Source organism: Pokkaliibacter sp. CJK22405, assembly GCF_046614695.1.
Classification (GTDB): Bacteria; Pseudomonadota; Gammaproteobacteria; order Pseudomonadales; family Balneatricaceae; genus Pokkaliibacter.
In genome coordinates, this window is sequence record NZ_JBKKHQ010000002.1 from 1 (window position 1) to 45,193 (window position 45,193).

Annotated in this window: 42 protein-coding genes and 1 other RNA gene; 23 read left to right on the forward strand and 20 right to left on the reverse strand. The window is 52.4% G+C overall.

Features of this window, described 5'->3' with window-relative positions; genetic code table 11:
- Both dnaX and ffs read right to left on the reverse strand, forming a co-directional pair.
- Window positions 1-1,150, reverse strand: a 1,150-nt coding sequence (gene dnaX / locus ACKC9G_RS02195) for a DNA polymerase III subunit gamma/tau (protein ID WP_411403303.1), incomplete at its 3' end; no start/stop codon positions are given.
- 71 nt (window positions 1,151-1,221) lie between these two features.
- Window positions 1,222-1,318, reverse strand: an RNA gene (ffs, locus tag ACKC9G_RS02200) — signal recognition particle sRNA small type.
- Between the two features lie 262 nt (window positions 1,319-1,580).
- Between ffs and ACKC9G_RS02205 the strand changes: the two genes are divergently transcribed.
- The 4 genes from ACKC9G_RS02205 to ACKC9G_RS02220 all read left to right on the forward strand — a co-directional run bounded on the left by ACKC9G_RS02205 (window position 1,581) and on the right by ACKC9G_RS02220 (window position 6,666).
- Window positions 1,581-2,015, forward strand: a complete 435-nt coding sequence (locus tag ACKC9G_RS02205) for a hypothetical protein (RefSeq protein WP_411403304.1) — start codon at window positions 1,581-1,583, stop codon at window positions 2,013-2,015.
- A gap of 73 nt (window positions 2,016-2,088) precedes the next feature.
- Window positions 2,089-2,934: a 3-deoxy-8-phosphooctulonate synthase gene (gene kdsA, locus ACKC9G_RS02210; RefSeq protein WP_411403305.1), complete on the forward strand. Its 846-nt coding sequence runs from the start codon at window positions 2,089-2,091 to the stop codon at window positions 2,932-2,934.
- 133 nt (window positions 2,935-3,067) lie between these two features.
- The gene (locus tag ACKC9G_RS02215) at window positions 3,068-5,212 is read left to right on the forward strand and encodes an SUMF1/EgtB/PvdO family nonheme iron enzyme (RefSeq protein WP_411403306.1); all 2,145 of its coding nucleotides are present in this window, start codon (window positions 3,068-3,070) and stop codon (window positions 5,210-5,212) included.
- A 749-nt stretch (window positions 5,213-5,961) separates the two neighbouring features.
- Window positions 5,962-6,666 carry a hypothetical protein gene (locus ACKC9G_RS02220; protein ID WP_411403307.1) on the forward strand — a complete coding sequence of 235 codons (705 nt, stop codon included), beginning with the start codon at window positions 5,962-5,964 and terminating at the stop codon, window positions 6,664-6,666.
- A 49-nt stretch (window positions 6,667-6,715) separates the two neighbouring features.
- Here ACKC9G_RS02220 and glpK read toward each other — a convergent pair whose 3' ends face one another.
- On the reverse strand, window positions 6,716-8,200 hold the full coding sequence (glpK, locus tag ACKC9G_RS02225) for a glycerol kinase GlpK (protein WP_411403308.1): 1,485 nt from the start codon (window positions 8,198-8,200) through the stop codon (window positions 6,716-6,718).
- Between the two features lie 272 nt (window positions 8,201-8,472).
- Between glpK and glpD the strand changes: the two genes are divergently transcribed.
- The 7 genes from glpD (at window position 8,473) to ACKC9G_RS02260 (ending at window position 16,432) form a co-directional block, all read left to right on the forward strand.
- Complete coding sequence (gene glpD / locus ACKC9G_RS02230; RefSeq protein WP_411403309.1) at window positions 8,473-10,023, forward strand: glycerol-3-phosphate dehydrogenase; 1,551 nt, start codon at window positions 8,473-8,475, stop codon at window positions 10,021-10,023.
- A 61-nt stretch (window positions 10,024-10,084) separates the two neighbouring features.
- A complete protein-coding gene (locus ACKC9G_RS02235) occupies window positions 10,085-10,828 on the forward strand; it encodes an NUDIX hydrolase (RefSeq protein ID WP_411403310.1) in 744 nt (247 codons plus the stop codon).
- Window positions 10,829-10,855: 27 nt separating this feature from the next.
- Window positions 10,856-12,541 carry a VRR-NUC domain-containing protein gene (locus ACKC9G_RS02240; protein WP_411403311.1) on the forward strand — a complete coding sequence of 562 codons (1,686 nt, stop codon included), beginning with the start codon at window positions 10,856-10,858 and terminating at the stop codon, window positions 12,539-12,541.
- Window positions 12,538-14,877, forward strand: coding sequence for a helicase C-terminal domain-containing protein (locus ACKC9G_RS02245; protein WP_411403312.1), 2,340 nt, complete (start codon window positions 12,538-12,540; stop codon window positions 14,875-14,877). The genes ACKC9G_RS02240 and ACKC9G_RS02245 overlap by 4 nt, the downstream gene beginning before the upstream one ends.
- Window positions 14,874-15,434, forward strand: a complete 561-nt coding sequence (locus tag ACKC9G_RS02250) for a D-alanyl-D-alanine carboxypeptidase family protein (protein WP_411403313.1) — start codon at window positions 14,874-14,876, stop codon at window positions 15,432-15,434. The genes ACKC9G_RS02245 and ACKC9G_RS02250 overlap by 4 nt, the downstream gene beginning before the upstream one ends.
- Window positions 15,435-15,471: 37 nt before the next feature.
- On the forward strand, window positions 15,472-15,918 hold the full coding sequence (locus tag ACKC9G_RS02255) for a hypothetical protein (RefSeq protein ID WP_411403314.1): 447 nt from the start codon (window positions 15,472-15,474) through the stop codon (window positions 15,916-15,918).
- 31 nt (window positions 15,919-15,949) lie between these two features.
- Window positions 15,950-16,432, forward strand: coding sequence for an N-acetyltransferase family protein (locus tag ACKC9G_RS02260; RefSeq protein ID WP_411403315.1), 483 nt, complete (start codon window positions 15,950-15,952; stop codon window positions 16,430-16,432).
- 148 nt (window positions 16,433-16,580) lie between these two features.
- Here ACKC9G_RS02260 and tal read toward each other — a convergent pair whose 3' ends face one another.
- The gene (gene tal, locus ACKC9G_RS02265) at window positions 16,581-17,540 is read right to left on the reverse strand and encodes a transaldolase (protein WP_411403316.1); all 960 of its coding nucleotides are present in this window, start codon (window positions 17,538-17,540) and stop codon (window positions 16,581-16,583) included.
- An 891-nt stretch (window positions 17,541-18,431) separates the two neighbouring features.
- On the opposite strand from tal, the gene ACKC9G_RS02270 reads away from it, so the two are divergent.
- Window positions 18,432-19,205 (forward strand): DeoR/GlpR family DNA-binding transcription regulator, encoded by a 774-nt coding sequence (locus tag ACKC9G_RS02270; protein WP_411403317.1) that lies wholly within the window; start codon window positions 18,432-18,434, stop codon window positions 19,203-19,205.
- 32 nt (window positions 19,206-19,237) lie between these two features.
- Here the strand turns inward: ACKC9G_RS02270 and ACKC9G_RS02275 are convergent, their stop codons facing one another.
- Complete coding sequence (locus tag ACKC9G_RS02275) at window positions 19,238-19,705, reverse strand: Lrp/AsnC family transcriptional regulator (RefSeq protein ID WP_411403318.1); 468 nt, start codon at window positions 19,703-19,705, stop codon at window positions 19,238-19,240.
- Window positions 19,706-19,925: 220 nt separating this feature from the next.
- Between ACKC9G_RS02275 and ACKC9G_RS02280 the strand changes: the two genes are divergently transcribed.
- From ACKC9G_RS02280 to ACKC9G_RS02295, 4 genes are all read left to right on the forward strand, one after another.
- Window positions 19,926-21,116 (forward strand): aromatic amino acid transaminase, encoded by a 1,191-nt coding sequence (locus ACKC9G_RS02280; RefSeq protein WP_411403319.1) that lies wholly within the window; start codon window positions 19,926-19,928, stop codon window positions 21,114-21,116.
- A 178-nt stretch (window positions 21,117-21,294) separates the two neighbouring features.
- Window positions 21,295-21,816, forward strand: coding sequence for a type II secretion system protein (locus ACKC9G_RS02285; RefSeq protein WP_411403320.1), 522 nt, complete (start codon window positions 21,295-21,297; stop codon window positions 21,814-21,816).
- Window positions 21,817-21,818: 2 nt separating this feature from the next.
- Entirely contained in the window at window positions 21,819-24,578 is a 2,760-nt protein-coding gene (locus ACKC9G_RS02290) for an EAL domain-containing protein (RefSeq protein WP_411403321.1), read from the forward strand.
- 99 nt (window positions 24,579-24,677) lie between these two features.
- Window positions 24,678-25,472, forward strand: coding sequence for a copper resistance protein NlpE N-terminal domain-containing protein (locus tag ACKC9G_RS02295; protein WP_411403322.1), 795 nt, complete (start codon window positions 24,678-24,680; stop codon window positions 25,470-25,472).
- An 85-nt stretch (window positions 25,473-25,557) separates the two neighbouring features.
- Here ACKC9G_RS02295 and hutH read toward each other — a convergent pair whose 3' ends face one another.
- The 3 genes from hutH to hutI form a co-directional block, all read right to left on the reverse strand.
- Window positions 25,558-27,090, reverse strand: coding sequence for a histidine ammonia-lyase (gene hutH / locus ACKC9G_RS02300; RefSeq protein WP_411403323.1), 1,533 nt, complete (start codon window positions 27,088-27,090; stop codon window positions 25,558-25,560).
- Between the two features lie 65 nt (window positions 27,091-27,155).
- Complete coding sequence (hutU, locus tag ACKC9G_RS02305; protein ID WP_411403324.1) at window positions 27,156-28,832, reverse strand: urocanate hydratase; 1,677 nt, start codon at window positions 28,830-28,832, stop codon at window positions 27,156-27,158.
- Between the two features lie 89 nt (window positions 28,833-28,921).
- The gene (hutI, locus tag ACKC9G_RS02310; RefSeq protein ID WP_411403325.1) at window positions 28,922-30,157 is read right to left on the reverse strand and encodes an imidazolonepropionase; all 1,236 of its coding nucleotides are present in this window, start codon (window positions 30,155-30,157) and stop codon (window positions 28,922-28,924) included.
- A 137-nt stretch (window positions 30,158-30,294) separates the two neighbouring features.
- Between hutI and ACKC9G_RS02315 the strand changes: the two genes are divergently transcribed.
- Entirely contained in the window at window positions 30,295-31,077 is a 783-nt protein-coding gene (locus tag ACKC9G_RS02315) for a DUF2927 domain-containing protein (protein ID WP_411403326.1), read from the forward strand.
- Window positions 31,078-31,140: 63 nt separating this feature from the next.
- Here the strand turns inward: ACKC9G_RS02315 and ACKC9G_RS02320 are convergent, their stop codons facing one another.
- The 5 genes from ACKC9G_RS02320 to prmB all read right to left on the reverse strand — a co-directional run bounded on the left by ACKC9G_RS02320 (window position 31,141) and on the right by prmB (window position 35,133).
- Window positions 31,141-31,422, reverse strand: coding sequence for a hypothetical protein (locus tag ACKC9G_RS02320; protein WP_411403327.1), 282 nt, complete (start codon window positions 31,420-31,422; stop codon window positions 31,141-31,143).
- A 116-nt stretch (window positions 31,423-31,538) separates the two neighbouring features.
- Window positions 31,539-31,805: a DUF6489 family protein gene (locus ACKC9G_RS02325; protein ID WP_411403328.1), complete on the reverse strand. Its 267-nt coding sequence runs from the start codon at window positions 31,803-31,805 to the stop codon at window positions 31,539-31,541.
- Window positions 31,806-31,858: 53 nt separating this feature from the next.
- Complete coding sequence (locus tag ACKC9G_RS02330) at window positions 31,859-33,028, reverse strand: MFS transporter (RefSeq protein WP_411403329.1); 1,170 nt, start codon at window positions 33,026-33,028, stop codon at window positions 31,859-31,861.
- On the reverse strand, window positions 33,025-34,131 hold the full coding sequence (gene aroC / locus ACKC9G_RS02335) for a chorismate synthase (protein WP_411403330.1): 1,107 nt from the start codon (window positions 34,129-34,131) through the stop codon (window positions 33,025-33,027). The genes ACKC9G_RS02330 and aroC overlap by 4 nt, the downstream gene beginning before the upstream one ends.
- A gap of 84 nt (window positions 34,132-34,215) precedes the next feature.
- Window positions 34,216-35,133, reverse strand: coding sequence for a 50S ribosomal protein L3 N(5)-glutamine methyltransferase (prmB, locus tag ACKC9G_RS02340; RefSeq protein WP_411403331.1), 918 nt, complete (start codon window positions 35,131-35,133; stop codon window positions 34,216-34,218).
- Between the two features lie 125 nt (window positions 35,134-35,258).
- Here prmB and ACKC9G_RS02345 point away from each other — a divergent pair, with 125 nt between their 5' ends.
- Window positions 35,259-35,795 (forward strand): Smr/MutS family protein, encoded by a 537-nt coding sequence (locus ACKC9G_RS02345; RefSeq protein ID WP_411403332.1) that lies wholly within the window; start codon window positions 35,259-35,261, stop codon window positions 35,793-35,795.
- A 100-nt stretch (window positions 35,796-35,895) separates the two neighbouring features.
- Window positions 35,896-36,435, forward strand: a complete 540-nt coding sequence (gene folE, locus ACKC9G_RS02350) for a GTP cyclohydrolase I FolE (RefSeq protein WP_411403333.1) — start codon at window positions 35,896-35,898, stop codon at window positions 36,433-36,435.
- A 106-nt stretch (window positions 36,436-36,541) separates the two neighbouring features.
- Here the strand turns inward: folE and ACKC9G_RS02355 are convergent, their stop codons facing one another.
- Complete coding sequence (locus ACKC9G_RS02355) at window positions 36,542-37,420, reverse strand: DUF4892 domain-containing protein (protein WP_411403334.1); 879 nt, start codon at window positions 37,418-37,420, stop codon at window positions 36,542-36,544.
- Between the two features lie 183 nt (window positions 37,421-37,603).
- On the opposite strand from ACKC9G_RS02355, the gene ACKC9G_RS02360 reads away from it, so the two are divergent.
- Complete coding sequence (locus tag ACKC9G_RS02360; protein WP_411403335.1) at window positions 37,604-38,521, forward strand: chemotaxis protein CheV; 918 nt, start codon at window positions 37,604-37,606, stop codon at window positions 38,519-38,521.
- 58 nt (window positions 38,522-38,579) lie between these two features.
- Here the strand turns inward: ACKC9G_RS02360 and ACKC9G_RS02365 are convergent, their stop codons facing one another.
- From ACKC9G_RS02365 to ACKC9G_RS02380, 4 genes are read right to left on the reverse strand one after another with little or no spacing between them, the layout of a single operon-like run.
- Entirely contained in the window at window positions 38,580-39,458 is an 879-nt protein-coding gene (locus ACKC9G_RS02365) for an alpha/beta fold hydrolase (protein ID WP_411403336.1), read from the reverse strand.
- Window positions 39,458-39,919: a phosphohistidine phosphatase SixA gene (gene sixA, locus ACKC9G_RS02370; protein ID WP_411403337.1), complete on the reverse strand. Its 462-nt coding sequence runs from the start codon at window positions 39,917-39,919 to the stop codon at window positions 39,458-39,460. Before sixA ends, ACKC9G_RS02365 begins: the two co-directional genes overlap by 1 nt.
- A 6-nt stretch (window positions 39,920-39,925) precedes the next feature.
- Window positions 39,926-40,231 carry a DUF4389 domain-containing protein gene (locus ACKC9G_RS02375; protein WP_411403338.1) on the reverse strand — a complete coding sequence of 102 codons (306 nt, stop codon included), beginning with the start codon at window positions 40,229-40,231 and terminating at the stop codon, window positions 39,926-39,928.
- A gap of 2 nt (window positions 40,232-40,233) precedes the next feature.
- Window positions 40,234-41,259 (reverse strand): NAD(P)H-dependent glycerol-3-phosphate dehydrogenase, encoded by a 1,026-nt coding sequence (locus ACKC9G_RS02380; protein ID WP_411403339.1) that lies wholly within the window; start codon window positions 41,257-41,259, stop codon window positions 40,234-40,236.
- Window positions 41,260-41,621: 362 nt separating this feature from the next.
- On the opposite strand from ACKC9G_RS02380, the gene minC reads away from it, so the two are divergent.
- Genes minC through minE form a run of 3 tightly spaced genes read left to right on the forward strand, consistent with a single transcriptional unit; the run spans window position 41,622 to window position 43,473 of the window.
- Entirely contained in the window at window positions 41,622-42,347 is a 726-nt protein-coding gene (gene minC, locus ACKC9G_RS02385) for a septum site-determining protein MinC (protein WP_411403340.1), read from the forward strand.
- Between the two features lie 60 nt (window positions 42,348-42,407).
- Window positions 42,408-43,217 carry a septum site-determining protein MinD gene (minD, locus tag ACKC9G_RS02390; protein WP_411403341.1) on the forward strand — a complete coding sequence of 270 codons (810 nt, stop codon included), beginning with the start codon at window positions 42,408-42,410 and terminating at the stop codon, window positions 43,215-43,217.
- Window position 43,218: 1 nt separating this feature from the next.
- On the forward strand, window positions 43,219-43,473 hold the full coding sequence (minE, locus tag ACKC9G_RS02395) for a cell division topological specificity factor MinE (protein ID WP_411403342.1): 255 nt from the start codon (window positions 43,219-43,221) through the stop codon (window positions 43,471-43,473).
- A gap of 77 nt (window positions 43,474-43,550) precedes the next feature.
- Here minE and ACKC9G_RS02400 read toward each other — a convergent pair whose 3' ends face one another.
- Both ACKC9G_RS02400 and ACKC9G_RS02405 read right to left on the reverse strand, forming a co-directional pair.
- Window positions 43,551-44,978, reverse strand: coding sequence for a protein adenylyltransferase SelO (locus ACKC9G_RS02400; RefSeq protein ID WP_411403343.1), 1,428 nt, complete (start codon window positions 44,976-44,978; stop codon window positions 43,551-43,553).
- Window positions 44,971-45,193, reverse strand: a 223-nt coding sequence (locus ACKC9G_RS02405; protein WP_411403344.1) for a hypothetical protein, incomplete at its 5' end; no start/stop codon positions are given. The genes ACKC9G_RS02405 and ACKC9G_RS02400, both read right to left, overlap by 8 nt.

The following is a 45,193-nucleotide window of genomic DNA, read 5'->3' on the forward strand; positions in this document are numbered from 1 at the left end:
GACGATCAGTCTGGGCGCTTTCGACAGAATTGCCAGAGTTTATTCCACCGGGAGCAACGGGTACGCCTTTGGGACGAAATGCCAGCATGCGCATTAGCGTCATTTCCAGCCCCTGACGCGGATCAGGATTTAGAGGTAAATCACGACGTCCAAGCAAAGCCGTTTGGTAATAAAGCTGAACATCCTCAGCGCGTAACTGTTGAGCAAGTTCAAGTACGCGGTCACGATCCCCCTGACTATTATCGATCACATCCGGCAGCACCTGCGCCATGGCCACACGATGCAACAAGCCCAGAATGTCAGAAAGGACGCCTTGATAGTCAGGTGCGAGCTCAGATAAGGAAGCGACCTGCGCCAAGACCTGAGCAGCTTGCTGCTGAGCCAACGCCTCGACAAGACTAAAAGCCCAACACTGATCCAGCGTGCCCAGCATAGCGGCAACATCAGCGGCAGTAACTTGCCCCTGTCCGTGAGCTATTGCCTGGTCAGTGAGGCTCATCGCATCACGCATGCTGCCATCGGCTGAACGGCCCAGTTGCCAGAGAGCAGCATCTTCAAAGCTGACTTTTTCTTCGCCCAGAACAAAACGCAAATGATTGACGATGCGTTCAGGGCTCATGTTCTTCAATGAAAACTGCAGGCAGCGTGACAAAACGGTAATCGGCAGCTTTTGCGGATCCGTTGTCGCTAGCAGAAATTTTACATGGGGAGGAGGCTCTTCCAGTGTTTTCAGCAGCGCATTGAAGCTGTGCCCGGAGAGCATGTGAACCTCGTCAATGAGGTAGACCTTATAGCGGCCGCGAGAAGGCGCATATTGCACGTTCTCAAGCAACTCACGTGTGTCTTCAACCTTGGTGCGCGAAGCAGCATCCACTTCGATAAGGTCAACAAAACGGCCATCATTGATTTCCTGACAGGCAGAGCACACACCACAAGGAGTAGAAGTAACGCCCTGCTCACAATTGAGGCAGCGCGCGAGAATTCGGGCAATGGTGGTTTTACCGACACCACGTGTGCCAGTAAACAGATAAGCATGATGAAGGCGATTGTGATCCAGAGCATTAATCAGTGCTTTAAGCACATGCTCCTGGCCAACCATTTCATGAAAGTTTTTTGGACGCCATTTACGCGCCAGTACCTGATAACTCATTCATGCCCTCTTACTGGAGAGAGGTCAGGATTGCGTGCAGGATATACAAAGGAGGGGAAAACTGGAGGCAGCCCTACCAGCCTCACCCCGGCACCCAAGTCCACCGCTGCGGCTGCTCCCTTCCGGGCCTGACCGGGTTCACGGCTTATTGTTGCGGGGGGACCGGCAGGACCACCATAACGCCGCCATTTTACAAACCACCTGTACGTTTTACACGCCAGTGCGTTCTGTAAGTGACGAAGTGCGCGTACTCTAACAGCTCAAATGCCCGGATGCAACGGCTTGAGATTCTGGCCCCATTATTGCTTATTATTTGTACAGAAACCTGACGAATTAAACGGATAACTTCGTCAGGGTATTCAGGACAAAGTTCTTTCGGACTGAGCCTGACACCGCGATTAGCGCACAACGATATTAATGGAGAGAACCGATGACGGTACTTCCAGAATGTATCGTCCACCCGGTGAGGGTCGACACCCGTTTAGAACATGTTGAGGCCTGCCTTCTGCCCCAACATAAAGGTGCTTCAACACCTGATTCCTTGCTTCGCGTCAAAATTCGGTACCCTGAGCCCGTTCTGGTTGGGGAGCTGGTTCGACTCCATGTTGATAGCCTTGAGTGTAACGAGCAGCCTCTGGCCGCGGTTGTACTTTGCCACCCTCTCAGAAATGGAGAATTTGAAGTTCACCTCTGCTTCTTTGATCCCGACCAGGCCCAGCAAGCACGAATGCTTGAGCAGGCCTGTCACATCAGGGCTTATCAGTCGGCTCAGGAATGCCGGGGACAACCCTTACCTTTGGAAGACGCTGCACGGGAATGGATTGACCGTTTTGCCGAGGTCTTTCCTGCCCTGCGCAAGAGCTGATTGAAGCACTGCGTTCCTGCTCGGAATGGTCTAGAATAGCCGCTCATTACTCGTCCGAGCAGGAAGCAGCAGCATGTCCAAAATCGTCAAGATTGGCAGTATCGAAGTTGCCAACGACAAGCCCTTCGTCCTCTTTGGTGGTGTCAATGTGCTGGAGTCCGAGTCTCTGGCACTGACTGCCGCCGAACACTTCGTCAAAGTGACCGAGCGCCTGAATATTCCTTATGTTTTCAAAGGCTCCTTTGACAAGGCGAACCGTTCTTCCATTGGCTCCTTCCGTGGCCCGGGTCTCGAAGAAGGCCTGAAAATCCTGCAGAAAGTAAAAGACACCTTTGGCTGCCCTGTCATCACCGACGTTCACGAGCCTTTTCAGGCGGCCCCTGTCGCAGAAGTCGCTGACGTTCTTCAGCTGCCAGCGTTTTTGTCTCGTCAGACTGATCTGGTCGCGGCAATGGCCGAAACCGGTAATGTCATCAATATCAAGAAAGCGCAATTCCTGGCTCCTCACGAAATGGCGCACATCCTGAAGAAATTTGCCGATGCAGGTAATGACAATCTGATGCTATGTGAACGTGGCTCAATGTTTGGCTACAACAACCTTGTAGTGGACATGCTGGGCTTCAGCATCATGAAAGCCATGGACTACCCGGTCATGTTCGACGTCACCCATTCTCTGCAAATGCCGGGTGCACGTATGGACTCAGCCGATGGCCGCCGCCAGTGGGTGACTCAGCTGGCACGTGCGGGCATGTCTCAGGGTCTGTCCAGCCTGTTCCTTGAAACCCATCCTGATCCCAATAAAGCCAAATGTGATGGCCCATCGGCCTTACCTCTGGATAAGCTCGAACCTTTCCTTGCCCAGATCAAAGCCATTGATGAGCTGGTTAAGACGTTCGATGATATCGAAACAGGCACCTAAACCCCGCGCCTGATTTTCTTCACAGTCGAAAGGTTGTGTTAAAGCAGCCTTTCGACTCTCCACCTTTAGACGAATATCGTCTTTACAATTCCCGGGCGTATACTCCAATCAAGCTAGCTGTGGAGTGCTGCCTATGGCCCGGCAACCGCTATCGCTTAACGACCTGCATGAAAACATGGCGCTGACCTCGGGTGGGCACCACTTCTTGCTGACGCGTCAAATTTACCAAAGCGGTGGCGCGCAAATCTGGCACGCCAACGAAATCCAGCAACACGCTACCCGTCACCCTCCTCGTAAAGCCAGCCTGATTATTCTGGATCCCAGGATCCATCAGGGTTTGCAGCGCTCCCCTATCGAAGAGCTGATTGCTCGTCAGGAAAACTGGAACATTACCCAGCTTGCTCGCGTGCGTTCATTGTGGCTAGACCCGGCAGGCTGGCACTTTGCAGTTATGGAAGATCTGGAAGGCACAAGCCTGCACGTAATGGCTAGTCGCCATCATTTTCAGGATGTGCTCTCCCATGCACTCATGCGTAATGCCGCCAGCACTCTTCAACAGCTGCATCGACGTAACATTAATCACCTGACATTAAGCCCCTTCTCGTTGCTTATCACCCGGGATTACCAGCTCAAACTGCTGAATACTCACTTTGAATTTCATCTTTACCAGGCACTCAAAGCTCATGAAAACCACTGGAGTTTTGAGCCTTACCTGGCCCCGGAGATGCTGGAAGAACCACCCCGCCCAAGTGCAGCCGCTGACACTTATGCCCTTGGCTGCATTTGCTATGAGTTGCTGACAGGCTCACCACTGTTTAACTCCACCGAGCGTTTTGCTCTTCCTCAAACCGATGAGATTCAAGAAAACCAGTGGCATGCCCTGAACCACTTACTGGCACTCTCTCCGGAAGACCGGCCAACGGGCAATTTACTGCCATTGATTGATGAGATTTTCACCCCACGTGAAGTGGAGAAACCTGCCTCTGCCGATAAAGGCAAAACGCCATACTCTCAGGAAGATCAGGCAACTGATGATCAGTTACTGGATGAGCTGGCCAATAATGAAGAGAACGATCAACACGTCGAAAGCGCTCCTGAAAAAACAGTGACTGAGGCTCATCGCCAAGCTCCCGAGCAGCCTGCCAATCATTCCAGCACTAAATCTGATCTTCACTTGACCAGCACAACTGAGCCGAAGCAGCGTTCTGTACCGACATTTCTGCAGAGAGTGAAACACTGGCTTTCACCCAAACATCTGTTACAGCTGGTGATTGTGTTCATGCTTGGGATGGCCGCCACCTACTTCATCGCAAGTGAAAGCAGCCATCAGGAGACGATGGATCAGCTAACTGATGAGATTACCCGGCTTACAAGCTCCAGCGATCCCAACGATCAATATCGTGCACGACAGCTATATGAAGAATTTCTGCAGCGTTCTCAGGAAAAGTCCGGCCCTAACCGACTGGATGACAACATCACAGCGTTCTACCTGAAGATGAAAAACCCGGAGTTGCAGACACCCAAAACCTCAGTGGTTCCCCCGCCCTTGCCCAACATGCCACAGCTTAAACGTGGCGACAGCTTTACCGACCGCCTGGCCATTGGTGAGCGCGGCCCGTTAATGGTGGTGATTCCTGCGGGTGGTAAAAACCTGGGGAATGTTGATCGTCAGGGAGGTGGCGACGAAGCGCCTTCGCATTATGAGAGCTTTGATCAGGCTTTTGCTCTTTCGCGCTTTGAAGTCACCTTTGATGAGTACGACCTGTTTGCTCGCGTTACCCAGCGGTCTTTGCCGCAAGATGATGGCTGGGGACGCGGCCGCCGCCCGGTTATTAACGTCTCCTGGCAAGATGCCAATGCCTATGCAAAATGGCTAAGCGTACAAACCGGCTTTCGTTACCGTCTACCCAATGAAAACGAATGGGAGTTTGCTGCTCGGGCAAACACCTCCACCGCTTATTGGTGGGGAGATCGAGTGGCTGCCAATAAAGCCAATTGTGCAGTATGCGAGAGCGAATGGGGCAATCTTCGCACCGCCCCTGTCGGCGCTTTTAGCGATAACGGTTTCGGGCTCTATGACACCAACGGTAACGTGGCGGAATGGGTCGCGCAGTGCGCAGAATCTGATCAGGCTGCCACTTCATGTTCCAGATACTGGACGCTAGGCGGAGACTGGCGCTCTTCAGCCGCTGGCATTCGCACCTCTGCACGCGAGGCTTTACTGGACTCAACCCGGAAAAGCACCACTGGCTTCAGGGTATTACGAGAGCTTCCGTAAGCACCCTGCCCATTATCAATTTTATTCCTATAAAACATCAGCCAGCTGAATAATTATGATTTGTACCTTTCCCGCATAACTTCTAAGGTTATAACAAGAATAAAAAGAGATGAGGCTCTCTGACCTCGTTTCCACAGAACCGTGAATGAAGAGGGACAGCCCATGGCAGAACATGTCGTCAATTGCCCCCAGTGCCACAACGGAATCTACCTCTCTGCAGGCCTACATCGAAAAGATGAGCTAGTGGTTTGCCAGCATTGCCGAGCCGTCAGCCTTTACGCCGACACCGCAAGATTCCAGAGCAAACCACCCCGCCGCCAGCGCAGAGGTCATTCTCTGGCTTTGGCTCAATAGACACCGATCAGCCCTGCTATCTGCTCACGCCGTAATGCTCATTACGGCGTTGTGTCACGTCTGCTCGACCTCATTTAGGGCTCAGGTTTTTCGGCTTCAAGGTTGAGAAAACATTAAATAGAAGCACATTGCTACACATCATCCCGCCCTTCTCGCGTCAGTTTCTTGAATTTCTCCAAGTTGTCGACCATGAAGTAATTATGGCTTCACAGAGTGATTGCTCCGGGTAATGACTCTTACCACAGCCTATCCGCGCATGACTGATGCCATGTGCTTCATCACCGCCAGACAGGATAGAAAAACAGGACTCTTTTTCATTTGGCGGTTAACTCAGGGAGTTACTGAACTTGCCATCGCTCTTCCCCCAGTAGGTGGCGGCGTTCAAGGAGTACGAGATGAAAGCAATATTATGGTTCTTACCTACCGCCCTACTTCTTGGCAGCACGGCAAGTGTTCAGGCTGAAACTCAAAACCCGCTTTCAGGAACGCCAGATCATTTAAGCTACGCGCTTTATGGGCAAGGCAATGTGGACTGCTCGGAAGCGTTCGGAAGCTCAGGTGAAAAGCTGTCTTCTCAGAGCTGGGCTCAGGGATACCTTTCCGGCAATGCATTTGTGCGCGGCATTAGTTACGCAATGAGCGATAAGCAACATGAAGGTTTGCTGAATCAGTTAGCGAGTTTCTGTAAGAAGGACGGCTGGCTGATGGATGCAATGCCTGCGCTCACGAAAGCGTCCAAACGCTATGCAGTATCGCCCGATGAATACGCCAGTGTCTTCGGCGTTGGCGCCTTCACCTGCGAGCGCTTTCTGGGTCACCTTGAGCACAGCGGATCGCGCACCCGCGCCAAACAGCTTTACCAAACCTGGCTTGATGGCTACCTGAGTGCCGCCGCACTGGCACTGGATAACTGGTCAATCAGTGAAATTGTGCAGCACCAGCAGTCCCTATCCATGATGCGCGCCTACTGCGAATACTATCCCAAAGCCACCGTCGTCGAGGGCAGTGTTCAATTGGTCCAATACTTTGACCGCTTGCAGCACTCTGAACAAATGCAGTCCGCCGAGAATACACAGCTGCGACAGGGAATGGCGCCCTGAACCCGGGCGCTTAGGCAGTTCAGCTTTAGCGTTTAATGAATGTTGTTAGTTATTCTTCGGACATAATCCGATGCACTGCCTCAAGCCAGCCCTGATATAGCTTGTCTGCTTTAGACTCATCCAGTTCAGGGCCAACACACTTATCTTGCTGCCAGTAGGTAGCGACTTCCTCCAGACTTGCAAACATTCCTTTATGAAGCCCCGCCAAACAGGCCGCGCCCAGAGCCGTCGTTTCAATAATGTGTGGGCGCTCAACCTCGATGCGCAAGATGTCGGCCAGATGTTGAAGCAACCAGTCATTGGCGATCATTCCGCCGTCAACGCGTAAGGTTTTAATAGCGACACCATCGGCGTCCATGGCAGTTAATAAATCGCGAGATTGAAAGCAGACCGACTGAAGGCCTGCAGTGACAATTTCTGCAATTCCTGTATCGCGCGTCAGACCAAACATGGCGCCGCGGGCTTTTGGGTCCCAGTACGGCGCACCAAGGCCGGTAAAGGCAGGCACCAGATACACGCCATGATCAATCCCCGTCGAGCGCGCCAGCTTCTCGGTATCACCCGCGTTTTCAATGAGACGAATACCATCGCGTAGCCACTGAATAGCCGCGCCAGCAACGAAGATACTGCCCTCTAGCGCGTAGGTCGTTTTGCCTTTTAGACGATATCCCACCGTTGAGAGCAAGCGGTTGGAGGAGGCAAGCACCTCATCACCGGTATTGGCAATCATGAAGCAGCCTGTGCCGTAAGTGCTTTTGGCCATGCCCTTTTCAAAGCACGCCTGACCAAAGAGCGCCGCTTGCTGGTCCCCCGCGACGCCGCAAATATCGACAGTGCCGCCAAGCCATTCTTCATCCATCTGGCCGAAGTCAGCCGCATTATCCAACACCTCGGGCAGCAGCGACTCAGGCACACCAAACAGCGTCAGTAACGACTCATCCCAGCACTGTTCATGGATATTAAAGAGCAAGGTACGGGACGCATTGGTCGCGTCGGTAACGTGACGCTTGCCCTTGGTAAAACGCCAGATCAGGAAGCTGTCTACCGTGCCGAAAGCCAGTTCACCACGCTTCGCGCGCTCCATAGCGCCTTCAACATGATCAAGAATCCAGCGGATCTTGGTCGCCGAAAAGTAAGGGTCAATGATCAGACCTGTGCGTTCAGTGACCTCGTCCTCTTTGCCCTGGTCACGCAATTCGCGACACCAGTCGCCGGTACGCCTGTCCTGCCAGACGATCGCAGGATAAATCGGCTCACCCGTTTGCCGATCCCAGATCAGCGTGGTTTCACGCTGGTTAGTGATACCCGCAGCCAGAATATCCGCCGGCGTCAGCTCCGCTTTCTTCAGCACATCTCTGGCGCAGTTAAGAGTGGTCTGCCATAAATCTGCAGGATCGTGCTCAATCCAGCCATCCTGCGGATAGTGCTGGGGAAACTCCTGCTGAGCTGTCGCCAGAATTTCACCTTTGGCAGAGAAGATAATGGCACGGGAGCTGGTCGTTCCCTGATCCAGGGCCAGAAGCGCATGAGTCATAATAATTACCGGGTTTTGTTGTTATTTCTGGCGCCAGCAGCTAACTCTTACAGAACCGCTTGGCGTGTATTTACGAAGTCATAACTGCGCAAGTCCAAAAAAACAATCTTATCATCTGGCAGAGCCATCGAGTGAAACCAAAATGAAAAACAAAAACACTCGAATAGCCAACCAATTTATTGCGAACGAAACACTCGACTTTTATAGTCAGTCAAGATTCATGAATACGATTCCTTGCAGCACAAAATGCGCAGAGAGCGCCGGAGCACTACATGGATGGTTTACAGCGTCCTGAAACGAGCCCCCTGTTTGACCTTTTCGTCGTAGGAGGCGGTATTAATGGCGTCGGCATCGCTAACGACGCGGCGGGCCGTGGTCTGAAAGTACTGCTCTGCGAGCAACGGGATCTTGCCAGCGCGACCTCTTCCTCCTCCAGCAAACTTATTCATGGCGGCCTTCGCTATCTCGAATACTACGAATTTCGTCTGGTGAAAGAGGCGCTCAGAGAACGTGAAGTGCTGCTGAAAAAAGCGCCTCATATCATCTGGCCACTGCGCTTCAGGCTCCCACACCGGCCCTTTCTGCGCCCCGCCTGGCTGATCCGTTTGGGTCTTTTTCTCTATGACCATCTCAGCTCCCGGCGCTCCTTGCCTGCGACCGCCATGCTGAGTGCTGATACCTGCCCTGAGCTGCAACCCGAATTCCAAAAGCTGTTTGAATATTCCGATTGTTGGGTCGACGATGCGCGTCTTGTGGTGCTGAATGCGATGCAGGCTCGCCAATTTGGCGCAGAAATACTGACTCATCATCGCTGCGTCAGTGCTCACCGGACGGATGATTGCTGGCAGATAACCCTGGAAGATGCCGATGGCATGCGTCGCCATGCCCGTGCCAAGGGTATCGTCAATGCCGCTGGTCCTTGGGTGACAGAGCTTTTCTCCACCGGGCTTGATGTCGATACCGATAAGAAGATCCGTCTGGTGCAGGGCAGTCATATCGTTGTGCCTAAACTGCACGAAGGTAAGCATGCCTATATTCTTCAAAATGAAGATAAGCGCATCGTCTTCGTTATTCCCTATCAGCAGGACTACTCACTGGTAGGCACCACTGATCTCGATTTCCAGGGCGACCCTCACCGGGCTCATATCACTGACAGCGAGGTCGATTACTTACTCGGGGTGATTAACGGGCATTTTCGCCAACAAACAATGACCAGCGATATCAAGTGGTCGTATGCCGGCGTGCGGCCTTTACTGGATAATGACGCCGGTAGCGCCTCTGCGGTGACCCGTGACTACACGCTGGATCTTAACGCGCCGGAGCAGAAGCTGCCGCTGGTCTCTGTATTCGGTGGCAAGATCACCACCTACCGGAAGTTATCTGAAGCCTGCGTGAATAAACTTGCTCCTTTCTATGAGCAGATGACTGCTCCCTGGACCGCCAATGCCGCCTTGCCCGGTGGCAACTTCTCAACGCCTGAGGCGCTCAGCACCACGCTGGAACTTCACTTTCCCTGGCTGCCCGCCAGCCTGCGTCAGCGCTATGTGACCACCTATGGCACCCTAAGCTTTGAGTTACTGCAGGACTGCAACAGTCTTAAGGATCTGGGAGAGCATTTCGGCGCTGGTCTTTATGTCGCGGAAGTAAACTATCTGATGAAGTATGAGTGGGCGATGAACAGTGAAGATATCCTCTGGCGTCGAACTAAATTGGGGCTGGAGCTCAGTCTCAAGCAACGTGAGAGCCTGGAGTACTTCATGCAGCAGGCGCAGAAGCTGAGCGAGTGGCTGTCGCTGAATGATGTGCAGCAGTTTGCCAGCTGAGGTTTGCTAATTGCCTCTCGCGTCGCCAAGATGAAGGCTCATTGGCGAGCAGAAGCAAAGCATGAATCTTCACGACCTTGAGAGAATTAATCAGCAAGACCCTGAGCACATTCAGATTCACGGCCTGTGGCAGGAAGAGCCTGCGCTGAAATGCATTGGCAAATTGCCCTGCCCGGCTGGTCTTAACGCGCGTTACGAGCATCATCTCAGCCAGCTTCATCACAATGAAGCGGTCTGCATTCTTGCCGGATTGCCGGATGCGCCATTAGCACCGCCAGCAACACTGGAGTTTTACGAATCCGATTACGCCACCGCCTTGACGCTGCGGGAAGCCGGTCAGCGGCCAATGCTACTGGCTGCCACCACCCTGCTGTTAAATCCATTCACCGCCAGTTTTGAGTTCCAGCTTCGCTCTGCCCGCAATCATTTATACGCAGGCTACCTGTCACTCTTTGGCGGCGGCGTTCACCCCACACTGGACGGCGCCCAGTGCAGTCAGGCCGCACTTCGGGAAGTTCAGGAAGAAAGCGGCTTTAGCGCCTTACTGCCTCAGGACACTCACTGGCTACTGACCCGTGAAGAAGACAACGGCGCCGTGCAAATCACCGCGCTGAACAGCCTGACCTTAAGCGATAAGCCTGAATCCGCCAGCGATGATGAAGGCGAGCGTATCAGCATTGCTTATGACCAGCTGCAAAGTGCACTTGATGAACAGCGCTACTCCTGGACGCCGCTGGCCCATTGCGTGATTGATGCCTGGGCGTGCCTTGGCAAGCTGGGCATTACTGTCGTTCCTTCGCGCTGATTCCTGACCGAGATCGCCACGCCGTTTATGCACGCATCTGAGCTACAAGCTGCTTCACTGGATAATCCTTTCTATTATCTGCAGAACGCTCGTGCCCTGATCCGCTGGGTGCTGAGCCATTATGCCGAGCTGCTACTGCCCGAAGAACGTCAGCAACTTGAGCAACTTCTTAAGTTACCCGATCAAGCTCAGGCGCTCTTGGTCAGAATGCTCATGCGTAAAGGCGAACGTTTTCGCTTGTCCGCACTGAGTTACCAAGAAATCGGTGATGTTGCTCCCTGGTTGAGGCAGCTGGAAGCATTAGGGCTGGTTCAAACTCATAGTCAATTCTCTGCTGAGGATCTCAGCGCGCTGCTCACCAAGCCTGAACTACTGACGCTGCTGCGCAGTCTCGGACTAAAGGCTCTTGCCAGCAGTAAAAAGCCCTTGCTCATCGAACAGCTCAGTCAGCACCAGCCGCAATCTCTGACGTGGTCCAACTGGTGGCTACAGGCTGAAAATGCCCCACCGACATTGCGAGAGGATGAGGTCATCGAGTTGTGCGTGTCAGCACTCTTCGAGCGTGTCCAGCTGATGTTTTTCGGTAATCTTCGCCAGAATCTCAGTGAGTTTGTGCTCACTGAACTTGGCCACCAACGTTATGAAGTCGTCGATTTCACGCCGGCATCCCGGGCCTTTGCGACTCGTGATGAGGTGGATTTTTATCTGCAGCTGCAACGTTTGCGCGAACGTCTTGAGGAAGGGTCAACCGACCTTGCAGAGCTTCTGAACGAGATTCCTCAACCTCTGGCGGAAAACCTCTGGCTTGCCAGTCGCCAATCACGGTTGTTCTATTCTCTCGGCTATCAGGCTGAACGCTCAGGGCAGTGGGACCTGGCATTAGCTGCCTATGATTTGGCGCAGCACCGGGAAGGGCAGGTTCGCCGAGTGAGAATTCTGGAAAAACAGAACAAAATGGACGATGCCTATGAGGCGGCCATGACGGCGTATGAAACAGTCACGACCCCAGTGGAACGGGAAAACCTCCAGCGTTTACTCAAACGATTAGCCAGGAAAACAGGGGCAGCATTCCCCGTATTTCATCGCCCAATGCTTAAGGAGGAGACGCTGACGCTGCCTTATTTTGCAGGACGCGTCGAGCAGGCAGCGGCAACCTACTATTCGGCTCAGGGCGGCCACTGTGATTATGCCGAGAATGCCCTGTTCACCGGACTCTTTGCCTTACTGTGCTGGCCGGTACTGTACACGCCACTTCCCGGGGCCTTCTTTAACCCCTTTCAGTCCGGCCCTCAGGACCTGCATCGCGATGACTTTTTTACCCGCCGGCAAGCCTTGCTCGATGAAGCACTGGCAACGCTGGACACGGGGACCTATGCATCGCTGATTCTTCAGCGCTTCGATGAGCATTACGGAAAGTCCTGCCCGCTGATGATCTGGCCGCTTCTTAATAAAGCACTGCTTGAACGGGCACTGGAGCGCATTCCAGCGGCCGATTTACGCCTCATTTTTGAAAGACTGATCGTCGATATTCGCCATCACCGAAGCGGATTACCTGACCTGATCTACTGGCCCGACAGTGGAGGCTATGAGCTGATCGAAGTAAAAGGCCCCGGTGACCGTCTGCAGGATAACCAGAAGCAATGGGCGGATTTCCTGCTTACCCAGGGTATCAACATGCGCGTCTGCCATGTTCGCTGGCTGGATGTTGAATGACTGAAATGACTTCAACTCAAGCCACTGACCGGTTGTCGGTCTCCGTCGGCAACCTCTGCCGATTCAGCGCCCGCACGGGCAGTATCGATATGGGCTACACCCCATCGCCCAGTGCTATTGAGGGTATGGAAGGACACCTGCGTTTGCAGCGCCGCCGCCCTGAAAGCTATGAGCCAGAATATGCGCTGGAGGCAGAGCTCTTCGGTATCCAGCTGCGCGGACGCGCGGATGGTATTGATCCGCAGGCCGGACTGATTGAGGAAATTAAAACCCATCGGGGACAAGTAGAGCGCATTAGTCCGGAACGCACCCAACTGCATTGGGCGCAGCTCAAAGTCTATGGCGCCTTGTACTGCCATTTATCTGGCCGCGCAAATATTCAGCTACGGCTGACCTATTTCAATCTCGGCAATGATCAGGAAACCCAGCATGAGGAATGCTTCAGCGCGCCGGAACTTTTCACCTATGTGCAATCCTTGATTGATCAGTACCGGCGCTGGGCTGAGCAGGAAGCCGCTCATCGAGAGACGCGTGATCACTATCTGGCAACACTGAGCTTCCCCTTTGCTGACTTTCGCCATGGTCAGCGACCGCTGGCAGAAGCGGCCTACAAGTCAGCCATGACCGGTAAACACCTGCTGCTTCAAGCCCCGACGGGCATTGGTAAAACCCTTGGCATTACCTTCCCCGTTCTCAAGGCTATGCCAGCACAGCAAATCGACCGGCTTTTCTTTCTGACCATGCGCACGACGGCACGTCAGCAAGGCATGGAGAGCCTGACCCGCCTCCTTCCTGATCAGGAAGCCCCCGATCAGGAAAACATGGCACCACTTCGTATTCTGGAGCTGAGCGGTAAACAACAGGCCTGCCTGCATCCTGATAAAGCCTGTACGGGGTTGTCGTGCCCATTGGCCAATGATTTTTATGACCGCCTGGCCAATGCCCGGGCGCAGGCAGTGACTCAGGGCGCTCTCAGTCAGGCGCAACTGGGCGAGATTGCTGCTCAGCATCAGCTCTGCCCCTACTTTTTTGCTCAGGAAATGACGTACTGGGCAGATGTCATCATTGCTGATGCCAATCACTACTTTGACCAAAGTGCGCTCTTGTTCGCCCTTCGGCTTGAGCAGCAATGGAAAGTGAGCGTGGTCATCGATGAAGCCCATAACCTCATTGATCGTGCCCGTGGAATGTACAGCACCACCTTGAGTGAGCAGAGCCTTCGGCAGACAAGGCGAGGCGCACCGGCGAGTATCAAGCGCGGCATTTCATCTCTGCTTAAACACTGGCCAACGCATGGCCCGAGCGACTTGCAGGACTTACCCCTCTTCTCTGCTTCCGGTACTCGTGACACGGCGGCTGCGTTTGTCAGCTATCTGGATACCTTGCCCGATGCCCTGAATGGGCCAATCGCCCGACTGGTTTCCCAGATCACGGATTACCTGACCGAGCATGCCGCCGAGGAAAATCTGCAGCAGCTCTTGTTCGACCTGCTGGCCTGGCAGCGTCTGGCAGAGCGCTTTGGGTCGCACAGCGTGCTGGAGGTGGATACCCGGCAGCAGCAAACCGAGCTGAGTATTCGCAATATTATTCCGGCTGACTTTCTCGTCCCACGCTTTGCGGGCTGCCAACATGCCATTTTGTTTTCAGCCACCCTGCGACCGGCGGATTATTACCAGCAATTGCTCGGCATTGAGAATAGCCTCTGGCTGGAAGTGGATAGTCCCTTCTCTCGCCAGCAGCTGGAAGTCAGGTTGGTACGGCACATCAGTACGCGCTATCAGGACCGCGCCCAATCTGCAGGCCCCATCGCCCAACGCATTGCGAGGCAATATCAGCAGCAACCGGGTAATTATCTGGTCTTTACCAGCAGCTTTGCCTATCTGGAGAAAGTCGCCCAGGCACTTGAGCAATACACTTCGCAGTTACCCGTCATGCTGCAGGACCGGAATATGAAAGATACCCAGCGGGCGGAGTTTCTTCAGCGTTTCAGAAATGAACGCGGGCTTGTGGGTCTGGCGGTATTGGGTGGCGCCTTTGCTGAAGGCATAGATTTACCCGGAGAATCCCTGATTGGAGTGTTTATCGCCAGCCTCGGCTTACCGCCTTTCGATGCTTTTCATGAGTTGATTCGCCAGCGTCTGGAGGATCGCTTTGCACAGGGGTATGGTTATACCTATCTCTATCCCGGTTTGCAGAAAGTGGTTCAGGCGGCGGGAAGAGTTATACGTACGCCAGAGGACCGAGGCATTGTCGAGTTGATCGACCCACGTTATGCCAGACCCGACACCCAAGAGTTGCTGCCCGCATGGTGGCACCCGACCCTGATCACGGAATGACAACCCAACCGATGAACGCATCTCCTTCGCTATCGCTTAAAACGGCAGAGCTGCTGCAGCAGCTGGGTATTGACCCCCAGCTCATCAGCGGGCGGCCTCTGCCTTACTATGAAGAAGCCACAGAGTTGGTGCATACCGATACCCATCGCTCAGGCAAGATGTTCTATCTCACTTCGCCCGCCAGCAAAGCATGGCAGGCCATGAAGGCCGCTGCCGAAGCTGACGGAGTTGAGCTTTATATGGTCTCCGCCTTTCGTGGTCTGGAATACCAGTGTGAGCTTATCGAACGCAAGCTCGCTAATGGACAGTCTGCCGAAGCCATCCTGACAGTGCTTGCCCCTCCCGGCTGCAGCGAACATCACACTGGCAGAGCCATCGACATTAATACCCCCGGATGCGCTGCGGCAGACGAAAGCTTTGCTGATACCGCTGCCTATGCCTGGCTAGTGGCAAATGCCCGTCACTTTGGCTTTGTGCTCTCTTTCCCCCCTGATAATGAATGGGGCTTTATCTATGAGCCATGGCACTGGTGCTGGCACTCAGAGCCAGATCAATAAACTCACTTTAACAATCTCACTCATCTGAGGGAGCGCCATGTTTAAACCTCGCCTGATAACCACCGCGCCAGACTGGCAGGATGCCGATGGTATTAAGCTTTATCACATCGCAGCCGAAGGCTGTGACGTGCTTCCAGAAGAGTCCCTCATAGCATTGAATAGCCTGAAGCAGCAGCGCAATCTCGACTGGTCAGCCACGCCCGCCTTCTGCATCTTTCACGCAGGGCGAGGTATGGATTATGTGGTGCTCTGTCACTGGGGAAATGATAACGAGCTGTTCCCGGCCGTATCAGTGCGCTTTCGAGACGCAGAGCCTCAGGAGTGGCAACAAGACCCAGGTTATTCATTCTGTCTTTGGGATATGGAAGTGATGTGGGCTGAGCGCAATTTTTATATTGCGAGTCTTTACTCAGCAACCGTTGCAGGCCAGCCATCCGGGCTTGAAGCCTATCGTCGCCTTCGACTAATCAAAGACAATGCATAATTCCTTTCTCCTCACCTTATGAGACAGCCGCATGCAAATTCGTGAAGCCAGCCGCGAGGATTTCCACCAATTCTGGCCGGTATTCCGGCAAGTGATCGAGGCACAGGAAACTTACGCCTATCCTGCAGACCTGAGCGAAGATCAAGCTTTTCATCTTTGGTGTGAACTGCCACAAAAAACCTATGTGGCAGAAGAGGATGGCCAGATTCTTGGCAGCTACTACCTCAAGGCTAACGCCATGGGGCCGGGAGATCATGTCTGTAATTGCGGGTATATGGTAGCGCCCTCTGCGCGTGGTAAAGGCATTGCCCAGCTGATGTGCGAGCATTCTCAGCTCATCGCCAAAGAGATCGGCTTTTATGCCATGCAGTTCAATTCGGTCGTTTCCACCAACACCACTGCCGTTGCATTATGGCAGCGCCTTGGTTTTGACATTATCGGCACGATTCCCGAAGCCTACCGCCACCCAGCCCATGGCCGGGTCGACACCTTTGTCATGTACAAAAAGCTTTGAAGCCAAAAACACCAAGAATGGTGTAAGAAAAGCCGGCCTACCTGGGCAAAGTCACCAACGAGGCTCTATATTTACTGAACGCACACACCCGTGCGAACCATAAAAAAACCCCGCCTAGGCGGGGTTTTTCTCATCTAAAGCGAATGCCTTAAGCGGCGATACGCTCAGACAGCATTTTCTCAAGCTTGGTCTGGTCAACCGCGAAGGCACGGATACCTTCCGCCAGTTTCTCAGTGGCCATTGCATCTTCATTCAGCATCCAGCGGAAAGCAGATTCATTCAAACGCTCAGGCTTGGCTTCAGTAGCCGCTTTTGCGGTGAGGCGTACTTTCAGCTCGCCTTCAGCATTCTGCAGCTCTTCCAGCAGGTTCGGACTGATAGTCAGGCGGTCGCAACCAGCCAGCGCAACAATTTCACCCATGTTACGGAAGCTTGCACCCATAACAACGGTGTCGTAGCCATGGGACTTGTAGTAATCGTAGATATCGCTGACGGAGACAACGCCAGGCTCTTCCTCAGGGCTGTAGTCAGTACCTGGATTCTGCTTTTTGAACCAGTCCAGAATGCGGCCAACAAAGGGAGAGATCAGATAGACGCCGGCTTCGGCACACGCACGTGCCTGAGCAAAGCTGAACAGCAGCGTCAGGTTACATTTAATGCCTTCTTTCTCCAGAACTTCTGCGGCGCAGATACCTTCCCACGTGGAGGCAACCTTGATCAGAACGCGGTCACGGCTGACGCCGTTATCTTCGTACATTTTGATCAGCTTACGGGCTTTGGCCAGCGTAGCTTCTTTATCGAAGGACAGACGCGCATCCACTTCAGTGGAAACACGACCTGGAATGTACTTCAGGATTTCCATACCCAGTGAAACGACCAGCTTGTCAGCAGTGTTTTCCAAGACCACGTCATCAGCACCGCCCTGACCTTTGGCCCAGGAAACCGCATCACTGATCAGGGATTCCGCCAGCGGCTGGCCCATAGCTTTCAGAACCAGCGATGGGTTAGTGGTTGCATCGACAGGCTTGAACTGCTGGATCGCAGCCAGATCACCGGTATCAGCGACAACAGTGGTAACTTTGCTTAATTGTTGCAGAAGACTAGTCATATTCCCTCACGTAGATGATGGCGCAGGCAGGCGCCTGCCAGACAGTAGAGAGGCCAGGCCTCTATATAACTCATGAGATGTATATGGCGTTGCATAGGTTTTTATAAACCTTAAGAAACAGATCAACGCCCGCTTTCAGGCGATGCAACTCACCGGGGCAAAATTATGCCCAACTCCTGTGCAAATGGCACGAAATTACCGAGAAAAAGCCAATAATTCATCAGGATAATACTTTTTGGCACTGGTAGTGGGCGCAAACAGAAGTGGTATTTTTTTGTCTGAGAGGCGCAAAGAAAAAACCCGCCTGGGAGGCGGGTTTTTGGCAGAAAGCCACATCGTTCATGAGAGGAGCCAGTCAGTCAGGTCAAGTGACGCTATCAGCAAGCACGAGACCGATAGTCTATAGCAATCAATGTGCGAGGTATTGATTGGTCATTAACGATAAAATGACCCAACTCGGCAGCCTGATAATCCAATTCGTTTAACGTAGCGTTTATGATCGATGTCGCTTTGAAGAAATGCTGTCAACATCAGGTTTTTCCGGAATTCCTGATCTCTTGGCATTAGCCCCTTCTTGGGAGTCGGGACTAGAAATTTTGGCGAATTACAATCTCTTTGTCAATTTTCGCACCTGCAACAGAAGCGCCGACTTGTCTCAATTTGCTACCACAATGACGACGCAGAAAAGTTTCTTTGACAGGCACCCTGCTGATAGGTTTCATTCGAAACCTTTATTAATGCAAACGAAATAAATAACTTCTACACTGGCTTTAAAACTGAGAGCCAAATCCCTGTTAGCTCTTGTCAAAATTCTGTAGGGACGATCAGGCATTTTTGATTACACTGGCGCCGCATAAAGGTATGCCAGCGCTATCAACCGGAGAGGACGTTATGACACTGTCGGCAAGACAGAAGAAAATTCTGGATTGGCTCCAGCAGGAGGGAGGTACCCTGTCCAGCAATACTCTGACCGATGCTTTTGGCGTATCTGCGCAGACGATTCGTAAAGACCTGAACGAATTAAGTGATCAGGGTCTGGTCAAGCGTGTACACGGTGGGATCACCCTCCCCCGCAACAATCGCAATCTGTCTTTCAGCAATCGTCAGGTGCTGAATTTGGGTGCCAAACAGGCCATTGCCCAGCGCCTGGTCAGCAATCTTCCGGAAGGCTCAAGTCTTTTTCTTGGCATAGGTACGACGCCTCAGCAAATTGCACAGGCACTGCTGGATCATCCTGGGCTGATTGTTGTCACCAATAACCTCAATGTCGCTCTGACCCTCTGCCAAAATCCGAATATAGAAACCCTGCTGGCCGGTGGCCGGGTACGCCCTGCAGACCAGGATATTATGGGCGAGGATACCACCCGTTTTTTCAGACGTTTTCGTATTAACTACGGCGTATTTGGCGTCGGTGGTATCGGCCACGACGGCACGCTGGTCGACTTTTCACCAGAAGAGTCACACCTGACGCATTCCATCATGGAAAACAGCGAGCACCGTATTCTCGTCGCCGATGCCAGCAAATATCTGCGCAATGCGCCGGTCATCAGTAGCCACCTGCGTGATGTCGATGAATTCTATACCGACCTTTTACCCGAAGGGCTCGCAAGCCTGTGCCGCGAGTTAAAGTTGCCTGTGCAGGAGTGCGCCAGCGTGGAGGCTTAAAGCACCGCTGGCACTGCTTTAAGAGGAGAAATTTAAAGAGGCAGGCCGGGAAGGTTCTTCACTTCGCGCAAAGCAAAGTTGGAGTGCACCTGTGCGACTCCATCCAGCGTAAACAGGCGCGTATTCAGAAAGGTATCGTATGAAGCGATGTCCGGTACCACCACCCGTAACTGATAATCCGCTGACCCTGTAACGGCGTAGCATTGAACCACTTCTGGCCAACCTGATACGGCGGCTTCGAAGGTCTGGCCAATATCGACGCCATGACGTGTCAAGGAAACGGTTACCAGAACGCAAAGCCCCTGATCCATTTTTACCGGATCAAGCAGCGCAGTATATCCCCGGATCACCCCGGCATCTTCCAGTGCCTTCACCCGGCGCCAGCATGCCGCAGCGGAAAGCCCGACCCGATCCGCCAGCAGCTGATTCTTGATGCGACCATCACGCTGTAACTCCTGCAAAATCGCACGATCTGTCGAGTCAAATGGGGTCTGAGTCATGGCCGCGTACTTACCTCTGGTCTACCGCTGAAAGCTTCTTTCATACGATGAGTTATTCGCGCAAGAATCTATCGTTTTGCAACGTTGAAATCCAATACAACAGCAGGTTTTATTTCAGCCAAGGGGTTACACTATGTGCTCGTTCGGCAAGTACTATGCCTGATCTGGTCCTGGTGCTAACTGATACGTTACCACTGTCTCACTACTGAAGAGTTCCATCATGTTTGAACATCTGCGTGCCACTCCTCCCGATCCCATCCTGTCATTAATGGGTCTGTACCGTGACGATCCACGTGCCGAAAAAGTCGATCTGGGCGTGGGTGTTTATAAGGACGAGGCAGGTAACACACCGGTCATGAATGCTGTCACTGCGGCAGAAGAAAAAATGCTCAAAGAGCAGACCACCAAAACCTACATCGGCATGGCCGGCTCTGCGCTTTTCAATACCCGCATTGCCGAGCTACTGCTAGGTGAAAGTCATAAGCTGATCAGCGAGAAGCGCCTGACTGTTGCTCAGACCCCAGGGGGTTGCGGTGCGCTGCGTATGGTGGCGGAGTTTCTGGCGAGCTGCACTCCTGACAGCACCATTTGGGTCAGTGACCCGACCTGGGGCAACCACATTCCGCTGCTGAGTTCGGCCGGTTTCGAGCTTCAGACCTACCGCTACTTCAACCCGGAGACTCATGGCGTTGATTTTGAGGCGATGCTGACATCTCTGGAAGCGGCCAAGAAAGGCGACATCGTGTTGCTTCACGGCTGCTGCCATAACCCAAGTGGGGCCGATCTTTCCCGCCAGCAATGGGAGCAGATCACCGATCTGGTTATCAGCAAAGGTCTGCTGCCCTTTATCGATATTGCCTATCAAGGTCTGGGTGATGGCCTGGATGACGATGCCTACGGCGTTCGCTATATGGCTGAGCGCGTTAGCGAAATGGTCATTGCCGGCTCTTGCTCTAAGAACTTCGGCCTGTACCGTGAGCGCGTTGGTTACCTGATGATTGTTTCTGCCACCGCTGAGCAAACCGCCAACACCACCAGCCAGATGATGACAACGATTCGTCAGCATTACTCCATGCCGCCCTCGCACGGAGCCGCCATCGTAGAGACCATTCTTAGCGATGCGACACTAAAGCAGCAGTGGCTGACCGAGCTGGATGCCATGAATGCCCGTATCCATGAGCTGCGTGGCGCACTGGCCAGCCGCCTGGCAGAGCTGGGTGCTGGTGATTTCTCGTTCATCACGCGTCAAAAAGGCATGTTCTCTTTCCTTGGCATCAATAAAGAGCAGATTCATCGCCTGCGTGAAGAGTTTGGTATTTACATGATCGACTCCAGTCGCGTGAATATCGCTGGCATGTCGAGCAAAAATATTGATTACGTCGCGCGTTCGATTGCAGCTGTATTGAAATAAGCATCGGCCCTGGCTCAGACGAACTGAGTCAATACGGCCATCGCTTATAGACCGGAGCCTATCTGCTTGATAGCCTCCGGTTTTTTATGCCTTAAAACTTGCTCATATACCGGGTTTCACGCATAAAGAGACATACCTGATTTTGTTAAGGCGCCAGCACTTGCATGAAAGTATTTGCATGAAAAAACGCCCACCACTGCTCCAACGCAGGCGCTTTTGCCCCGGCGCAGCGGAAGCAGGAAATCGTCGATGGCGCCAGCTGGGCCTGACTCTGCTTGAGCTGGTTATCACGGTGGCGATTGTGTCGATCCTTGCCGGTATCGCGATGCTGCAATACAAGAATTATCGCGAACAGGCAGATATTGATCAGGCAACTCAGGACTTGCGTCTGCTCTCCCTGCAAATTGTCTCCTACTCTTTTGATAACAATGGCAACTTCCCTGCCAGCCTCAGTGACATCAATCAACAGAACTATCTCGACCCTTGGGGCAATCCCTACGCGTATCTGAATATTCAAACAACGACAAATAGGGGCAAAGTCAGAAAGGATCATAATCTGGTGCCTATTAATTCTGATTTTGATCTTTACTCCACCGGGCCCGATGGTCAGTCGAGTAGCCCGCTCACCGCTTCCGCCAGTCAGGACGACATCATTCGCGCTAACAATGGCCAGTTTTATGGCCCCGCTGATGAGTATTAGCGATGGCTTTCAGACTGAATACGCTTAATAGCCGACTGGCCCGGCGCGTACTGCTGCTGTTTGTCGCCGCTATTATTCTGCCGGTCTCAGGTATCGGCTGGCTGTCCTACATGCAGGTGCGGTATGTGGTTCATGATGAACGCCTGTCCGCACTCGAGTCGTTGAGCAAGTCTGCCGGGCTTGATCTCTTTGACCGGCTGACGGATGCACGCGACAGTCTGATTCAGGATGCCAAGCTGCATGAAGCGGCCATTCAGGGGTTACAAAATCTGCAGCGCTCCAATATCCGCGAGATGTTTTCCAGTACCGCATTATTTAATCAGAATGGTCAGGTCACCCTACTCTACGGCAAGCCGCTCAATACCGAAAAAATTCGTGCCCGGCTGGCCTCTCACAAAACGCAGCTCTGGTTAGAGCGCAATCTGGATAACGAACCACTGCAGCTTTTTATCGCCACTCCGGTGACGATTCAGCAGCAAGCAATGATGGTGGTCGGCAAACTCGAAAAAGACTATCTGCTACCGATGATTGAGCTGCCTAATCACACGCGCATTTGTGTACTGGACTCAAAGCGAACGCCGATTCTCTGTCCTATTAGCGGACTGGTGAAGGCAACGCAGGAAGCCAAGTCACAGCTCAAGATGCAGACCGAGCGCACCTTCGAGTGGCAGCACAATAATTTCCCGCAACTGGCCAGTTACTGGGATCTGTTCCTTGAGCATGAATTCAACAGTCCACCCTGGACGATCATTGCCAATCAGCCCAGCAAAGATGCGCTGAGTACACTGGCAAACTTCACACTCTACTTCGTGACAGTGCTGGTGCTGGTGCTGTTGGTAGTATCACTGTTGTGCATCAAGTTTATCCGACGCTACCTTGACCCGGTGAAAGCACTCACCCAGGGTACTGAGCGCATTGCCAGTGGCGAATTTGATGTGCGCCTGGATATTCGCACGCGTGATGAGTTCGGGGATCTGGCCAACTCCTTCAATCATATGAGCAGTCAGCTACTGGATCAGGCTACGCTCAACCAACTTCGCTCTAAACTTTCTACGCTGGTATTGAATGCAGAGCCGGTCCACCACTTGGTATCGGCGCTACTGAAAGGGCTGAATCAGCTTGGGCACTATCCCTATCTGTACCTGATTTGCTGCCTGGACAATCGCTTTTACTGGTTTCACGAAGGTCAGGTACATCACGAGCCAATGGACAACATGGAAGAGGTGCTTCCCTTCCTCTCACACCGCGCAGAGTTGGCGACAGAGCAGTTTTCCCTTCTGGAAAATCATGCGGCACACTTTCCTGAGTTCCCCCTCAGTATCAGTCTGCTTGGCTCTCATGACCGCCCGCTTGGCATCATGCTCTTCAGTACGGCGAAACTGGGCCAGAGTATGGCCAGCGAGGTCATGAGCCATGCTGCACTCTCCCTCTCGGCACTCGCCCGTGAACAACAGTTGATGCGCCAAGCCCATTACGATGCACTTACCGGCTTGCTCAACCGTCGTTCGCTGGAGGAAAGTGTCCAGTCACACATTGAGTACAACCAACCTTTAGCCCTGCTGTTTATTGACATCGACCGCTTTAAACAGGTCAACGATGTGCATGGCCATGGCATCGGCGATGCGCTCCTGAAAGCCATTACAGAGCGATTGACGTCGCAGCTACCTTCTTCCGCCACACTGGCCCGGTATGGCGGTGATGAGTTTCTTCTGGTATTGCCGGGACGCAGCGCACTGGAATGGGAGACGATTGCCCGCAATCTCATGAATGCCCTGAAACCAGAATTTGTCCTTCAGGGTCGGCATCTCTTTATCAGCGCAAGCATCGGTTGTGCCCAGTACCCAACGCACGGCGAACGCTACGAGACACTGCTTCGCCATGCGGATCTGGCCATGTATGCCGCAAAAATGGATGGTCGCAATACCTACTGCGGTTATAACGACCAGCTGAGCCATGAAATCGAACGACGCTCGATGCTCGAATATCTACTACGCACCGCAGAGGAAAATGGCTTCTTTCACTTGTTTTATCAGCCAAAAGTAGATGCAAACAGCGGCAAGCTCATTGGCTTTGAAGCCCTGATGCGTTGCAGGCATCCGACAGAAGGGATGATTTCCCCGGTGGAGCTGATTCCGGTTGCCGAAGAAACCGGGCTGATCATTCCCCTCGGTATGCTGATCATGAGGCAGGCTCTGGAGCAGTTCAGCGCCTGGCAGGCCCTTGATGGCGGGTCCGCTAATGACTCCGTGCGTTTGGCGATCAACGTTTCAGCGCTACAGATACTGGAGCCTGACTTTATCGAGGAATGTACTCAGCTGCTTGAGCAGTATCAGATTGCTCCGGAACTCATCGAGTTTGAGCTGACAGAAAGCCTCTTTCTGGAAGAACCTGAACTGGCCCAGGAAAAGCTGTCCGAACTACGCCGCCTTGGCATCACCATTGCGATCGATGACTTTGGTACGGGTTACTCATCGCTATCGTACTTCAGCCAGCTGCCTGTCGATGCGTTGAAAATCGACCGCAGCTTTGTCATCGCCTTAGGTCAAAATCATCAGCAGGATGAACTGGTCCGCACCATCGTCCATCTGGCGCATACGTTTAATCTGAAGGTCATCGCCGAGGGGGTTGAGGAGCTTAGCGAGCTAAAGACACTGCAAGGCTATGGTTGCGATATTATTCAGGGCTACTACTTCAGCAAACCACTGGAAAGTGATGCCGCCACAGCCCTGATTGCAAGCCGCAAGATTTTTACCACCTCCTGATCTGCCTAGTATAGAAATAGACCTTCACAGTCCTTGCGTGGGCAAGCTGCACTGCCACTGCTATGATAGGCGCTTTGTTTATGCCAAGGATTTGCAGCCATGCCCGCCGAGACTCGCGCCTCGCTTCGACAACTTTTTCGGAACCGAGCACTTCGGACCAGCGCCCTACTTCTTCCTCTGGCGTTAGCCAGCTGTGCCAGCACCAGCAATCCTTCGGCACCGAACACGGATCTGCCCTCACCTCCTGAAGCCACAGATACCAGCGAACCTGCACCTCAGCCAGCTAAACCGGCAGCACCGGTCACCAAAGCAGGAACCCCCTGGCAAATGCCGGCTAATTTCTCAGGCACACTTCCCTGTGCGGACTGCGAAGGCATCGAGGTCAACCTCAGCCTTTTGGCAAGCCATTCTTATGTGAAGAAAACCACCTACCTTGGTCTCACGCCCGTCGTAAAAACCGAAATCGGCTCCTGGCAGTTTGATCACTACCGGCTGCATCTGAGTTCAGCAGGCGATCATACGGCCTACGCCATGAGTAGCGATCACAGTATTGAAATGCTGGATAAAGACGGTAACCCCATCGAAAGCGCTCTGAATTACCGTTTACTGCTGAATGACAGTAATAGCGGCTCACCCATCGTGCCGATGCAGGGGGTTTTCTCCTATCGCAATGACGTCGCCATTTTTAAAGAGTGCAGCAGTGGCCGCACCTGGCCGGTCAGCGCGACTCAATCTTCACTTAATCTGCAAAAAGCGTTGTTGGGGTCAGACAACACACCTCACACCAATGCTCTGGTAGACATTGATGCCCATCTTGCTGTGACCTCCAAGAACAAGGAGCGCGTTGAAGTGGATCATCTGAAAAAACTGCAGCTGGATCAGGATTGCCCCTGAGCCCTCAGGTTTAATTAAGGTGCAGCCAAAAAAAAGACCTCTCATCGAGAGGTCTTTTTTGTTTGCATCATATAGACAGCGTCGCTCAGAGACTGGGCAACAAGGCTAAGGGCATCAGTCCATTGTAGTGGGCAGACTGGATCAGACGCTGGGCCTTCTCGATATCCGGTGCGAAATAGCGGTCCTTGTCATAGAAGGTGACTTCCTCACGCAGTGCTGCATGCGCTTCCTGCAACGGTTTTGACGGTTTGTGAGGAGCGCGGAAATCGACCCCCTGACATGCTGCCAGTAACTCAACCGCAAGAATGCCAGCCGTATTGTCGGACATATCACGCAGGCGTCGCGCCGCAAACGTTGCCATGGAAACGTGGTCTTCCTGATTGGCAGAGGTTGGCAGACTATCGATGGATGCAGGATGCGCCAGGGTCTTGTTCTCGGAGGCCAGGGCGGCACCAGTCACCTGAGCGATCATAAAACCTGAGTTGACGCCACCGTTGTTGACCAGGAATGGAGGCAGCTTGGACAGATGAGTGTCAATCAGCAGCGCCATACGACGCTCAGACAGCGAACCGATCTCGGCAATGGCCAGTGCCAGATTATCCGCAGCCATGGCAACCGGCTCTGCATGGAAATTACCGCCACTGATGATGTCATTATCTTCTGCGAAAACCAGCGGGTTATCAGAAACAGAATTGGCCTCTACCAGCAGAACCTCTGCAGCCTGACGGATCTGCTGCAAACAGGCACCCATAACCTGAGGCTGACAGCGCAGAGAATAAGGGTCCTGCACTTTTTCGCAGTTCTCATGGGAATTGCCGATCTCAGAATGATCCTGCAGCAAATGACGATACGCCGCTGCTGCATCAATCTGGGTCTGATGACCACGGACCTGATGAATACGGGCATCAAAGGGGCTACGTGAACCCAGTGCAGCCTCAACGGACATGGCACCGGCAACGGTTGCTGCCGCGTACAAATCTTCTGAATAGAACAGGCCCTGAAGCGCAAAAGCGGTAGAGGCCTGTGTCCCGTTGAGCAGGGCCAGACCTTCTTTCGGTGCCAGCGTGATCGGCTCAAGTCCCGCAATTTTAAGGCCTTCAGCACCCGACAGGCGCTCACCTTTGTACAGCACCTCACCTTCACCCAAGAGTACGGTACTCATGTGTGCCAGAGGCGCAAGATCACCCGACGCACCAACGGAGCCTTTCTCAGGAATGCAGGGATAGACCTCTGCATTCACCAGCGCCATCAGTGCCTGAATCACGCTCAGACGAATACCGGAGAAACCACGTGCCAGCGAGTTGATCTTCAGTACCATCAACAGGCGTACTGTTTCAGGCTGCATAAACTGGCCGACACCCGCCGCGTGGGAAAGCACGATGCTACGTTGCAGCAGGTCCAGATCTTCCGGAGAAATACGCGTATTGGCGAGCAGGCCAAAACCGGTATTGATGCCATAGACCACACGATTTTCTGCGATAACGCGGGCTACTGCCGCAGCACTTTGCTCAATCGCGGTATGGCAGGAAGGGTCCAGCTCCAGCTTGACAGCCTCACGGCTGATGCGGCGAAGGTCGGCCAGCGTGATGGCACCAGGGGTTAATTTCAGTGTGAACACGTTTTACTACTCCACAAACGGCAGCCAGGCTGCCGTTAATCAAAGTTATACCCAGAGCTGAGTGATCAGTCTTCCAGCATGGGAAGATCAAGGCCTTCACGCTTCGCGCAGTCAACAGCAATATCGTAGCCGGCATCAGCATGGCGCATGACACCGGTACCCGGATCATTACGCAGCACACGGCCAAGGCGAACATGTGCTTCATCCGTACCATCAGCGACAATAACAACGCCTGCATGCTGAGAGAAGCCCATACCCACGCCACCACCGTGGTGCAACGATACCCAGGTAGCGCCAGAAGCCGTGTTCAGCAAGGCATTGAGCAGCGGCCAGTCGGACACAGCATCAGAGCCATCCTTCATGGATTCGGTTTCACGGTTAGGGCTGGCCACTGAGCCTGAATCAAGATGGTCACGGCCGATAACCACAGGCCCTTTCAGCTCACCTTTGGCGACCATTTCATTGAACGCCAACGCCAGACGTGCACGGTCCTTCAGACCCACCCAGCAGATACGTGCGGGGAGACCCTGGAAAGCAATGCGCTCACGCGCCATATCCAGCCAGTTGTGCAGATGAGGATTATCAGGAATCAGCTCTTTAACTTTCTGATCCGTTTTATAGATATCTTCAGGGTCACCAGACAAGGCTGCCCAACGGAAGGGACCAATGCCTTCACAAAACAGCGGCCGTACATAGGCAGGAACAAAGCCCGGGAAGTCAAAAGCATTCTTGACCCCTTCCTCAAGCGCCATCTGACGGATGTTATTACCGTAATCCAGGGTTGCAGCACCCTTGGCTTGAAGATCCAGCATGGCCTGAACCTGAACGGCCATGGAAGCCTTGGCAGCTTTCACAACACCCGCCTCATCCTCCTGACGGCGGCGCTTGGCCTCATCGACAGTCCATCCCTGTGGCAGATAGCCATTCAACGGATCATGAGCAGAGGTCTGGTCAGTAACGACATCAGGGACAACACCGCGTGCTGCCAGCTCAGCAAAAACATCTGCCGCATTGCCCAGCAAACCGACAGAGATTGCATCGCCGTTGGCATTGGCTTTATTGATGATTTCCAGCGCTTCATCCAGCGTCGTCGCCTTGTAGTCCAGGTAGCGGGTACGCAAACGGAAATCGATGCGGGATTCATCGCACTCGACCGCCAGCACATTAAAGCCAGCCATGACACCAGCCAGTGGCTGAGCGCCACCCATGCCGCCCAGACCACCCGTCAGAATCCAGCGGCCTTTGGCCTCGCCACCAAAATGCTGCTTGGCAACGGCGACAAAGGTTTCATAGGTCCCCTGAACGATGCCCTGAGAACCGATGTAAATCCACGAGCCCGCTGTCATCTGGCCATACATCATCAGGCCTTTCTTATCGAGCTCGTTGAAATGCTCCCAGTTCGCCCAGTGCGGTACCAGGTTCGAGTTGGCAATCAACACTCGTGGCGCATTTTCATGAGTTTTGAACACACCAACGGGCTTACCAGACTGAACCAGCAGCGTTTCATCATTTTCCAGACGCTTCAGTACTTCCACGATTTTATCGAAGCACTCCCAGTTACGGGCAGCGCGCCCGATTCCGCCATAAACCACCAGTGAAGCAGGATGCTCTGCCACTTCAGGATCCAGGTTGTTCATCAGCATGCGCATGGCGGCTTCGGTCAACCAGCTCTTACAGCTCAGCTCGTTGCCGTGGGGCGCGCGAATTTCGCGCGAGGTGTCCAGACGGGAATCGGTCGACATAGTGTGCTCCTCAATCAAGTTGTTTGAAGCGTTCAAAAAAGGTTCAGCGCCTGCTCTACAGTGATAGCTCAGGCGTTATTGCTCGTCGTTCAGGAGTAATTGTTCGGCGTAAGATGCCCGGCAAACAGCCTGTAGAGCGGCTGACTGACACCAAAACAGTAGGCAAGCTCCGCCGGGTGACGGATATCCCATACCAGCAGATCAGCATGGGCACCGGGAATAATCTGACCGAGCTTTCCTTGCTGCCCCAGCGCCGTGGCGGCGTGCTGAGTCACACCACGCAAGACTTCCTCAGGCGTAAGGCGAAAGAGAGTACAACCCATATTCATCATCAGGCGCAGTGACGCCAGAGGCGACGTGCCCGGATTGAAGTCGGTTGCCAGCGCCATAGGCACGCTGTACTCGCGAAGCAGTTCAATGGGTGGCAACTGGGTTTCACGTAGGAAATAGAAGGCTCCTGGCAGGAGAACGGCCACAGTACCGGCATTAGCCATGGCGCGAACGCCAGCCTCATCCAGATACTCGACATGATCCGCAGAGAGACCACCCCTTTCGGCAACCAGCTCACTGCCCCCCAATAGGCTTAGCTGTTCAGCATGAGCTTTAATGTTGAGGCCATGTGCTTTTGCAGCGTCAAACACCCGCGCGGTCTGCTCAGTTGAAAAGGCAATACCTTCACAGAACACATCAACGGCATCGGCCAGTTGCTCTGCCGCTACGACAGGAATCATCTTGTCGCAGACCAGTGTGATGTAATCATCCGCGCGGCCGACAAACTCAGGTGGAAGAGCATGTGCGCCAAGGAAAGTGGCATGAAGACGGACAGAGTAACCTTGCGTCAGAGCCTTGGCGGCGCGCAGTAACTTGAGTTCATCCTCCAGGCTCAAGCCATAGCCTGACTTGATTTCGATAGTGGTGACGCCTTCACGCAGGAGAGCTTCAAGCCTTGGTTTGGCGGCCTCAACCAGCGTTTCAATCGTTGCCTCTCGCGTGGCGCGAACGGTGCTGGCAATGCCACCGCCTTCCTTCGCAATCGTGCTGTATGGCACACCCTGCAGGCGTCGCTCAAACTCATCAGCGCGATCTCCGCCGTAAATCAGATGAGTGTGGCAATCAATCAGTCCCGGAGTGACATATCGTCCCTGTAAGTCCAGCACAGCATCGTCTGATGCGGCAGCGCTGTATTCTTCCATGGGAATAACGCGACATATTTTGCCCTGCTGAATCTCAATAGCACTCAGCGGCTTTTGACCATAACCCTCCTCGCCCAACTCCATCGTGATGGGGCGTGCATTGAGTAGCCAGGTAAAAGCGGTGTCAGTCATTCTTCACTCCACGGTTGTATATACAACTATATACAAGAGGTTATACCGCAAAGTTTTACCGCCCGCAATTCCCCTTGTGGCTTTACAGAAAGGAAACAGACTGTCTAGAGTGGAACAAAACCGGAGAGGATGGCGGCGTGAAGTTAAGACACATTGGCCTCGGCTTATTGCTGGGATGGCTGGCATCAGGCGCACAAGCAGAAGAGCGCTGGCAACGTGATAGCTATATCAATCAGGCTTTTCAAACCATCGCGTTGAAACGCGAATATGAGCAAGGCTCAGCAGGCAAGCTGGTACGCTGGGATGATCCTATCCGCTATCACATCGTTAACCCCGTAAAAAGCATGGCCAAATTCACCACACTCATGGCGGTGCATCTGCAGCAATTAAGTCAGATTACCGGCCTGCCATTACAAGGAGTGCCTTTACAGCAGGCTAACATGAGGATTTTTATTGTCCCGCAGGCGCAGGTGGATAGCGTGTTGATCAAGGCTTTGGGGCGGCAGCCGTTTGACAAAAAGATCACTTCTCAAGCGGTGTGTTATGGACAGGTACACTTACGAGGCAGCACCATTGCTGGCGCGACAATTGTGATCCCAATCGACAATGCCTTACGCCAGAGCAAAGCCGTCGATTGCATCATTGAAGAAACCACACAGGTATTGGGCCTGCCCAATGATTCTGACAGCGTTTTCCCTTCAATCTTTAATGACCACAGCATCGACCGCTATCTCTCCGGCCTCGACTACTTGCTATTGAAAGTACTGTACGACAAACGGCTGAAGCCCGGCATGTCGGTTCCTGAAGTCAAAACACAACTACCAGCCATCATTAAAGACTTGCGGGCACGAGGCGAGATTAGCCAGGCAGCATCCCGCGTCCGCTCCACCGGGCTGCATGCCTATCTGGATGGTAGCTAATCCGTTTACTTGCCGGACGAAAAAAAAGAGGCGCACAAAGCGCCTCTTTTTACTGGATCGAACTTACCACTGAAAATACAACCCGGCAGCGCTGAGCAAGCCAATCACACCGTAAATACGAGCGGCCATGGCTCCTTTAAGAATGCGCTGCAAAATGACAAAGTAGAGAATGGGAAAGGTCACAAGAACGCTACCCAGCACCATCCAAAGCGTCAGGTGATAAGCACCAAATACAATCGAAAAAATCAGCGCCAATGCAGCCAGATTCCCCCAAATCACCAGTTCAGCCGTCATACTGTCAGGGGTTTTCTTCATCAGCTGCTGTACTGATAAGGCGGCCGCCATACAAAAGGTTCCCGCGACTAAAAACAAAATCAGGCTTAGCGTCATTACTGCTCTCTACTCTTCCAGAAAACTTTTCAGGCACATCCTTCAGGCGTCAGTGAATGCTGAGCGCCGTCTCAGCTATCTTTTGATGAGTCATCCTTTCGAGGACTGAAGCTGCTGCTCATCATATTCAGCATCATCTTCTGCCAGGCATCCATCGTCCCTACCGCGTTGGGCATATGAGGTTTCAGCCAGCTCATCGGATCATAACCTTCCGCCCCGGCATCCATTTGCTCCCGAAAGCGGTTTAGCATCTCTTCATGAAGAGGCTCAAGATCAGGAAGACCTAAGGCTTTGCGTAGCTCTTCCGGGGTCATATCCACTTCAATATTGAATTTCATTAGGCTCTCTCCCGAAGCGCTCAAACGCTTCTGATTATTCTTTGAATGGATTCCTAACTTTCAGTGACGGCTGGCTCTTTCATCCAGAGGATTGCCATAACAAAGGCAACGGCAGTGATGATGGCAGCAAAGTAGAAAGTGGCAGACATTCCGATATTCTGCCAGATATAGCCACTGGCAAAAGCGCCAATTGAGCCGCCCGCGCCGTATGCCAGCGCCGAAAAGAGCGCCTGTCCCTGCCCTTCGTTACCTCCTGAGAAATATTGCTGTACCAGATTAATGCCGCACACGTGTAACACACCGAAAGTTGCCGCGTGAAAAAGCTGGACCAACGCCATCAGCAATAAAGAGTCCGGCAGCGCCGCCGTGACCGTCCAGCGAATAACAGACAATAGCAAGGCGACTGTCAGCAGCTTGACCACGCCCCATTTAAGAAAGCGGTACATGAAGAAGAACAGCACAACTTCTGCCACCACACCCAGCGCCCAGAAAGTGCCCACTGCGGCACTCGAGTAACCATGCGCTTTCATATAAAGGCTATAGAAGGTGTAGTAAGGCCCCATCGCCAATTGAGCCAGCAGGAAGATGCCGTAGAACAGCAGCACCTGAGGCACTAAAAGACGTTTAAAAAAAGACTGCCCTTCCTGCTTTTCAATACTTTTCCCGGGGTCCTGAATACTGCAGGAGAAGAGCCAACTACCACCTAACGCCAGCATCAGACAGAAAGGGAGTATGGCGGTTCCTGTGATTTCCAATGCCCATCCGAGCAGCAACACCATGGCAATAAAGCCAAGAGAGCCCCAGATACGAATCTTGCTGTAGTACTGACGCTGCGTGCCCAGGTACTGAAGCGTGATGACCTCAAACTGAGGAAGTACAGCGTTAAGGAAGAGAGTAAATGCCACCATTGCCAGCGCCATGGACAGCATGGTGTGAGAAATCCAGACGCCAGCAACGCACAGACTGCCAAGAAAGGCACCAATCCGAATAATACGAAGTCGCTGCTGAGTTTTATCTGCCAGCCAACCCCAGAGATTCGGACCGACAATTCGCGTCGCCATGTATATCGACATCAGCTGACCGATGGCTATTGCATCGAAGCCCTGCCCATCCAGATACACACTCCAGTAGGGAGAGAAACAGCCAATAAAAGCGAAATAACAGGCATAGAAACCGGAAAGGCGCCAATACGGTAGCGCCTCCCGATTAAAGGTCAGGTTCATACTACCTGCCCGGGCACCACAGGTGTTGCGATGCTGACATCCGCATTTTGCCCACGGTGACGCAGGTAATGATCCAGCACAACGATGGCAAGCATGGCTTCGGCAATCGGTGTCGCACGAATACCTACACAAGGATCATGACGACCATGAGTAACGACCTCAATGGGGTTGCCATGAACATCAATGCTCTTACCTGGCAGACGCAGGCTTGAAGTCGGCTTTAGCGCCATACTGACGACCAGATCCTGACCACTGGAAATACCGCCTAACACACCGCCCGCGGAATTGGAGAGAAAACCTTCCGGGGTGATTTCATCGCGATGCTCAGTGCCTTTTTGCTCAATGCTGGCAAAACCGTCACCAATCTCCACACCTTTCACAGCATTAATGCTCATCATGGCATGAGCGATATCAGCATCCAGACGATCAAAGACCGGCTCGCCAAGCCCAGGAATCATGCCACTGGCAACGACATTAATACGCGCGCCAATGGAGTCGCCTTCTTTACGCAGCGCATCCATGTACTCGGCCATCTGCTCGGCCGCAACCGCATCCGGGCTGAAGAATGCATTATTACCGACTTCATCCCAGGAGAAGCGGGATTCGTCAATTTTGATCGGCCCCAGTTGCGCAAGATAACCGCGAATCTCAATTCCAAGCTTTTCACGCAGGAACTTCTTGGCAACGGCGCCTGCCGCAACGCGCATGGCTGTTTCACGCGCCGACGAGCGGCCACCTCCGCGATAATCACGAATACCGTACTTATGCATGTAGGTGTAATCCGCGTGAGCGGGACGGAAAGTATCCTTGATATTGGAATAGTCCTTGGAGCGCTGATCCGTGTTCTCAATCAGCAGGCCAATGGAAGTGCCCGTCGTCTTGCCTTCAAATACGCCGGAAAGAATCTTGACCTCATCCGGCTCACGACGCTGGGTGGTATACCGATTCTGACCGGGCTTGCGACGATCCAACTCGATCTGCAGATCGGCTTCGCTGATCTCGATCCCGGGAGGACAACCATCAATAATACAGCCGAGGGCAATACCGTGGCTCTCACCGAAGGTAGTGACTTTGAAAACCTGGCCGATACTGTTTCCTGCCATGAAGCTTGTTCCTAAATCGCTGCGCACCCTCACTCGGAGAGCGCGTTATACGGGTTTGCGTAACACCAATGATTCGCGCAAACGTTAAAAGAGATGGGCGCAACCTTTAAGTTGTTCAGCGGTTAACATGAAGACACCATGTCCACCATGCTCAAAGTCGAGCCACAGGAACGGCACTTGCGGGTACTGCTCCTGTAAATGAATTTCTGAATTGCCGACCTCAACAATCAACAGACCATCATCAGACAGGTAATCGACCGCTTCGCGCAGAATTCGGCGGGTCACATCCAGGCCATCATCACCGGAGGAAAGCCCCAGAGCGGGCTCATGATGATACTCATCCGGCATGGAGGCGAAGTCTTCGGCATCCACATAAGGAGGATTGCTGACGATCAAATCGTACTGCTGCTCAGCCACACCATTAAAGACATCTGAGCGGATTGCGCTAACCCGGTCTTCCATGTGGTGACGCTTAATATTGAGCTTGGCTACTGCCAGTGCATCGGCAGAAATATCAACCAGATCAACACTGGCTTCTGGGAAAGCGGCCGCACAGGCAATACCGATACAACCACTCCCGGTACAAAGATCAAGAATACGTCCCACCGGCTTGTATTGAAGCCAGGGCTCAAAACGCTGCTCAATCATTTCGGCAAGCGGTGAACGCGGTACAAGCACCCGTTGATCAACATAAAACTTAAGACCGGCAAACCAGGCTTCGCCGATCAGATAAGCGGCAGGAATACGATCTTTGACACGCTTTACCACCCAGTCAGCGATTTTTTCGCGCTCCTGACGCGTAAGACGTGCATCCAGCACTTCTTTATCGACATCCCATGCCAGATGCACAGAGTTAAGGACCAGGTTAACCGCTTCATCCCAGGCGTTATCGGTACCGTGGCCAAAAAAGATTTTAGCCTCACTGAAACGGCTTACGGCCCAGCGAATCATATCGCGAATGGTACTTAACTCTTCGACTGCCTGTTCGGTATTAATCTGCATGGAAAGCCTGTGTCGATAATGTGCATACGCACTTAATTGGCAACGGTCAGCGCTGGTGGCACCGAGCCTCTTAAGTTAAAGTGCCAATATTAAAGAAACATGCAGCACAAGGCTATCTATCCCCCATGAGCGAGGATGATTTCGACGTATTTCGCAGTGAAATGAAGGGGGTTCGCCGACTCAACGTCACTCGGCGCGTGGCAACCAAGCCAGTCCGGCAATCATCCGCTGGCTATCGCAGGATTGCCGCGAGTGAAGAAACCGTTCAGACACCTTCTGACCTGACCGATGCCCACATGGAGCTGGTTGGTTCGGAAACGCCTCTGCTATTCTGCGCCAACGGCGTGCAGATCAATCTCTTCCGCAAGCTTCGACAAGGCCGCATCCCGTGGGAGGCAGGCCTTGATCTGCACGGAATGAGCATTGAGGATGCACGGGAGGAGCTGCATCGCTTTATTCAGGAAGCATTACATTCCGGCATGAAAAGCGTCATCGTCGTTCATGGCAAAGCGGTCAGTGAACTTGGTAAGTACCCGTTGCTGAAATCCCATACCAACGACTGGTTAAGACAGATTCCGGCAGTACTCGCCTTCAGTAGCGCCCAGCCCAAAGACGGCGGTCATGGTGCAGTCTATGTTCTGCTCAAAAGTCGTTTCCGCTAGATAACACTGTCTACGGCGTGAAAAGACGGGATTTTCCTTTACCTCACTTTTATAATTCCGTACCTTTAGCGCCTTTTTAAGGCCCAGTCGAGGACCCTGTATGGAACAGGCATTCGCTCAGATCATTACGAGCATTGGAGAAGATCTTGGCCGGGATGGCCTGAAAGATACCCCTAAGCGTGCAGCTAAAGCCATGGGCTACCTGACGCAGGGCTATCATCAAAAGCTGGAAGAGATCGTCAATAACGCGCTGTTTCCTTCTGAAAACAGCGAGATGGTCATCGTCAAGAATATCGAGCTTTACTCCCTGTGCGAGCACCACATGCTGCCTTTCATCGGCAAAGCGCATGTTGCCTACATTCCTAAAGGCAAAGTGGTCGGTCTTTCTAAAGTGGCGCGTATTGTCGATATGTATGCCCGCCGTCTGCAGATTCAGGAAAACCTGACCAAAGAGATTGCCGATGCCATCATGACTGTAACGAATGCTGCAGGCGTTGGTGTGGTGATCGAGGCACAGCATATGTGCATGATGATGCGTGGCGTTGAAAAGCAGAATGCTTCAATGACGACGTCAATGATGCTGGGCAATTTCCGCCATGATGAGCGCACTCGTAACGAATTCCTGTCACTGATTCGATAACGTAATCAGCAGCTTCGAGACAAAGAAAAACCGCCTGATCTCCTAGGCGGTTTTTTTATTTATGACGATATCGGCTTTGGTGAGGTTTGAAAGTCTCAAGTCACTGTCACTGCGATCTGGGATAAATCCAGAGTTCTACATTACTTTCATTGGTGGTCGTAAAGGGCCCACGTGAAAAGAGTTGAACGGCCGATGGCGCGACCCCCTCCTGAACCAGCAAACGTTTGACCTCAGCAGCTCTGCTCAGTGAACGATCAAGCAAGGTTTGTGGGTCACCATCTCCACTCAGGCTACTCACCAGCCACATTGATGCTTGTCGATGCTGCTTCACCAGCGCTTCAAAGTCGCCATCAAGCCCCGGCGTTACCAGTCGGTCATTATCAGAAAACACCACAGGCACTTCCCGACGGATAACCCCTCCGCTCGCAGCGGTATCGCCTACCAGATCCAAATGCACATAGGCACGTCGATTTGGTTTCATTACGGAATAGAGAGCCAGCGTATTAACAGAGGGCTTATCACTTTGACCTTCCGGCCACTGGTACAAAGCGTACTGCTGATCCCTATCCTCACCGTAGAGCAAACGCTCTTTAAAAATGTCTGATGCCCAATAGCTACTAGCCCCACAGCTTCGGGACTTACAGACATAACGGGGTTCGTAGCCTTTCGCCTGTATCTGCTTCTCGAAAAAACTAAACGCCTGATTAGGATCAACACCTTCGGGTAGCTGATAGGTCACGCGCACAAGGTTTCCAGCCACCTGAATAGAGCGTTGCGGTTGGGTAACACCGTTTACTTTTATCATGGGGCCGGTAGGTAGCTCATGACGTTCAGTGCTTTGCCTGTCATAGGCCACTATCCAGCTATCCTCAAAACGCTGATAACCCTGGGGGTCTAATGCTCCCCTGACATCCTCTGCGGCATGCGCGCTGAAGACGAAAACTGTAGAAAGGACGACAAAGAAACGAAACAACCGCTTAAACATGAATATTCTGCCCGTTTGAACTATCACACTGCACTTGCACAGACTAGACTAAGAATAGTGTATATAACTGGGCGACAATCTGCGCCAATAGTCGCAGTGTCATAATTGAAACGTCACCTGGCCTTATTTACCCAGGTGCTAATGATTCTGTCACCAGGCGGGATCTTAGGAGCAGGATTTTCTATGGCTGGCGTACTCGACTCCGTAAACCAGCGCACCCAGCTGGTCGGCAAGAACCGTCTTGAACTCCTTACTTTCCGTCTCAACGGTCCCCAGATCTACGGAATTAATGTGTTCAAGGTACGGGAGATTCTGCAAACTCCCAAACTGACCGAGATCCCGGAAAGCCATCCGGTCATTCGTGGTACCGCTTATATTCGCGGTCGTACTATCCCTGTTATCGACTTGGCTCTGGCCATGGGCAACAGCAAACCGACCGATATGGAAGGCAGCTTTATCGTCATCAGTGAATACAACATGACGGTTCAGGGCTTTCTGGTACGTGCTGTAGAGCGCATTATCAATATGAACTGGGAAGACATTCTGCCTCCTCCCAGCGGTCTTGGCAGCCGCCATTACCTGACATCCATCACACGTTTTGAAAACCGGCTGATTGAAATTCTCGACGTAGAGAAAATTCTTTCGGAAGTGGCTCCTCGCCCTGACGATGTCAGTGAAGCCATTGTCGAGAAAGTGAAAGAGCAACGTCCGGAAGTCTTCCGGGTACTCATCGTCGATGACTCTTCGGTTGCTCGTAAGCAGATCAAGAAAGCGGTAGAAGCCATCGGGGCCGAAACAGTGCTTCTGAATGATGGCGCCGCAGCCTATAACCATCTGCTGGAATTGGCCAATCAAGGCACCAAGGTTCCCGAGCATTACTACGTACTTATCTCTGACGTAGAAATGCCTGAGATGGACGGTTATACCCTGACAGCGAAAATCCGCTCCAATCCCGATCTCAAAGATCTCTATGTGATGCTTCACACATCATTGAGTGGAGTCTTTAACCAGTCCATGGTTGAAAAGGTTGGCGCTGATGACTTCCTGGCCAAGTTCCAGCCGGATGTCCTGGCTGAGCGTGTTCTGGTTCATAAACGCTAAGCGCAGCAGACGAAAAAAGCCGCGATTAACGTGGCTTTTTTTATTTAAGAGATACATCCTAGTGTTTTTCCAGGATGTTATTAAGCCATTCGGCGCAGGCTAGCGCTTGTTGTTCCAGATGCAGATGATGCCCTCCCTCCAGCTCAGTGACTTGAAGATGTGGGATACAGGCCATGCGCTCTTCAAGCATAGGCCATCGAGCTTTATTCCCTTGTAAACCCAACATCAGGTGCACTGGCATCGATAGTCGGTTTAGAGCCTGACGAATCTCTGCCTCTGAAAGTCTTGAGGTAAGTGACCTGAGCCTAGGATCATGGTGCCAAAAGGCCTCGTTCTCAGTCTCGGTTACTCCTCGTTCTGCCAACTTCTTCGCTGCTGCTCGTTCAAGTGGCCATAGGCCCGCCATTCTTGCTCTAACCGCCAATTCGAAGTTCGCAAAGCGTCGACTGGGCTTCACTTGGTTTTGTTTCTGTGAAGGCATCATTCGATTCAATACCGGCGGAGACCATTCTTTAGATACCGGCCCCAGCGACTCAATCAGGCAAAGTGAATGAACCTGATCAGGAAACTGCGCGGCATATAGACTGCTGACACCAGCACCGAGTGAGTGACCGAGAAGCGCAAACTGACTCCATCCCAACTGGCCTATAATCTCGCAGACATCGTCAACGTAATGTCGTATATCATAGTCTTGGGATGCCGAACGCCAGTCAGAAAAACCATGCCCCGCATGATCAAGTGCGACAATATGCAGATCACGGCGTTTGACTACGAGCGACTCGAACATTGGGTCAAAACTGCCCGCATTATCCAACCAGCCATGAAGAGCCAATACGGGCGTTCCGCCGATTTCACCCCACTCTTTTGCCGCCAGCTTACGCCCTCCGACAAAGAAGTCTCGATTACTGGCGCTCCCTGAAAGATTCGATTGCACCATCAAAAAGTATCCGCACTCCATGTCTGCTGAAGCCTGGCGCAGCCCTGAGCCACAAAGTCCAGCTCAAGGTGCCGCACTTCACTGGTCATAAATGATACCGGGCGGGCATCAAGCAACCAGGCGCATAAATAAGCAACCAGAGGCATATGGCTGACAAGCATCACACTGCCGCTCTGAGTGTCCAGCCAGTCAATAACGGGTCTTAGAGGATCGTCAGGAGTAATGATTGGTAAGGTCGCGACGCTCTCAAGCCCCAGACTCTGACGCACAATTTCAGCAGTCTGCTGTGCCCGAAGATAAGGGCTGGCAACCAAGCGCTCCGGCATTATCGGGGCTTGCGCCAATCGCTGGGCGACCCTGAGGTTGCTCTCTTTACCCAGCGCAGTTAAAGGACGTTGGCTATCGCTGGCAGCAACCATCTCCGCCTCGCCATGACGCATAATAAACAGCGATAGAGCCATAGCTGATCACTCCTGTCCTGATCGATTCCAGGCTTTAAATGGAAATGGCTTTTGCTCTGATTGAAATGTGAGATAACCAACACAATCGCGAACAAAGCCTGAGAAGGCCTTAAGATGTTCGCAAGCACTCATTGCTTCCTCCCCCCGAATCACAACTACGATCCAGAATAACACCGCCAGAAGAATGACCAGTGAAGCCGCCACTTTAAGAACAAGGGCAAAAATAATCAGATAAAGAGCCCGCAGCCAAATATCTGCGCTCAGCAAACGACCAATAATCGCTGATAGCCCACTGTTTGAATCATGAGACATCGTTATGCTCCTCGTGGCAGAACAAATTCAACATCAGAGCTTTGCTCACCACCCATTAGCGCTTTAATAACTTCTTCGACGGAGCGGCCATCAAAGACCACCGCATATAAGCCGTCAACCAATGGCATGTAGACATCCAGCTCTTTTGACCAGTGGTGAAGACACTCAAGCGTGCCAACACCCTCGGCAACCTCACCTAGCTCTTCAACGATTTTCTCAAGAGAGCCACCCTGACCTAATGCAAAACCCACACGGTAGTTTCGGCTTAAGGGCGACATACACGTCACCATAAGATCACCCACACCCGCCAGGCCAATAAATGTCAGAGGGTTCGCCCCTAGACGAACAGCAAAGCGACTCATTTCAGCAAGCGAACGGGTGACCAGCATACTTTTGGTGTTCTCACCCATTCCCAGTGCTGCTGCCATACCGGTCGCTATGGCATAAATGTTTTTTAGCGCCCCGCCAAGCTCAACTCCATACATGTCGTTATTGGCATAGACCCGGAAGTAACTCCGACGAAGGATCGCCTGAATGATAGAACGCACCTCTGCGTCATCACTGGCAATCACCGTTGCGGCTAACTGTCGCTTAGCAATTTCCTTGGCGAGATTAGGGCCACTTAGTACGCCTATCGCCTGAGTGGGCAATTCCTGACGCATCACCTGGCTCATCAGGCTATTGCTAGTTGCTTCGATCCCCTTCGTGGTACTCACCACCATGGCATCATCTGCGAGGTACGCTTTGACTTGCTTAAGCACCTGCCGGAAAGCCTTGCTTGGAACAGCCATGATAATGACCTTGGCACCCGACACGGCTTTCTCAAGATCATTGGTCGGCATAACCTCAGGAAGCAAAGGATAGTCAGGCATATAGCGATGGTTAATTCGCGTGCTGAGAATATCCTGGGCCTGGGCCTCACTTCGCAGCCAAAGCGAAACCTCATAGCCATTTTCAGCAATAATATTGGCAACAACGGTACCAAAACTGCCGCCACCAATAACTGCAATACCTAAAGATGAAGTCATAGGATGATTTAACCTTTTGTCTCTTAAGGACCGAAGATCGGGGGAAGACCTGCATAAAAATGCAGAAGAATCAAAACACCGACCCACACCATTACTCAACTGATTGCGTTATTGTGCGTTTATCACGCAAAGGAACCAAGTATAAAAGTAATTAAGAGCCCTACCTCGGCTTAATTGACTCAAGAACCCGTCCGGGCTCTTAACCCAACGATTTCTCATGCTATGATGTGCGGCAGTTTTTATGAACTCACCGTATTTCAGCCTGGCTGGCTCAACTTAAGAATTAGCTCGGAAAATACAAGAAAACAGGCAACCGACAGATGTCCACGCCCGCAGCAGAAAAAATCGCTTCATGTTTTCGCATGAAAGGAAGCATGTTTACCATCAGCATGATTGAACTGATGCACTATGATGCACAGGACTTTAGCGATCAGCTGGCTGACACCGTCAATCAAGCCCCCCGCTTCTTTCACCAAATGCCCGTGGTAATCTCCCTCGAGCAGCTCCCCGACGATCTGGAAATTAACTTTGTTCAATTGGTAGATATTTGCCGTGAACAAAGTGTTAACCCTGTGGGCATTCGTGGAGGTAGTGAACAGCAGATAGAGCTCGCCCGGCATGCCGGCCTTCCTGTGATGGGTGCCGCCACGACGCGTCGCTCAAGCGAGAAAAAAGCGGTGGCAGCTGAAGAGACAGCCTCTTCATCCAAGGCTTCAGAGCCCGCTGAAAGCGAAGTTATTATCACTCAGCAGACTCGTATCATTGATCGCCCTGTCCGCTCAGGTCAGCAGATTTACGCTCAGAATGGCTCTCTGGTGGTACTTGCTCCAGTCAGCGCTGGCGCAGAGCTTCTGGCTGACGGCGATATCCACGTATACGGCCCTTTACGTGGCAGGGTACTGGCAGGTATAAACGGCAATACCAAAGCGCGCATTTTTTGTCACAGCTTGGAAGCAGAACTGCTCTCAATCGCTGGCAATTACAAATTAAGCGAGCATCTTCAGCATCTGGATTTATGGAAGAAAAGTATTCAGGCACGGCTTGAAGACGAAAATCGCCTACAAATTACAGCGCTCTACACTGCTTGAGCGCCACGTTAAACGAATATGGCCCCGAGGCCTGCTATCTAAGTAAAGGAATTTCTCATCGTGGCAAAAATTATCGTTGTCACCTCTGGTAAAGGTGGAGTGGGTAAAACCACATCAAGCGCTGCAATTGGTACCGGTCTGGCCATGAAAGGCCACAAGACTGTTATTGTCGACTTTGACGTAGGTCTTCGTAACCTTGACCTGATCATGAATTGCGAGCGTCGTGTAGTTTATGACTTCGTCAACGTGATCAATGGCGAAGCGACTCTGAAGCAGGCGCTGATTAAGGATAAGCGTGTTGAAACGCTTTATATCCTTCCTGCATCCCAAACCCGTGATAAAGACGCACTGACTCACGATGGCGTGGAGCGGGTACTAACAGAGCTCTCTGAAAACTTTGACTATATCGTCTGCGACTCCCCGGCCGGTATCGAAAAAGGTGCACTGATGGCAATGTATTTTGCCGACGAAGCAGTCGTCGTCAGCAACCCTGAAGTGTCCTCGGTTCGAGATTCAGACCGCATCATTGGTATCATGCACAGTAAATCTCGCCGCGCAGAGCAAGATCTTGAGCCTATCAAGGAGCATCTGCTACTGACTCGTTATTCACCCGAGCGTGTAGAAGAAGGGGAAATGCTTAGCGTCAGCGACGTGCAGGAAATTCTGGCAATTCCGCTGATCGGCGTCATTCCAGAGTCAGAAGTTGTACTAAAATGCTCTAACCAGGGTGTTCCAGTAATTATGGAAGCCCAGAGCGATGCAGGACAAGCGTATGAAGACGCCGTTAGCCGCTTGCTTGGTGAAGAGCGCCCGATGCGATTCCTGACAGTGCAGAAGAAAAGCTTCTTGAAGCGCATGTTTGGAGGTTAACGTGGCCAGTTTTTTCGATTATTTTCGCAGTCGCAAAAATAGCTCAGCTTCGGTAGCCAAAGAGCGCTTGCAGATAATCGTTGCTCACGAGCGCAATAAGCGCTCGGAGCCAGACTATCTGCCAGAGCTACAACGAGAGCTGCTTGAGGTGATCAAGAAATATGTTCATATCGCCCAGGATGATATCAGCATTCAAATTGATGATACGGACAACTGTTCCGTACTTGAGCTCAATATCACTCTGCCTGAGCGCTAAGTGATGTCGGAAACAGGCTATCTCTAGTGAAGATTTAAGAGATAGCCTTTCCTTTATTTTTATCGCCATTCCCCGTCTTAAGAAGAACAGCTGATCTCCAGATGCTTACCCCATTCTGGTGGCCTAAGAGCATAATGCTGGTTGTCAGACTGCTCAGCGAATGGCTGACTCATTACCAGCAACAAGCGCTCCACCTCTGACATATCACCCTGCTCAGCCTTTTCAATGGCTTGCTGAAGCAAATAGTTTCTTAAGACAAAGCGGGGATTAAACTCATCCATGCGCGCCTGAATCTCAACCTCCACACTTGCAAGCGCGGTATAGCGATCAATCCATTCATCAATGGCTTCAAGGTCTCGACACTCAGAGCGCAATAGCTCAAGCGACCCTTCACGTCCCCACTGACTTAAAGAGCGCAAACTCAGGCTGTAGTCCATCTGGTTGGCAGCGAGGATATTCAGAAAACCTTTGAGACATTCATGATGCTCTGCATCCATGCCGGAAAAGCCCAGTTTGGCTGCCATTAAAGCGTTAAAGTGGTTTACTAAAACACCCTCATAGCTATTCAGCGCTTTCAGAATTGCCTCTTTACCGATAAACCCGGACAAGGCTCTGGCAAGGCATTGCAAGTTCCAGTGCGCAACCACCGGTTGTCGATAAAAGCTGTAGCGCCCTTCATAATCAGAGTGATTACAGATATGTCGTGGATTGTAGTCATCAAGAAAAGCATAGGGGCCAAAGTCAAACGTCTCGCCAACAATTGAGAAGTTGTCGGTATTCATGACACCATGGCAGAAACCATACGCTTGCCAGCCTGCAATCATTTTGGCTGTCTTTTCCACAATCGAAGCAAACATTGCCCCTATCGGATCAACCTCTTGCAGGCAATGGGGAAAGTACGTCTCGAGGACAAAATCAACCAGCTTTTTTAGCTCATACTGCTGCTGAGTGAAATAAAAGAACTCGAAATGTCCAAAACGAATGTGCGTCGTGGCCATCCGAACAATAAGGGCCGCACGCTCTTCTTTCTCACGATATACCGGCTCGTCACTCCCCAGAAGACAGAGTGCACGGGTTGTCGGCAACCCTAAAGCCGCCAAATACTCCGAACCAAGAAACTCACGAATACTCGAGCGCAGCACTGCCCTGCCATCACCGCGGCGTGAGAAAGGAGTCATCCCAGCCCCCTTCAGATGCAGTTCAAAAGTTTGCTGGCGAGCACCTGTAACTTCGCCCAGCAGAAGCCCGCGCCCATCGCCAAGCTGCGGTGTATAGCCACCAAACTGATGCCCTGAATAGACCATGGCCAGTGGATCCGCCGACGGGTTATGGCCAGAGCAAAGCTGCAAAAGGGCCTCACGGCCCTCCTGGTTTAACTCAAGATTCATTTCCCGTGCGGCAGAATCGCTGCCACATAGCCACCGAAATCCCTCAGGAATATCAGGCTGCTGCCGGGAGTAAAAACTCTCCGGCAGCGTGGCAAAACGGTTAATAAAATTAAGCATCTTTCTTGCTGCTGTTATCCGATTCTTCTGCCTCAGGCTTATCAGTCGACTTAACTAACTCTTGTGAGTCTGCAGTCTCAGACTGTAGATCTGCATTCGCCTCTTCGACTTCGCCCGAAGCAGTTTCCACAGTTTCCGCAGTTTCCGCAGTTTCCGCAGTTTCCGCAGTTTCCGCAGTTTCCGCAGTTTCCGCAGTTTCCGCAGTTTCCGCAGTT

Coding starts and splice junctions, on each gene's coding strand:
- ACKC9G_RS02255 (WP_411403314.1), top strand. CDS start 15,472: ATGTTTAAACCTCGCCTGATAACCACCGCGCCAGACTGGCAGGATGCC.
- ACKC9G_RS02325 (WP_411403328.1), bottom strand. CDS start 31,805: ATGAAATTCAATATTGAAGTGGATATGACCCCGGAAGAGCTACGCAAA.
- ACKC9G_RS02220 (WP_411403307.1), top strand. CDS start 5,962: ATGAAAGCAATATTATGGTTCTTACCTACCGCCCTACTTCTTGGCAGC.
- ACKC9G_RS02400 (WP_411403343.1), bottom strand. CDS start 44,978: ATGCTTAATTTTATTAACCGTTTTGCCACGCTGCCGGAGAGTTTTTAC.
- ACKC9G_RS02380 (WP_411403339.1), bottom strand. CDS start 41,259: ATGACTTCATCTTTAGGTATTGCAGTTATTGGTGGCGGCAGTTTTGGT.
- ACKC9G_RS02270 (WP_411403317.1), top strand. CDS start 18,432: ATGACACTGTCGGCAAGACAGAAGAAAATTCTGGATTGGCTCCAGCAG.
- ACKC9G_RS02260 (WP_411403315.1), top strand. CDS start 15,950: ATGCAAATTCGTGAAGCCAGCCGCGAGGATTTCCACCAATTCTGGCCG.
- prmB (WP_411403331.1), bottom strand. CDS start 35,133: ATGCAGATTAATACCGAACAGGCAGTCGAAGAGTTAAGTACCATTCGC.
- ACKC9G_RS02285 (WP_411403320.1), top strand. CDS start 21,295: ATGAAAAAACGCCCACCACTGCTCCAACGCAGGCGCTTTTGCCCCGGC.
- ACKC9G_RS02290 (WP_411403321.1), top strand. CDS start 21,819: ATGGCTTTCAGACTGAATACGCTTAATAGCCGACTGGCCCGGCGCGTA.
- ACKC9G_RS02360 (WP_411403335.1), top strand. CDS start 37,604: ATGGCTGGCGTACTCGACTCCGTAAACCAGCGCACCCAGCTGGTCGGC.
- tal (WP_411403316.1), bottom strand. CDS start 17,540: ATGACTAGTCTTCTGCAACAATTAAGCAAAGTTACCACTGTTGTCGCT.
- ACKC9G_RS02295 (WP_411403322.1), top strand. CDS start 24,678: ATGCCCGCCGAGACTCGCGCCTCGCTTCGACAACTTTTTCGGAACCGA.
- ACKC9G_RS02365 (WP_411403336.1), bottom strand. CDS start 39,458: ATGGTGCAATCGAATCTTTCAGGGAGCGCCAGTAATCGAGACTTCTTT.
- ACKC9G_RS02345 (WP_411403332.1), top strand. CDS start 35,259: ATGAGCGAGGATGATTTCGACGTATTTCGCAGTGAAATGAAGGGGGTT.
- aroC (WP_411403330.1), bottom strand. CDS start 34,131: ATGGCAGGAAACAGTATCGGCCAGGTTTTCAAAGTCACTACCTTCGGT.
- ACKC9G_RS02250 (WP_411403313.1), top strand. CDS start 14,874: ATGACAACCCAACCGATGAACGCATCTCCTTCGCTATCGCTTAAAACG.
- minC (WP_411403340.1), top strand. CDS start 41,622: ATGAAAGGAAGCATGTTTACCATCAGCATGATTGAACTGATGCACTAT.
- ACKC9G_RS02330 (WP_411403329.1), bottom strand. CDS start 33,028: ATGAACCTGACCTTTAATCGGGAGGCGCTACCGTATTGGCGCCTTTCC.
- hutU (WP_411403324.1), bottom strand. CDS start 28,832: ATGTCGACCGATTCCCGTCTGGACACCTCGCGCGAAATTCGCGCGCCC.
- ACKC9G_RS02355 (WP_411403334.1), bottom strand. CDS start 37,420: ATGTTTAAGCGGTTGTTTCGTTTCTTTGTCGTCCTTTCTACAGTTTTC.
- glpK (WP_411403308.1), bottom strand. CDS start 8,200: ATGACTCATGCGCTTCTGGCCCTGGATCAGGGAACGACCAGCTCCCGT.
- ACKC9G_RS02235 (WP_411403310.1), top strand. CDS start 10,085: ATGAATCTTCACGACCTTGAGAGAATTAATCAGCAAGACCCTGAGCAC.
- ACKC9G_RS02275 (WP_411403318.1), bottom strand. CDS start 19,705: ATGACTCAGACCCCATTTGACTCGACAGATCGTGCGATTTTGCAGGAG.
- ACKC9G_RS02320 (WP_411403327.1), bottom strand. CDS start 31,422: ATGGCGGCCGCCTTATCAGTACAGCAGCTGATGAAGAAAACCCCTGAC.
- ACKC9G_RS02215 (WP_411403306.1), top strand. CDS start 3,068: ATGGCCCGGCAACCGCTATCGCTTAACGACCTGCATGAAAACATGGCG.
- sixA (WP_411403337.1), bottom strand. CDS start 39,919: ATGGCTCTATCGCTGTTTATTATGCGTCATGGCGAGGCGGAGATGGTT.
- ACKC9G_RS02205 (WP_411403304.1), top strand. CDS start 1,581: ATGACGGTACTTCCAGAATGTATCGTCCACCCGGTGAGGGTCGACACC.
- kdsA (WP_411403305.1), top strand. CDS start 2,089: ATGTCCAAAATCGTCAAGATTGGCAGTATCGAAGTTGCCAACGACAAG.
- ACKC9G_RS02375 (WP_411403338.1), bottom strand. CDS start 40,231: ATGTCTCATGATTCAAACAGTGGGCTATCAGCGATTATTGGTCGTTTG.
- ACKC9G_RS02240 (WP_411403311.1), top strand. CDS start 10,856: ATGCACGCATCTGAGCTACAAGCTGCTTCACTGGATAATCCTTTCTAT.
- ACKC9G_RS02245 (WP_411403312.1), top strand. CDS start 12,538: ATGACTGAAATGACTTCAACTCAAGCCACTGACCGGTTGTCGGTCTCC.
- hutI (WP_411403325.1), bottom strand. CDS start 30,157: ATGACTGACACCGCTTTTACCTGGCTACTCAATGCACGCCCCATCACG.
- ACKC9G_RS02280 (WP_411403319.1), top strand. CDS start 19,926: ATGTTTGAACATCTGCGTGCCACTCCTCCCGATCCCATCCTGTCATTA.
- glpD (WP_411403309.1), top strand. CDS start 8,473: ATGGATGGTTTACAGCGTCCTGAAACGAGCCCCCTGTTTGACCTTTTC.
- folE (WP_411403333.1), top strand. CDS start 35,896: ATGGAACAGGCATTCGCTCAGATCATTACGAGCATTGGAGAAGATCTT.